The organism is Prevotella amnii DSM 23384 = JCM 14753 (assembly GCF_000378745.1).
Taxonomy (GTDB): Bacteria; Bacteroidota; Bacteroidia; order Bacteroidales; family Bacteroidaceae; genus Prevotella; species Prevotella amnii.
Genome location: NZ_KB905274.1, coordinates 5,390 through 63,060 on the forward strand (window position 1 = coordinate 5,390; position 57,671 = coordinate 63,060).

A 57,671-nucleotide genomic window follows, 5' to 3' on the forward strand; every position below is an offset into this window, starting at 1 on the left:
CCTCTCTCTCCGCAATTTCTTTCTCTTTTGCAGATTGCTTGGCAATGAGCCTGTCCATATCCTCCGAAATCTTCCTGTCCGTCACCTGCGCGTAAATCTGCGTGCTTGATATGGAGGCGTGCCCCATCATCTTGGCAATGCTCTCAATGGGTATTCCTGCACTTAAACTCATTGTACCGAAAGTGTGCCTTGCCATATGATAGGACAACCGTTCTCTGATACCGCAAGCCTTGCCCACAATGCACAGGTTCTTGCCCATTACGCTACGGCTGCAACTACGGGGGAAGACAAGGCTGTCGCCTTTTTCTTTCACCGTCTGCAGTTCTTCGTTTCCCTCCTGTTCTTCCCAACAATGGCGGATAATGGCCTCCGCTATTGGATGCAGCGGCACAACGAACTCCACCTTTGTCTTTTGACGTTCCTTTCGGATATACTTCCTCCCGCCCGCTGCCGTTTGGATATGCCCATATTGCAGAGTTTCCATATCAGCGATTGCCAGTCCCGTAAGACAGGAAAAGACGAACATCAGCCTTGCCAATTCCGCCTCGCTGTCATTCATTTTCATTGTCGCAAGTTTAGCAACTTCACTCTTTTGCAGGAAGCGTATCTTCTTTTCTTCTTTCTCATACTTGGCATGCTCAAAAGGATTGCAGCGAATAATCCTCTTGCTGACCGCACGGAACATCAGCCTGCTCAGCCAGCAGAGATAGTTGTTGATGGTCGTTCCCTTTAATCCGCGCTTTTTGAGAAAGAAGCGATATTCCTCAAACAAGTCCTCCGTAATGGTGGAAATGGATATGTCCTGCAATCCTTTATCTTCCACAAACTCACGGAGGTTCTTGTCAGAATGGGACAGATTCAGATAAGTTCCCTCCGCCCTTGACTTTCCAACGCTTTCCTTGAGTGCTTGCAGCTCCGCCCTGCTCATGGCAAGGAGGGTTGACGGATTCTCTGTTATGCCTTGCAGGTGGTTCTTGATAAGTTCAGCACTTACCACTCCGTCCCTTGTCAGTATATCCTGATAGGTCTTTTCCACAATTTCCCTGAACTCATGGAGTCTTTGATTGGTTTTCCTGTCTGTCGTCAAGCCCTGCTTGGTGTTCCACTCGGAGGGATTGCATTCTTCGCCCGTGGTAATGGTTGTGCTTTTTCCGTCTATGGTGATACGGCATAGAATGGCGGTATTGCCATCTGCCTTAATTTTCTGTCTGTTGATATAGAACATTATCTTGAATGTACTTCTCATTGTCTTGATGCTTTAATGTTTTGATTGATTGGATGAAAAAAAATAAGATGATGAGACTTTATCGTTAGATAGTCAGCTGCATATCACCTGTAAAAGAGAGGAAAAGGTCGAACTCCTCAAAAAGTTTCAGTGGAGTTACTTTGGCATAGCGTTCCGTCATGCTTATGTTGGAATGTCCCAGCATCTTGCTTACCGTTTCAATAGGCACACCCTGTTCAAGCGTGATGAGTGTTGCAAAGGTGTGCCTTGCGGTATGAGTGGTAAATGGAAACGATATGCCTGCACGAAGCCGCAGGGCTTTCAGACAGGTCTGATAGCTCTTGTACTTGATATAGGGAAGCAGTGTTTCCCTTTCATCGCAGTGAAACCTCTCTATCAGCCTAATGGCTTCGGGCAATAACTTGATACGGCAGGGTACGCCTGTCTTGTGGCGGTTGAATTTCAGCCACATTTTGCCTTCATCATCACGGACAAGGTGGGACTTGCTCAGTTCCATCAGGTCGCAATAGGCTGCACCAACATAGCAGGCAAAGAGGAATATGTCCCTTGCCGTTTCCATTTCTTCCTCCAAATCCTCAAAGCAGAGAGCCTTCAGCTTTTCCAACGCTTCCTTGTCGAGTGCCTTGGGGAGTTTCTTGTTGCCCTTTGATATCTTAACCTTGTCAAAAAGGAGCGTGTCTGCCAATCCCTCACGGTATGCCAATCTGCATACCGTCTTCAAATGCGTGGCTACATTATAGAACGTGCTTTCCTGAAAACCACACTCACCTAAGAAATACTGCTGGAACTCATGGATAAAATCCTCTGTAAGTTGCGAGAATGCCAAGTCCGAAACCTTGTACTTCCGTTGAATAAACTTCTGTAAATGTATCCGGGTGGAGTGGTAGCCGTGTATGGCTCCTTCCTTGATGTCTATACCTACATGGTTTTCTTTTTCCTTGATGAGTATGTCCAGCCTTTCGATGAGCATGCACCGTGTCTGCACGCTGCCCTGAAACTGCTCCTTCACATCGGTTGCGTCAAACGGGCATCCTTTGGAGAGCAGGGACTGATAAGCAGACTGAACGGACAGCAACAGGTTTTCCAACCTGCTGTTCACTTCCACCGCCTCACGGCTCTTTCCGTCCATTCGGCTCTCACGGGGATTCCACAAATCGGGATTGCAGGAGAGTTTGCAACTGAACTGGGCAATGGAACGGTCGATGGTTATCCGCCCCATAATCGGGGCTTTGCCCGACTTGTCAAGACCGCTCTTTTTGAGGTAGAGCAACACCTTCATTTTTCCTTGTTTCATACGCTTTAATTTCTGTGGGCAAAGTTACCCGAATTAAAGCGTTCCTCACTTACGCAGAAAACTGCCGACCGAAGCAACAGCCACACGAGCGAAAATAATTCAGTTACCGAATATTACTCCATCGTTACCTATGCTAGAATCGAGTAACGTTCTGGTAACTGAACTTCTGCCTAAATCTGCATATTGCTGCCCTTTTTGAAAGAGGCAGTTTTATGCAAATTGTTCCGTTTCCTGCTTATTATCAGTCAGTTTACACCAACTTCGATTTTACTTCATTTTCTTTGATTAGTTGGATGGCAAAAGGTGATGTTTTGCTCACCAAAAGGTGATGTTTTGCTCACCAACATGACTCCTTATATATAACTAATTGGAAATAAACAAATTACCTTGTTTGTTAAACTGAACAGATAACGATTTGGAAACGAGTGAGATAATTGGCTTTGCTATTTTCTGCTTAACAAAGAACGCTTGTTATTCTGTTTGCAAAAGATAATATTTTACTATGACTCTCTTCTGTAAAGCTTTTTACCACAATATCTCTTCCTTTTAGCATCAAACTGTTTGTTAAATACACTTAATTTAGGGTTATATCCACTTGTTTTTATTCCCATTATATCTAAAATAGAATGAATCATATCATCAGTCATAAAAGGTCTATTTATAGATAGCTGTATCCTTTGTGCAAGTTTAGGACGCTTTGTACGAAAAGTTTTAGAAATATAAATCAGCATAGGTATTTCCACCATTCGAGTATTTATACCTACTTCTGAATGCCCTGCTACCTTATCATTTATATCCATAAGATCCTCACCATGATCTGAAGTATAAATAACTATTGCATCTTTATTTTCAAAACGTTTTATAATGGCATTCATAATGCTATCATTATAACGCACAGCAGTGCTATAACAAGCTCTTAGCTCCTTCATTTCTTTATTAGAGCCTTTCACTTGCTTTGTAGAATACTCTTTAAAAGTCTTTGGATAACGTTCGCTATACCGAGTATGTGTACCATATAAATGTAAAACTATAAAGTTTTTCTTGCTTTTATTATGCTTTAAAGTCTTATCTAATAGTGGCAGTAACGATTCATCATAAGGTTCTTTCATATTAAAACCATCTTCTGATCTTAGCCGTGTAAAAGCCTTATTATTACAACGCTCAGCATATATTCTCCCATGATTACCATAGCTCCCAGAATACTCTTGATTAGAAAGCCATGTTGTATTATACCCTGCTGCCCTTAAAATACTGAACAGATCGGTATAATTATACCATTGTCCCTTTGCATGTTGACGATAAAAAGTAAAAAGATCTTGTAACACTAATATAGTCATTCCATGAGGGCTGATAACATCATTAAATCTTAACAGCTCTCCTTTCATATATCGCTTGCTCATGTATGGTGTATTGTTAAGATGATAACCATATATTCCCATATAATGACGTGATGTTGATTCGCCTAAGATATAAACAATATATGGGATAGAACTATTATTACTCAATATCTTAGGCTTAGTATTACCTGCCTTAAGCATTCTCTCAAAATTTCTCATATTAGTAATACCATCACATACGTTAGTTATAGTTCTTACCAATGGACAACATCTTCTTTCTAAATATCCAATAGTTGTATCACTCTGCCTAAAGAAATCTTTTACAACATTCACAGTAGTGAAAACAATAGCAAAGAAAAGATAAAATGCAAATATCGCCCCTACCTTTGGCTTACAACTTATCTTTTTAAGCATTTTAATAGCAGCATATATTGCAAAAGAAATTACTATTAGGGCTACATATAGGTACCAATGTAACAAATTAGTCTCTACATATTCCCACGTTTCTGAAACATTAGTAGCAAGTAACACCTCTATTATAGCTCTATCGGGCAACCCTTGATAATGATATATAAAGAACAAATCGCCTATAAACACTATACCTGCGAAGATTATAATTATTTTACGTACAATCCTTCGTATTATTTTATTTATTGTACATTCTGTAAATAGCGCAATTAAAGTCACTAAACAAGTGGCATAAAGAAACAAATGTACACCTCTTCCAAAAGATGAAGCTACATAAAAAATAGTAAGATTAAAAAGCAGAATTATAGTTATAAAAGCAAAATTATTTACTGCAAATTTAACGAATAGACTTTTAAAGTCCTTTAGTTTTTCCTTTAAAAAAGGTTTCATTAGTTTTATCTTTATATTATTATTAATGTTATATAAAACAGTGATGCTTTATAAATGTTTGCAAAGTTAATGTTTTTTAATCTAATTTTTATTATCTACCATCAAAAAATAATCTTATTCAAAAAAAAAGCGCAAGTGTGTTAAAAACAGACTTGCGCTTTTATATTTATATTTCTGTTATTTTTTTTCAGTATCTTTTGGTGCTTTACCTATTAAGTCCATAAACTGGTCGAGCTTTGGAGTAATTATTATTTGTGTACGACGATTGCGCTGACGTCCCAGCTCTGTATCATTCCCCACAATAGGGTTATATTCACCACGACCTCCAGCAGTTATTCTGCTTGGATCTACCCCAAAACGGGTCTGTAAATAATTAGCTACAGAAGTAGCACGAAGCGCTGAAAGATCCCAATTGTTACGGATATTAGCCATTATTTTATTAGTAGTATTAATAGGCACATTATCTGTATTTCCCTCTATAAGAACATCATAATTATTATAATCCATAATAATCTTAGCTATCTTACTTAAAGTTTGCTCTGCACGAGAATTGATTTCATACGAACCACTCTTATATAGCATATTGTCGGCCAAAGATATATATACTACACCCTTTAAAACTTGTATATCTACTTCTTTTAGCTCTTCTCTGCTCAATGAGCGCGTAAGATTATTCTGAAGAGCCATATTGAGCGAATCGCTCTTAGTTTTCACCTCGACAAGATGGCGTATATACTGGTTGCTCTCATTAATCTGATCTACCAGCTTAGCTATATTAATATTGTTATAATTAGCACTTGTCAAGCTCTTATCTAAGCTACCTTGTAACGCTGCAGCACTCTCTTTTGCTTGCGCTAACTGATCTTCCAAACTCTTTATACGTGCATTGTTTGCAGCTATGGTTTCCTTTGCACTCTGATAATCGTTTGTCAGCTTATTATTTTCTGTACGGCAATTATCTAAATCTTTCTTACTTGCACAACTTGAAAAAGCTAAAGTAGCAGCTAAAACACTGATAATAAAATAGACTTTCTTCATAATAGTATTGATATTTAATAAAATTCTTCTTTTTTACAAAGTTATTATTATGGTATTAGAAAACAAGAAAAGCGTAGATGGTTTAATTATTTTTAACCAATAGCTGTTTTGTTTTATTACATTTTGATATACACATGATATATTAAGTGTAATATATAGTATTATTTCCATTTGAAAATAGTATCTTTGCAACGTATTAATAACACCTAATTTAGATATTAAACAATGATCCATTTCTTTAGAACCCAGCAGAAGAATGTGATTGCAACCGAAGCCAATCACCCTCTATCTGATGCAGAGATTAAAGCACTTTGTTGGTTATATGGCGAAGCTCGTTTCTTAAACGAAAAACACCTAAAAGGTACTTTCGTAGGTCCTCGCAGAGAAATGGTTACTCCATGGAGTACAAATGCCGTTGAGATTACACAAAACATGGGTCTTAGCGGCATTTTTCGTATAGAAGAATATTACCCCGTGAGTAGCCCTGAAGCCGAGTACGACACCATGCTACAACGTATGTATAGTGGCCTTGATCAAGACCTTTTTTCTACTTCGATTACCCCATCACCTATTCGTATCGTAGATGACCTTGAACTATTTAATGAAGAAGAGGGCTTAGCTCTTTCAAAGGAAGAGATAGCTTATCTTAAAAAAATAGAAACAGAAAATGGCAGACCATTAACCGATTCAGAAGTGTTTGGTTTTGCTCAAATAAATAGTGAGCATTGTAGGCATAAGATTTTCGGAGGAGAGTTCATCATAGACGGCAAGGTAAAAGAAAGCAGCTTGTTTAATCTTATTAAGAAAACGACAAAAGAGAATCCTGGAAATATTCTTTCTGCTTATAAAGATAATGTCGCCTTTTCTAAGGGTCCTATCATAGAGCAATTTGCTCCCGCAGACCAGTCTACCTCCGATTACTTTCATATCAAACCCATAGAAAGCGTTATCTCCCTTAAAGCAGAAACTCATAACTTCCCTACTACTGTAGAGCCTTTTAATGGTGCTGCAACTGGTACAGGTGGGGAGATTCGTGACCGTATGGGTGGTGGCGTAGGATCTTGGCCCATTGCAGGTACGGCTGTATATATGACATCTTATCCACGTCTAAAAGAAAAAGGAGAAAAATCGGACACGTTACGTACATGGGAACGCTTGCTTCCCGTACGTCAATGGCTTTATCAAAGTCCTGAGCAAATATTAATAAAAGCATCTAACGGAGCAAGCGATTTTGGAAACAAGTTTGGACAGCCTCTCATTACAGGTTCTCTTCTTACATTTGAACATCAAGAAAATAATGAAAAATATGCTTATGATAAAGTCATTATGCTTGCAGGGGGTGTGGGATATGGCACTAAACGCGATTGTTTAAAGGGCACCCCACAAGCTGGCAATAAGATAGTAGTTGTAGGTGGAGATAACTATCGCATAGGTTTAGGAGGAGGATCAGTTTCCTCTGTTAATACTGGCCGTTACTCTAATGGTATTGAGCTAAATGCCATTCAGAGAGCAAATCCTGAAATGCAAAAGCGAGCTTACAACTTAGTGAGGGCTTTAGTGGAAGAAGATCATAATCCTGTTGTTAGTATCCATGACCATGGCTCTGCAGGGCATCTTAATTGTTTGAGCGAGCTTGTAGAAGACTGTGGGGGCAAGATAGATATGGGAGAATTGCCTATTGGCGATAAGTCGTTGAGTGCTAAAGAGATTATTGCGAATGAAAGTCAGGAGAGAATGGGGCTGCTCATAGATGAAAGACATCTTGCTCACGTAAAGAAGATTGCTGAGCGTGAACGAGCTCCGATGTATGTAGTGGGTGAAACTACGGGAAATGCTCATTTTAGCTTTGAGCAAACAGATGGTACTAAACCTTTCGACCTTGATGTGGCACAGATGTTTGGACACTCACCTAAAACCATTATGAGAGACGAAACAGTGATACGTACTTATGAAGATACCACCTACGATGTTATTAAGATTAAAGAATATATACATGATATGCTACAACTGGAAGCTGTAGCATGTAAAGATTGGCTTACAAACAAGGTCGATCGCTCGGTAACCGGTAAAGTGGCACGTCAGCAATGTCAGGGTGAGATACAATTACCTTTATCCGATTGTGGTGTAGTATCGTTAGACTACCGTGGTAAGAGTGGTATCGCTACCGCCCTTGGCCATGCTCCGCAAGCTGGCTTAGCTAATCCTGAAGCAGGCTCTATACTATCAGTAGCTGAAGCTCTTACTAACATCGTGTGGGCTCCACTTACAGATGGAATGGACTCTTTAAGCCTTTCAGCCAACTGGATGTGGCCTTGCCGCTCACAAAAAGGTGAAGACGCACGTCTATATAACGCTGTAAAGGCTTTATCTAACTTCTGCTGTGCTATTGGTGTCAATGTTCCTACAGGCAAAGACTCGCTTTCTATGACACAACAATATCCTAATGGTGATAAGATAATAGCTCCCGGAACAGTTATTGTTACCAGTGGTGGTGAAGTGTCAGATGTTAAGAAAGTTGTTTCCCCTGTACTCGTTAATAAAAAGAGAACACGCTTACTGCATATAGACTTTAGTTATGACGAGCTTCGTTTAGGTGGTTCAGCATTTGCACAAAGTTTGGGTAAAGTAGGTAGTGATGTGCCTACTGTAAAAGACGCACAATACTTCTGCGATTGTTTTGAAGCTATACAGGAAATGATAAACAATAACTGGATACTTGCAGGGCATGATATTTCTGCAGGTGGGTTAATAACTACTCTGTTGGAAATGGTGTTTGCCAATACTCATGGAGGCTTAAAAATAAATCTTCATGATATTCAGGGAAATGATATTATTAAGAAGCTTTTCGCAGAAAATCCAGGTGTTATTATACAGGTAGATGATTTTTATTATGAAGATGTAAAAAATTATTTAGAGGAAAACAATATAGGTTTTGCTCGCATAGGCTGCCCTGTAGAAGAAGGAAGAGAGCTTAACCTTACAGATGGAGAATTTAATCTAAAGCTAAACATTGATGAGATGCGTGATATATGGTACAAAACATCTTATCTCTTAGATCGTAATCAAAGCCTCAACGGAATGGCTAAAAAGCGTTTTCAAAACTATAAGAAACAACCTTTAGAAATGACATTCAACAGCAATTTTAAAGGAACATTAGCACAATATGGTCTGAACGCTGATCGCTGGAAAGAAAAATCACTCACCTCCCACACTAAGCTACCCACAGCAGCTATAATTCGCGAAAAAGGTACTAACGGCGAGCGCGAAATGGCTTACAGCTTGTACTTAGCAGGTTTTGAGGTAAAAGATGTGATGATGACCGACCTTATCAGTGGGCGCGAAACTTTAGAAGAGGTCCACTTAATTGTTTTCTGTGGAGGCTTCTCTAATTCTGATGTGCTTGGATCGGCAAAAGGATGGGCTGGAGCATTTCTTTTTAACGAGAAAGCCAAGAAAGCCTTAGATGCTTTTTATGCACGAAAAGACACCCTTTCTCTCGGTATATGTAATGGTTGTCAGTTAATGGTAGAACTCAATCTCATTAATCCAGAGCATCAACATCGTACACACTTATGCCACAATACGAGTAAGAAGTTTGAAAGTGGTTTTGTTAGTTTGGTTATTCCTAATAATAATAGTGTCATGCTTGGATCGCTAAGTGGTAACAAACTTGGTATTTGGGTAGCTCACGGAGAAGGTAGATTTTATATGCCAGAGCCAGAAGATAAGTATAATATCATAGCTAAATATAACTACGCAGAATACCCTGCTAATCCTAATGGCTCCGATTATAACGTAGCAGGTATATGCTCTACTGACGGAAGACACCTTGCTATGATGCCCCACTTGGAACGCGCTATCTTCCCTTGGCAGCAAGCTTGGTATCCTCTTAACCGTAGAAACGATGAAGTTACACCTTGGATAGAGGCCTTTGTAAATGCACGCCGTTGGATAGAAAAACATCTATAAAATATTTTATTTTATACAAAGACGCATTAGGTGGGTATAACTCGCCTAATGCGTTTTTCTTCTTTTTTATATAAAGAGCTTATTTTTGATATCATAAGGCTTAAAATAAAAATATTATACTTTCAAAACACAACTATTTTCTTTGCTATATTATGGGTTTTCAGTACCTTTGCATATATAGAATATAGAAATTTAAAACAAAACATAGAAAGAAATAATTATGGCAAAGAAAGCTTTATTGATGATTTTAGATGGTTGGGGTAACGGTTTACATGGTAAAGGCGATGTTATATATAACACACCAACACCTTTTCTTGATTATTTAAATGCTGTTAGTGCTCATTCTGAGCTACAAGCTTGTGGCGAAAATGTAGGTTTGCCTGATGGACAGATGGGTAACTCAGAAGTAGGGCATCTAAATATTGGTGCAGGTCGTATAGTTTATCAAGATCTTGTAAAGATTAATAAGGCTTGCCAAAGTGGCGAAATATTAAAAAATCAAGAGATAATAAACGCTTATAGCTATGCACAAAAAACAGGGAAAAAGCTACATCTTATGGGGCTTACCTCTACTGGTGGTGTACACTCTTCATTAAATCACTTGTTTAAGTTGATAGAGATAGGTAAGGAATATGGTCTGAAAGATGTTTATGTCCATTGTTTTATGGATGGACGTGATACCGATCCTAAAAGTGGTGCAGGTTTCCTAAGAGAAGTACAAAAGGTCTGCGATGCTAATGGAGCACATATAGCTTCTGTTATAGGGCGTTTTTACGCTATGGACAGAGATAAGCGTTGGGCACGAATAAAAGAGGCTTACGACTTATTAGTACATGGTAAAGGCAAACCTGCTGACGATGTAGCAAAGGCTGTAGAAGAAAGCTATGAAGAGGGTGTTACAGATGAGTTTATAAAAGCTATTACTAATAGCAATGTAAACGGTAATATAGAAGAAGGCGATGTAGTTATTTTCTTCAATTATCGTAACGACCGTGCAAAAGAATTGACCCAAGTATTGAGCCAAACAAACATGGCAGATGAAGGTATGAAAACCATTAAAGACTTACAATATTATTGTATGACTCCTTATGATGCAAGTTTTCATAACGTACATATCCTTTATCCTAAGGAAAATGTTATGAAAACCTTAGGCGAATATCTAAGTTCTTTAGGTAAGAAACAACTACATACTGCAGAAACAGAGAAATATGCACACGTAACTTTCTTTTTTAATGGTGGTCGTGAACAACCTTACGATGGTGAAGATCGTATATTAGTGCCATCTCCAAAGGTAGCTACATATGATTTAAAACCTGAGATGAGTGCATATGAGGTAAAGGACAAACTTATAGGAGCTATCAATACTCAGGAATACGACTTTATTGTGGTAAATTTCGCTAATGGTGATATGGTAGGCCATACTGGCATTTATAATGCCATAGCTAAAGCTGTATATGCGATAGATAAATGCGTTAAGGAAGTTATAGAAGCAGCTAAAGCTAATGATTATGAAACTATTATCATAGCCGATCACGGTAATGCTGATAATGCTATCAACGAAGATGGTACTCCTAACACTGCTCACTCGCTAAACCCTGTACCTTTTATATATGTTACAGATAACAATTCTGCAAAGGTAAGAAACGGACGTTTAGCTGACGTCGCACCATCTATCCTACATATAATGGGCTTAGAGCAGCCTAAGGAAATGACAGGAGAAAACTTAATAGAAGATTAATTTATATATTCTCTCTATGAGCCTTATAGAGGAAAATGCTTATAAGCTTTTCCTTTATAAGGTTATATCTAAACAAAAATGTAGTGAAACAGGTATCTGTTTCACTACATTTTTATTATATAACTATTAAGAAATGAAAAACAACTTTATATATATGTTTTTAGTTTATCTTCATTTCATATCTTTGCTCATTTTCCTTTAGAAGAGCTTTTACTACTTTTGCTTTTTTCTCAAAAAATATCTGATACACTCTTCTAATATTTGCGAGCCTGAAATCTTCATGATAATAAAGTAAAGAAAAGAAGCCATTATAAGACGAACTATCAAAAGAACTATCTTATTATGAATAAAAGTAGTTGCAAAATAAGTAATAAACATCACTATAAGTGTAATAACAAGATAAGGCAATATATCTTTAAGCACATCTAAAAGGCGTATGCCTATCTCCTTATTAGCAAAATATTGCCATACAAAAAGCCATAGTATTGTAACAAAAGTATATATACTTACCATAATCACAATACCATAATGAAAACATGTTAACACCGTAGATAGCTGAACAATTATCAACGCTACAGTACACCACATATAAATAGCCGACTTACCTCTACTTACTATCAAGTTTTGATACATTATATAAAAAGGAACAAAAGCACCGCTTATACATAGTATACGAAGCAAAGGGATACTATCTACCCACTTTTCTGAAATCAAAAGAACTATAAATTCGTTTGCCACCATAGCCAATCCAAACATTGCAGGGAAAGCTAAAAAAGCTGTAAAACGAAGCATTTTGCGGAAGATCTTTATCTGTCTCTCTCTGTCATTATTTACCTCTACCAAGATAGGCTGTGCTACCATTGCTATTGTGCCTGAAACAAAAGTGCTTGCCATAGTATCCCATTTGAAAGCCTGTGAGAAATTGCCTACAGCCTTAGCTGAATAAAAACGCCCAAAGATAAAAGTAAGTAGATTTTGGCTTAATGAGTTTATAATAGTTGTTAGTAATATCTTATAACTGAAAGAAAACATTCTCTTTATCGGGCTGAAGTCTATTTTAAGAGATGGATGCCATGGTGTAATAAAAAATCTGCCAATACTCATAATAGCGATAAACAAAAATTGTTGCCATGCCAAGCTCCAATAAGCATACCCTTTAAAAGCTAATATTATACTTATAATACCTGAAAAGATTAAGGATAGTATGCGCAAGATTGTTGTTTCCCTTACTATCATATTTTTAAAAAGATAAGCAGTGTGCGCTGTTCCTAATGCAGAAAATATCAACGAAACAAAAAGAAAACGTGAAAGCGAGATAAGCTCTACCTGATGAAAAAAGTTAGCTATCAATGGAGCTGCAAAAAAAAGTATCGTGTAAGAAATACAGCTTATAAAAGTACTAAACCAAAATACTGAATTATAATCGTTATCTGATGGCTTTTCCATGTTAGCTAAAGCAGAAGTAAAACCACTCTCTTGCAGAGCACTTGCAATAGCTGTAAAAACAGCAAGCATACCTACTAAGCCATAGTCGGACGGAGAAAGCAATCGAGCAAGAAAAATGCCAATAACAGCATTAAGAACTTGCATAGAGCCATTATTAAATGCTCCCCAGAGCAATCCTTTTGCAGTCTTTTCTTTTAACGTTTCTTTTTCCATATATAGAGTTGCGGAGAAATAGTTTTATTTACTTTACATAATGATTTTTACAAAAGTACTATAAAACAAAGGACCTACCAAAATAAAACCGTCATAATAACATGCTATAAAAATATATGATACCTCCTAAAGAGGTTTATATCGTAGTTTATTAACTTTTTACTAAAAGAAGATAAAAGATTAATACTTTTCTTTTGCTCGTCCATCATTTAATATTATTTTTGCAATAACAAAGGAATAAGTAGTAATGGTAACAACTTTTAATACAGGCGAAACACAAGAAATGTTGCGTAAGGAATATAATCCTGACGGATCTGTTTTGCGGCGCGCCCAGCTACGATTGCTTGACATGGCTATATATCTACAACAAACAGCTAAAGCCATAGGAATACCTTGCAGATTAGATGGTGGCAATGTTTTAGGCGCTTTAAGGCATAAGGGATTTATTCCTTGGGATGATGATATTGATTTTGTAGTGCATCAACGAGACTTTAACCGTCTATGCAATTATATTAAAGCACATCCACATCCACAATACGTATTGCAAGATAACACCACCGATAGTGGATTTTATAAAGAATGGGCTTGCCTACGCGACTTAAAGAGCGAAAACAGAAGCCATGACAACAGCAACAGCGAAGACAAACGAATGCATGAAGCTCAGCACTACCGCGGTTTACATATAGACATATTCCCCTATGAGGGATATATGATACCTTGGCTGCAACATTTAGCTGCAAAACTATCGGTTAATGTCAATCTAAAATTATCTGGTAAACACCCACACTTAGCACAGTTATGTTACACAATATTGCATAATATAGTGTTCCCATGTTTTCGTGTCTTTGGTAAAATGTTTGGCAATCCTACTAACTATATGCACTCTTATGGTGCATGGTTTTATGAGCAAAACCCAGAGAATATTATGTTTCCACATAAGGATATAACGTTTGAAGGGTACACTTTTGAAGGTCCTGCTAATCCTGAAGAATTGTGCCGCATTGCTTATGGCAAATATATGGAACTTCCTCCAAAAAACAAGCGAGATAGACATAAGATAGATATAGTTTTTATTGATTAAACAAACATTTTTTCGTGTTTACATACTTTTTTTAGTTATGAATATAGCCGTAATATTTGCTGGTGGCTCTGGTCAGCGTATGCACACCAATGGAAGACCAAAACAGTTTTTAGAGCTTAATGGCAAACCTATTATCATTTATACTCTTGAGCTGTTTGATAATCACCCTATGATAGATGCCATTATAGTGTCTTGCATTGAGGAATGGATACCTTTTTTAGAAAAAGTTATTCGTAAATTTGAAATTAACAAAGTCGTTAAGATTGTACCCGGAGGAAAAACGGGGCAAGATTCTATTTATAAAGGATTATGTGCTGCCGAAGAATATTCACAAGGTAGCAATGCCACAGTACTTATACATGATGGTGTCCGCCCATTAATAAATGAAGAAACTATAACCGAAAATATAAAGAAAGTGGCAGAATGCGGTAGCTGTATAACCTGTGCACCAGCTACAGAAACATTTATAGTAAGGCAAGAAGATAAAAGCTTGCGCATTCCCTCACGCAAAGACTCGCTTATAGCACGTGCTCCACAAAGCTTTCTTTTAAAAGACATTTTAGAAGTACATCGTAAAGCTTTAAAGATAAACAAGCACGATTTTATCGACTCTTGCACCATGATGAGCCATTATGGCAAAATATTAGGCACTATTATAGGGCCTATGGAAAATATAAAAATAACAACACCTACCGATTTTTTCGTGTTTCGTGCAATGATTGCTGTTCGAGAAGATCAACAGATTTTTGGGTTTTAACATGAATAAAACATTACGTCAGGACATACTACATTTTGCAGCCTCTTTTCCCTTATCAGAAGCTCTCCGCAAAAAGACCATAGCCATAACAGGAGCTACAGGGCTATTAGGTTCATGCATGACTATGGCTTTATTAGAGCTTAACAAGCTATATAATCTTAACTTGCGCGTTATTGCCATAGTACGCAATACAGAAAAGGCACACAAAATGTTTGGAAATGAGAATAACTATTTTGACATTTTCAAACATAACTTTAATAAACATCTTCCTTTTAAAGCACCAGAACATATTGATAGCATAATACATTTTGCTGCTCCTACTGCTTCAAAGACATTTATAGAAGAGCCTATAGAAACAATGAACACAGTATATTTTGGCACTAACAGCTTATTAGAATATGCTAAAAAGTCTGGTTTGTCTTCTTTTGTTTTAGCTTCCACTTTAGAGGTCTATGGTACGATATATGACGATTCTACACTATTAACAGAAGATAAACAAGGTTATATCGACCCTATGGCTACACGTAGTAGTTACCCTTTAGCTAAAAGAGCCGCAGAAGCTCTTTGCCATAACTACGCCATAGAGTATGATGTAAATGCTAAGGTAGCTCGATTAGCACAAGTTTTTGGCGCAGGTGTAGCAAAGAATGATAACCGAGTGTTTGCCCAATTTGCTAAAGCTGCCATAAATAATAAGGACATTGTATTAAATACCACAGGAGAACTTTGCCGTAGCTACTGTTACACAATAGATGCAATTACGGCTATTCTTTTTATTATGATAAAGGGTAATAAGGGTGAGGCTTATAATGTTGCCAACGAGAAAAGTTACATATCTATAAAGGATATGGCTAAGATGGTCTTAGAAAATCATCACCCTACTGGCAAATTAATATTTGACATCAAAGAAGGTTTAGGTTATTCACCCACTACTAAGCTACGTCTATCTTCTAAAAAGTTAGCATCTTTAGGTTGGAAGCCAGAGTACAACCTTAGTGAAATGTTCGATCGCTTAATAGCAAGTTTTAAAGAAACGGTGTAATGGGAATTTTTAGAAATTTATATAATAGTATCTTTCATACTTATACAAAAGTAGATTTAAGCAAATGGAATCATAGTCCGCATAATGATAAGCCCATATATGGTGTATACCATATCTTAATGGATAAAGGGTGGGAAAAACTTGCAGAAGCTCAGCTACATAGCTTAAAGCAAAGCGGTTTATTAAGTGTTACCAAAAAGCTCTATCTCAGCTGTATAAGTGATAACGAAGAAAATATAGAAAAGCTAAAGAAGAAAATAGATAGTAACAATGTCGAGCTGGTAGCTTTTCATAAAGATCCAAAATGCTATGAATATCCTGCCCTCGAATTTATTAGAAAATTGAGTATAAAAGAAGATGCTTTTTTATATTATTTCCATTCTAAAGGCATAAGCTATCAAATGGTTGATAGCAAAGACAAACAGTTTATGTCTTTTCGTAGTAAGATAGATGCATGGCGTGAACTGTTAGAGTATTTTGTTTTTTATAAATGGAAAGTAGCTGTAAACGTTCTTTCGGAAGGCTATGATACTTATGGCTGTTATCGTTGGCCTCCTAAAAAACACAAAATGTATAGTGGTAGTTTTTGGTGGGCTCGTACCGACTTTATACGTACCTTACCCTGTTTCGATTCAAATATTATTGCTAATAACCGGTTTTATTCTGAAACATGGCTCTTTGAAAGACCTAACAAGCAGTTTTCTGCTTTCGATTCCATAGTAGATTTTTATTTTGTACATGTTCCACATAGCATTTATATGGAGAAACACCCTCCTTTAAAAGATATTTTTCGCTTTGTAGCTACTTACAATTTTCGTAAGATAACAAAACATCTTTTTGGATATAACTACAAAAAGGTGAATCAAAAGCGATTTCAAAAATTAAAAAGATAGTATTTTATAAAAACCTTTCTCCTAAAAAAATAAAGAAAGAAGCATTAGCTTTTAATAAAAAAAGCATAATGTGTGCTATTTTGCATAAGAAATACTATCTTTGCAATAAGTAATAAATATATAAAAGATATTATTATATGATGAAAATTGGCGATAAAGCTCCTGATGTTCTTGGAACTGATCAGAATGGTAAAGAAATTAAGTTGAGCGATTATAAAGGTAAAAAGGTAGTACTTTACTTTTACCCTAAGGACTCTACTCCGGGGTGTACCACAGAGGCTTGCAACCTGCGTGATAATTATAGCGAGCTACAAAAACAAGGTTATGTAGTGATAGGTGCAAGCATTCAAGATGAAAAATCTCATAAACGGTTTATAGAAAAGAATAATCTTCCTTTTCCTCTTATTGTAGACACTGACTTAAAACTTGTAGAAACTTTTGGTGTTTATGGTGAAAAGAAAATGTGTGGTCGTACCTATATGGGTACTTTCCGTACTACTTTTATTATCAATGAAGAGGGGATTATTGAGCATATTTTTAACCCTAAAGAAATAAAAGTTAAAGAGCATGCTTCTCAAATATTAGGCTTATAAGCATAATATATATCCTTTAAAAACACTACACTTTATAGTTAATATCTCCCTTATGCTAAAAACTGCTATCAGATTGCCTGAAAATATAAAAAAAGAGCTATTATTTTTAGCCGAAAAGTATGAAACTATAGAGTTTTTACAAGGCGACCCTTCGTGGTTTATGCATCAAGTAAAAGGTATAGAAAATCAGGAGACAATGGCTTTCATTGCCTCCTGTTTAAGTTATGGTAACCGTAAGGCGTTTATGCCGAAACTACAAAACATATTAGATTTTACACATAACGAGCCATATCAATGGGTTAGAGAAGGGGCTTTCTTGCATGATATACCAAATAACACGAAAAGCTTTTATCGATTATATTCTAATAATATGATGCGCCATTTCTTATTATCTTTACAAGAGATGTTTATCAATAAAGGCAGCTTAAAGGAATATATTCGTCAAAACATTAATACTCTACACAAAAGCAAACATATAAAAGCAGAAGCCATATCTGCTATAGAAATACTATGCAGCTATTTCCATGCTCATGGCTTTTCTGGAATTATCCCCAAAAACACCATCTCCTCATGCAAACGTATATGTATGTTTATGCGTTGGATGGTGCGTGATAACTCCCCTGTAGATCTCGGAATATGGAGTGATATGTTTGAAAAAAAGTCGCTTATAATTCCGTTAGACACTCATGTCTTACAACAATCTATTCGCTTAGGTCTAAACAAAAGTAAAACTACTTCTATGAAAACAGCACAGCAAATAACCATACAGCTATGTAAAGTTTTTCCTGACGACCCTCTCAAAGGCGACTTTGCCCTCTTTGGTTATGGAATAAATTCAAAATAAAAGATAACCTGTATTACTACTTATGCGACTTGATAAACTTAAAAATCAGTTAGAGCTCATTCAACTGTTAGTGGATAGAACAGATTTTTCTATAGAAGAGCTATGCGAAAAGTTAGATATTTCCAGACGTAACCTTTATTATCTTATCTCCTTCCTTAGACGTTCAGGATTTATTATTTTTAAGAACAAAGGATATTATCATATAGATTATCACTCACCATTTATAGCTAAATTGTTAAACAGCGTGCAGTTCACAGATAATGAGATACATGCTATTTATGATGTTCTTACGTCATCAGGAATTAATAACGAAACCATTAACCACTTACGTTATCGTCTTGATAATGCATACAATTTATCTAATATTAATAATACTACTCTACGTAAACAAATAGATGATAATCTTAAAGTTATTACACAAGCCATAAGAGAGAAAAAAATGGTAACTATATATGGATACTCCAGCTTAAACAGTAGCTCGGTACGAGATCGTATAGTAGAACCTTTCTTCCTGATGAATAACTCTCAAGACGTAAGATGCTACGAGCTAAGATCTAAGATAAATAAGACCTTTAAAGTGGCAAGAATGAAAAGTGTAGAGCTGCTCGATACTCCATGGTTACGCGAAGATATGCATAAGGAAATGTTCACTGATATTTTTATGTTTAGCAGCGAGAAGCAGCATCTTGTTACACTACGTATGGGCAGAGTTGCATTTAATCTTTTTATAGAAGAATATCCTCAAGGAGGACGATTTATAGAAAAAGAAGATAATGAACACTGGATATTAAATTTAGAAGTGTGCGATTACCGAGGCATAGGAAGATTTGTTTTAGGTTTAAATAAAGATATCGAAATATTAGGAAATGACAAATTTATAGATTACATACATAACGAAATAAGACAGATGCAAAATAACTTCTTAAAGAAAGATATAAACGGTAAGCAAAAAACAAAATAAATATCTATTTTTGCGTGAGATTTATTTTAAGATAATGTTTTTAGGACGCAATAGATAGTTTGAACGAGTTTTCATTTAAACATAATATAAGCCCGCTCTATATATCTGAAACGGCTGACAAGATGAAAGCCTTACGATATTTTAAGAGAACTTTCAAGAGTAGATTATTAAAAGATTAGTTTAACTTTGAAGATAAACTTTTAATAACATCTATGCAGATTTCAGTATATTGGTAGAACAGCTCTAATGCTAATTACTTGATAATTAACCCACTATAAAACTACTCATAAGCAGGCTATTTACAAAACTTAGTTTTTAACACTATTCATTAACTATTTCTCTTTCAAATAATTACAACAACTTTATAAGAATCAACTAAATAATTTTATCCACTAATGCTTTGTTTTATCTATATCTTTTACTAAATTTGCAAATATAGGATAATCAAAGCAAATTTTGGCTTATATACTACTAATCATTTTTTTTAGTTATGGAAAAAGAAAAACTTATAAAAGCCAAGTACCTTAAGCCTACGATAGAAATTTATCCATTACTTAAAGAGTGTGTAATCTTGGCTGCAACGGGAAGACCTGTTAATGAAACGACGACAATAACACCTCGTGAAAAAGAAGAAGACAATATCAATTTAGGTAGCGATGGAAATATTAGCATCACTTCTGATGATGGCGATGTCAACTTCGGCGGTATTACTATTATTAACCCATAAATATGCAAAATGAAAATGAACTTTTATAAGCATTTTATATTTGCATGTTTCCTTGCTTTTGGGATATGTGCAATGTCTTGTTCTGACGAAATATTTAGTACAGATAATAATAGCAAAGACGGACAGCTACACTTTATAGCAGAAGTAGTACAAAACAATCAGCTAACAAAAGATAGCAGAGCTGCACAGCCAGCTGACGCCTGCATTGAAGCTCGCAACATATCAGAAACCATGTTTCAAGGTAAAAAGATGTGGTTACAGGATAGAACTATTAATGGTATCTTTTCTTCTTCTAAAAATAAAGCTAAAACACGTGGGGACATAATACCTGCAGATATTTCTTATCTTAATGAAAATGAAATTAAATTATCATTATGGAGTTATAGGAAGGGAAAAGAGCAAGACAAATATGATGAATGGTTAAATAAAGAGACATTAAATATTAATAAAGAGGGATTGGGAACCTTTGAAGAAGATCCAAATAATCCACAAAAATATTTATGGTCGTATAATAAGCCATACTGTAAGTTTGTTACTTTATGTACGAATGAAAGTACTTCTGATGAGAATGGTGAAAGTTCCAAAGTAGCATATACTTATAACAAGGAAGAACAATTACCTCAAATCAAGTTTGAATGTCCTAATGATGTTTCTAAACAATTCGATTTATTGGCAGCAAGTACAGATGTAAACTATAATACTCAAGCAAAAGATGATCCCATAAAGCTTAAATTACTTCCTGCGTTAACTGCTGTACAATTTTCTATCAATTTAGGCAAATTACCCGATGAGATAACACTAACAGCAGTACAACTAAAAAATATAGTTACCAAAGGAATATATACTTTCCCAACTGCAAAAGAACCTTCTGGTTCTTGGAGCTTTTCTAAAGATGATAAAGGCACTTTATCTTTAACTTGTATTAAAAATTTTAATAACGACGACGATAATACAATAACATTAGGTGAAGATCCATGTAAAGAGAAAGGAGACGACGGAGAAGAATTTTGGTCAGGTGGTGATGGTAATACATTTTTTGTTATTCCACAAGATTATGCAGATATTAAAGTTTGCCTCACACTACATAATGATTTTAAAGACAAAGATCAATATCTTGAGGTTCCCCTTGATAAAGGGAAATTTGACGCTGGACAAACAAAAATCTTAAAATTATCAGCTCACAAATCGTTAAATACATTAATAACCAAAGGACCTAAACTCATCTTTATTAATGCTAAAGAGGCTCAATTTTCGGTTTTTAGTTATTTACAAAAAGGACCTAATGAGAATGCTGAAAATGCACCATGGGAATATGTTGGATATGAAGATAGTGATAATAAGCTACATGAAAATTCTACCCCTGACTGGCTTAATTTGGTTACAAAATTAGGTGAGGGTGGACGTAATGAAGGTAAAATAGAAATAACACCTTTAAAACTAACAACTTCATATCCGTGGGATAACGAATTTGATAAAACTGAAAAAGCACCTAAGCCTTATAACCTTGCAAATGCAAATGGTGAATCAAACATAGAAGAAACCGCTAATTGTTATATTATTTCTTCACCTGGTACCTATTCCATTCCTTTGGTATATGGTAATGCTATTAAGAATGGAGGAACTAATAAGGCTTCCTTTAAGTATAAAGGTGAAACACATAAAAATGATAAGAAGCTTGATACTTTTATAAACTATGCTGGTAAAGAAATAACTTCTCCCTATATAAATGAAGATAACGCTAACGATAAAGCCATAAAAGCAGAACTTCTTTGGGAGGATAGAGAAAACATGTTAAGTGTTATACCTAACATAGTAAGTGGGGCGCAAGGTCACGATTACTTAACATTTACAGTTTCTTCAGATCAAATTAAGAGCGGCAATGCTTTAATAGCAGTAAAAAACAAAAATAATACCATTATGTGGTCGTGGCACCTGTGGTTTGTTCCAGCAAAAGAATATGGAAAAACTGTACAATTAACAGATATGTACGGAACTCAACGTCACGTAGCTAAATTACCATTAGGCTATATACCTTTTTTATATGGACCTAATGAAAAACATCCAAGAAAAGTAAAATTAGTATTCAGACAAACTAATAATGATAAAATACGAAGTAAGTTTACAGTAGAGCAAGAGACTATTACAAAACACTTGTTTTATACTAATTATTATCAACATGGACGAAAAGATCCTTTTTCAGGTGATGTTGCACATGCGCAAGATGGGAAAATAACCTGTGTTGATGGTACAAAAACTTTAGCTTATGCTATACAGAATCCAAATCAGCTAATAAATTATGATTATAAGACAAATTGGTGTAGTAATACATATTTTAATCTTTGGTCTGCTAACTTTTCTATATTAGACGAAAACCTTAAACTTAGCAATAATGTTAAGACCATTTACGACCCATGTCCTGTAGGATATAAAGTACCTCCTGTAAATACTTTCACAAAAATGGAAAAAGAAGGTACCGGCTACGATAAAGATAAATATGGTTGGACCTTCAAAACCGATAATAACAAAGAATCTTTATTTATATCAATGACGGGGAACTTAACTTATCAAAATGGAAAATTAGAACCTGATGTATATGTGATAAAAGATAAAACGTTTCCATATCCAGATGCACAAGGATTTTATCAATTAGCCACAAGCAATAGCACTGTTGACAAAGAAAATAATTCAAGATGTTCTCTTTTCTTGGGTCAAGGAAATTATAAACCTTGTGAAATATATAATAACATGGCTGAAGCTGATACTGTACTACCTGTAAAAGATGAATAGATAAAGTTTTATTTATCTCAAAATATCTTTCTCCCCATCTTTATAAAATGAAGATGGGGAGAACTTTCTTTACAGTGAGGATATTGTTAGCTATCCACAAAAGTGTTCAGAAAAGCAACTACGTTTACCAACATAAGAAAAAACATATATAGAGAAAAAGACGATACTTCTTATGAAATATCGCCTTTAGTAAATATAATATCCAAGATTTCCCATTTAAGGATAATACTTAGATTAGAAATAATGTTTTAATGAAATGATTATTTATTTAGAAAGCTGTTTTCTTTATTTTGTTATTGTAGAAGTAGTTACTGATATGTTGTGCTGAAGCGAATCACTATGCAGCGAATCGGCTTTAGCCACTGAAGGCCCCTCTGATGTTTTATTAGAATTAGCTACACTCACTGGCAAAGAAGAGCCGCTTCCTGTAGAAAAAGCACCATTTATAGCATTACCCAAAGTAAGAACTATAGCCAATAATGCTGCTGCCTTAAAAAGAGGCAATAATCGATAACGAAAAGTTATCACCTTAGCCTTTATAGGCTTATCTTCATCAATAATGGACAAAACCTTCTCATCGAACTCATCATTAAGAACATTATCATCTTTCTCCTGTTTTACAAAACTAAATAACAATTTATATTGCAACAAATGCTCTGGCACTTTTTCCTGTGAGAAGAATGTACGAAGTATCTCTTCTTCCTCAAGAGAAGTTTCACAACGCCAATAACGCTCTAAAAGTTGTTCTATATATTTATAATCCATAATTGTCTAATTTTAAATATAATTGTTTTACAGTTTGCCTTGCTCGAAAAATACTAACCTTTACCTGATCTTCAGATATGGCCAATATATCGGCAATCTCTTTATAAGATTTCCCCTCAAACTCACGAAGCTGCATACAGCTACGCTGCTTTTCAGGTAATGAAGCTACAATTTCCCTTACTATTACTATCCCATCTTTTGCTATCATATTATCTTGTGGAGAATTCGCAGAAGAGAGAGAAGCAAAGGAACTCTCATCTAACGAATCGTTTTTATTCTCCTTTTTCTTTATCCTGTCAAGCGATAAATTACGACATATACGAAAGCTATAAGCCTCTATTGAACTAATATCACTCCAAATGGAACGCTTATCCCATACTTTTATCAAAGTATCTTGCACAATATCCTCAGCCTCTTCTTTATTCATTGTTATCCGAAGGGCTAACCGATAAAGCTCATTCTTTAACGGCAAGACATCATTCCGAAAACTGATTTTCTTCATCTTCTATATAAAAGACGATTAGTTACTTTATAAAGTTACAAAACACTATGCAAAAATATTGTTTTTAACTTTTTTTTTATTCATAAAGCAAAGGTGATAGCAGAATATTCCTACCACCACCTTCTAAATTATATTATAGAAACAAGTAAAAAACTCACTCTAAATATGTATAACCATAAAGGCCATTACGATAATTACTAAGAAACTCCTTACCTTCTTCAATAGAAATCTTACCTTCTTTAACACTCTTTGTTACCCATATCTCAAGCTGGCGAACAAGTTTTTTAGGCTTATATTGTACGTATTCAAGCACTTCTTCTACCGTTTCCCCATCGAATATCTGATCAATATTATAACTACCATTCTTTACCGATATATGAACAGCATTAGTATCACCAAACAAATTATGCATATCTCCTAAAATTTCCTGATATGCTCCTACAAGGAACACACCTATATAATAAGGTTCGTTACGTCGCAAAGCATGTATAGGAAGGACATGACTGCTCTTACCATCTGCCACAAAATTGGCTATTTTACCATCGCTATCACAGGTAATATCCTGAAGAGTTGCTTTACGTGTTGGACGTTCTTTTAGGCGTTGTATAGGAACGACAGGGAAAAGCTGATCTATAGCCCAAGAGTCTGGTAACGACTGAAAGAGGGAGAAATTACAAAAATACTTATCTGCTAACAACTTATCCATATTACGAAGCTCATCAGGAACATGCTTCATAGATTTAGCTATATTGTTTATTTCATGACACACGCTCCAATACATTGCTTCTATCTCTGCCCTTGTTTTTAAGTCTACCATGCCATGAGAGAAGAGCTCTAAAGCCTGATCTCGTATTTGTTCGGCATCATGCCAATCTTCTAACATATTACGCTTATCAAGATTATCCCATATATCATACAAGTCGCGTACTAATTGATGATCAGTTTCTTTTGCTTCAAAATCGTCTGACATTTCAGGCAAAGATGCCGTTTCAAGAACATCAATGACCAATATTGAGTGATGAGCTGCCAAGCTTCTACCACTTTCGGTAATAATATTAGGGTGTGGTATATTATTTTTATCAGATACGTCTACAAAAGTATACACGCAATCATTAACATATTCTTGTATACTATAGTTCACCGAACTTTCGCTACTTGAGGATCTTGTTCCATCATAATCCACTCCAAGTCCGCCACCACAATCAACAAACTCTACATTATATCCCATCTTACGAAGATTAACATAATATTGTCCAGCTTCGTTAAGAGCTGTTTGTATACGACGTATTTTTGTTATTTGTGATCCTATGTGAAAGTGTATAAGCTTTAAGCTATCATGCAATCCCTTATTATCTAATAGCTCAAGGGCATTTAGTAGCTCTGAAGAGGTTAATCCGAATTTAGAAGCATCACCACCACTTTCTGCCCATTTCCCTGACCCACTGGAAGCTAACTTAATACGAATACCAAGATTTGGCTTAACATTAAGTTTCTTTGCAGCATGTGCTATAAGATCTATCTCATTTAATTTTTCTACTACTATAAAGATTCGCTTACCCATTTTCTGAGCTAACAGAGCTAATTCTATATAACTTTGATCTTTATATCCATTACAAATTATTAATGCGTCGCTTTGACATTGTACAGCAATAACAGCATGAAGTTCAGGCTTAGAGCCAGCTTCCAGTCCAAGATTAAACTTTCGCCCATGTGTAATAATTTCCTCAACAACAGGCTGCATTTGATTAACCTTAATAGGGTAGATGATAAAATTTTCTGCATTAAAATTATATTCTTTCTTAGCCTGATCAAAACATGATGCAGTTTTTTCGATACGATTATCAAGAATATCAGGAAAACGTAGCAACACTGGCGGTGTTACATCTCGCAAAGCCAACTCGTCCATGATATCACGTAAATCTATCTCCGTATTGTCTTTGCATGGTGACACACATACATTACCTTTCTCATTAATATCAAAGTAAGATGTCCCCCACCCATTAATATTATAAAGTTCTTTAGAATCTTCTATCGTCCACTTCTTCATTTTATTATTGTATATACTAACTTTTATAAATAATCTTTATTCAAAATACATTATGTATTAAGCAATTCACGCAAATTATATACAGCCTCTTTTATTTTTCCTGCACTATTTAAGAGATTAATATTTAAAACATATTTTGCTTTTAAATAATAACTCTCTCTCTCTGCTACCTGTCTTACAATAAGTTGTCCTATCTCTTCTTCTGTTTTACCCAACAAAAGTGGGCGTATAGTCTTGCCCATCTTCAAATGAGCATATAACACTTCTGGAATAGCTTTTAAGTAAACAGTAGTTCCTTGCCTGTTCATATAATCCATATTATCGAAAAAGCAAGGTGTCCCTCCTCCACAAGCTATGATAACATTTTCATTTTCAGCTACTTCATGTAACATCGCTTGCTCTATTTTTCTAAAGCCTTCTTCTCCTCTCTCTTCAAAAAGCTGCTTTATGTTTCTATGCATACGTGCTTCAATATACCAATCGAGATCGTAAAAAGGAATATTCATTTCATCTGATAAAACCTTTCCTATAGTTGTTTTACCAGCCCCCATGTAGCCAATAAGGAGAATGCGAAGCGTGTTTTGCTTCGTATTCCCCTTGTTTTGTAACTGCTTTTTAAGAGGTATAGGCATATTGCTTATTATAAATATATATTAAACCTTTTTCTTCTTACGTTTTGGTTCTGGTGCTTTTTTTATAATATCAATACACTGTTCATAAGTAAGCTCTTTTACTTTATCGTGTAATGCTTTTGGTAATCGATAGTTTTTACCTTCGTAAGCTATATAAGGACCATAACGTCCATTCATCAATTCCATATTTGCATCTTCTGTAAAAGTCTTTAAATGACGCATAGCTTCTTGCAAACGTTTCTCTTGGATAAGGCGTATAGCTCCATCAAGAGATATTGTTAATGGGTCTTGATCCTTAGGAATAGATACATATTTCTTCTTGTGCATTACATAAGGGCCAAAACGACCTGTGCCTATGATAACATCTTCATCTTCAAATTTGCCAAGATTGCGTGGTAACTTAAAAAGCTCTATAGCATCTTCAAGTGTTATGCTTTCCATATTCTTACCCACTGGCAACTGTGAAAAACGCGGTTTAGCCTCATCATCAGCAGTACCTATCTGCACTACAGGACCAAAACGGCCTATCTTTACAAAAACAGGTTTACCCGTCTTAGGATCAATGCCTAACTCTCTTTCACCTGCTTTATGCTCAGAACGTGCATTCATAACCTCTTCTACTTTTGGCTCAAAGCTATGATAAAAATCTTTCATCTCTTTATCCCATGCAGCTTTACCTTCAGCTATCTTATCAAATTCCTGTTCTACCTTTGCCGTAAAGTTATAGTCCATTATCTCCGGAAAGCTCTTCATAAGGAAATCGTTTACCACTATACCTATATCGGTAGGTATAAGTTTCCCCTTATCAGCACCCACCATTTCTGTCTTTTCTATCGACTTTAACTTATTCTTCTTCAAGGTATCTATCTTATAGCTACGCTCTTCTCCCTTTTTATCTCCCTTCTCTACATATTCGCGCTGCTGAATAGTAGATATTGTTGGAGCATAAGTAGAAGGACGACCAATACCCAACTCTTCAAGTTTTCGTACCAAACTTGCCTCTGTATATCTACTCGGAGTTTGAGAATAACGCTCTATTGACGATACCTCTACCCTATTTAACATATCGCCCTCTTTTATTAAAGGCAAATTATGCAAGCTCTCTTCTTTTACTGTTTGCTCGTCATTAGACTCTTGATATACCTTTAAGAAGCCATCAAAAATCACTACTTCACCATTAGCAACAAAATGTAATCCCTCTTGTTCTGCTGCAGTGCAAGGGATTATATTTATATTAACAACAGTCTTTTCCATCTGTGCGTCAGACATTTGTGATGCTATAGTGCGCTTCCATATAAGATCGTATAAACGACGCTCCTGCACACTTCCTTCTATCGTTTGATTATCTGCATAAGTAGGACGGATAGCTTCATGAGCCTCCTGTGCCCCCTTGCTGTTAGTATGATACTGACGGACTTTGCTATATTCCTTACCATAGAGCTTCTCTATCTCTGCCTTAGACGTATTTATGGCAAGCTTAGATAGGTTCACACTATCGGTACGCATATAGGTAATACGCCCAGCTTCATATAGACGTTGAGCTACCATCATAGTTTGGCTTACTGTAAATCCTAATTTACGTGCTGCTTCCTGCTGAAGAGTAGAAGTAGTAAAAGGAGGAGCAGGTGTACGCTTTAAAGGTTTCTTTGTTACCGAAGAAACCTCAAACTGAGCATCTTTGCACAATTCAAGAAAAGCAACAGCCTCTTCATGAGTATAAAAACGCTTATTCAGCTCTGCCTTTATCTCCGTAGGCTTATCTTCTTTATTTCCTAATAATGTGAAAACTGCATTTATTCTATAATATCTTTCCGACTTAAAATTCTGTATTTCACGCTCCTTTTCCACTATTAATCTAACAGCAACGCTCTGTACACGCCCAGCACTTAGAGATGGCTTTACCTTTCGCCATAATACTGGAGACAACTTAAAGCCAACTATGCGATCTAACACCCTACGTGCTTGCTGTGCGTTAACAAGATTCATATCTAAATGACGAGGATTATTTATTGCCTCCAATATAGCAGGCTTAGTAATCTCATGAAACACTATTCTGTTTGTCTTAGACTCATCTAAACCTAAAACCTCGCACAAATGCCAACTAATAGCTTCTCCCTCACGATCCTCATCGGAGGCTAACCAGATCTTCTTTGCCAATTGGGCTTCCTTCTTTAGCTCGCCAACTACTTTTTTCTTCTCCGTAGGAATTTCATAATTAGGTGCTAACGAATCAAGATCTATACTCAATTCTTTCTTTTTCAGATCGCGGATATGCCCATAAGATGACATCACCTTAAAGTCCTTTCCTAAGAATTTCTCTATAGTTTTTGCCTTAGCAGGGCTCTCTACTATAACTAAATTATCTTGCATAGTCTATATATTGTACTTTTTCAAGAGCGCAAAAGTAGTAAACTTTTCCTCTTACACCTTATATAATATAGTTTATTTCTACTTTTTTAAGTTTTCAAATACTTTTCTTTGAATAATCTTACTGCTTTACGAATGGAATATAAGCCAAACTCTTCTTCATCTAATCTTTCTATAGCTAACCAATAAGAAGCCGCTACATCATCATGTGCCTCCAAACTATCTTCGTTTGTAACCGTGCAAATATAAAACATATCAAGAGTAGGCACTACAAAGCCACTATATAAATAGCTATTAGGAATAGAACAAAAATACGAACTCTTTGCTATATGCAAGCAAGTTTCTTCCATAACTTCACGTACCAATGCCTCTTCTATAGTTTCACCTATATCACAGAAGCCACCAGGCAAATCAAGCATATCTTTGGCAGGCTCTCGCTTCCTTTTAGTAACAAGAACCTCCCCATACGTGTTAATAATAAAAGCTGCCACAGCAGAACTGGCATTTAAGAAAAACTCAAAACCACAACTTTTACAACACTTGCTCTTATTACTTTGCACCTGAAAATCTTTACTACCACATACAGGACAATAACTAAACTTATCTAAGACATGAGACATATAAAAGCTTTTAAATATTTAATGCTATATATTAAAATAGGTTTAAACTTCGTATTTAATGTTATACATATATGCAAAAATAACAAAAACATTATATATAAAAGCACTATACCTACAACTTTTTATTATCTTTGCGCATAAATAATCCTAAGGCATAGTGTTCCTTACTTAGCTTTTATTCCTCTTTCCTTTGCTATAATAAAGAGAATAAAATAAGATAAAAATGCAGCTCGCAGTGTTTTAGAGAAACAACTTTGCCAAAACAAAACAAGAAATAACATGAATTTTCATAAACTCCTTTTTACAGCCGGATTAGCCTTTATTACTTTATCTACAAATGCACAACGCTCATTTAACATAAACTTATATAATGGTCAGCCACCACACAGCAGTAATGACCAAACCGACTCTGCTAAAATACGCATCTATCTCCCAGAAGAAAAAGAAGCTACAGGACGTGCTATTGTGATATGCCCTGGCGGCGGATACGAAAAACTATCTTTAGAAAAAGAAGGATACGACTGGGCAGAGTTTTTACAAAATCAAGGCATTGCTGCTATAGTTCTTAAATATCGTATGCCTCACGGCAAACCAGAAATACCTATTGAAGATGCTCAACAAGCTATGAAAATGGTACGACTCAATGCTGCAAGCTGGAAAATTGATCGTAATGATGTAGGCATTATGGGATTTTCTTCGGGTGGACATCTTGCAGCTACAATTGCTACAAAGTCTAAAGGAGACGCCAGACCTAACTTTCAAATACTTTTCTATCCCGTAATATCAATGATGGAAGGTTATGGAGATGCTGTCAGCTTGGAAAACCTGTTAGGACGACACCCTAACAAACGCACACAAAAACAATATAGTGCCGACCTAAATGTTAGCCGTGTTACTCCACGTGCCTTTATAGCTTTAAGCGATGACGATAACATCGTACCACCTGCTAACGGAGTAAATTACTACACCGAGCTATACCGTAACGGTGTGAAAGCATCATTACATGTATACCCAAGTGGCGGACATGGCTGGGGAAGCAAGATAGGATTTCGTTTTCATGAAGAACTGATAATGGAACTAAAAGCATGGTTAAAGAGCTTTTAACTATGCTTTAAATATAAAAACAACAGAATAACCGTAACAACCTTTATACTTACTAACAATCTTTACAAATAACTTTAATGCTTTCAAAACTAATCTTTATAACCATAACACTATGTGCCTCAACACAAGTAAAGGCTCAAAAACATAATACTATATGGTTTGATACCCCTTGCTCTTCATATACAAAAAAAATATGGCTAAAATCTCCTAATATATTAACAGCTGGTGATGAGATGCAAAATGCTGATACAGAATGGGAAAACAGATCACTTCCTATAGGAAACGGATCACTGGGAGCAAACATCATGGGAGGCATTGCTTGCGATAGGTTCACACTAAACGAAAAGAGCTTATGGCGCGGTGGACCAGGCGTAAAAGGTGGTGCGGCATACTATTGGGACCAGAATAAGCAATCGGCACATTTCTTAAAAGCTATAAGAAAAGCTTTCTTGCAAGGAAACACAAAATTAGCAGCCAAACTAACACAAGACAATTTTAATGGGAAAGCTGCATATTCTATAGCTACCGAGCCACACTTTCGCTTTGGAAACTTTACCACTATGGGAGAAGTTACCATACAAACAGGACATAAAGAGCAAGACATCTCAGACTATAAACGATGCTTGTCTCTCGATTCGGCTACAGCTTCGGTAAGCTATCACACCAACACCACCTACTATAAACGATCTTATTTCATATCCTACCCTGACAATGTGATGGTTATTAAATATACAGCAAAAGGAGCCGACTTGCTAAACCTAACCTTAACCTATACCCCATCGCCTATAGCACAAGGACAAGTCGTTAATGACTCTACAGACGGAATAACTTACAAAGGCAAGCTCAATGATAACAACATGCGCTTTACTATACGCATAAAAGCAAACATTAATGGTGGAACAAGCAAGGTAATAGACAGTAAACTGCATATTTTAAAAGCAAAAACAGTTACCTTTTTCCTAACTGCAGATACTGATTATAAACAAAATACCAACCCCTCTTTTACAGACCCTAAAACATATATTGGTGTGAACCCTGACCAAACCACAAAAAAATGGATAAAACACGCACTACAAAAAGGTTATAATAACCTACTAAATAATCATCTTGCAGATTATACACCTTTATTTAAACGCGTGAAATTAATAATAAATCCAGATGATAAAGAAACTAAAGAAGCTCTTTGCTTACCTACAAACAAACGATTACAACGATACCGTACAGGAAAAGCCGACTATGACCTTGAAACCCTTTACTTCCAATATGGACGTTATCTACTTATAGCATCGTCACGTCCGGGCACACTCCCTGCTAACTTACAAGGACTTTGGCATAACAATGTAGACGGACCATGGCGTGTAGATTATCATAATAATATTAATCTTCAGATGAATTATTGGCACGCCCTAACCACAAACCTCGCCGAATGTGCACAACCACTTAATAACTTTATCTGTATGCTTGAAAAACCAGGACGTCGCACTGCTAAAGCCTACTATAATGCTCGCGGCTGGACAACATCTATATCGAGCAATATCTTTGGCTTCACTGCACCACTCATAAATAAAGATATGACATGGAACTTATCGCCTATATCTGGACCATGGCTATCTACCCACCTTTGGGAATATTACGATTTTACTCGCAATAAAACATATTTGCGTAACACCGCTTACCCCATATTAAAGGGAAGTGCACAATTTGCAGTTGATTTCCTATGGCATAAACCTGACGGAACTTATACAGCTGCACCGTCTACCTCTCCTGAACATGGCTCTATAGATCAAGGCGCAACTTTCGTACATGCCGTAGTACGCGAGATTCTTACAGATGCTATTGCTGCAAGCAAAGTGTTAGATATAGATAAAAAGGAACGGAAACAATGGGAAAAAGTGCTCCTGAAGCTATCACCATATCGTATAGGACGCTACGGACAGCTCATGGAATGGTCTGAAGACATTGATGATCCTAACGATAATCATCGCCATGTAAACCATCTTTTTGGCTTATTCCCGGGTCATACCATATCTACCTCTACCACACCTACCCTTGCCCGTGCTGCACGCATAGTGTTAGAACATCGTGGTGATGGAGCTACAGGGTGGAGCATGGCTTGGAAAATATGTCTTTGGGCGCGTTTACATGACGGGGATCATGCGTATAAGCTCTTTCAAAACCTTCTTCGTAACAGCACGTTAGATAATCTTTTAGACACACATACACCCTTTCAAATAGATGGCAACTTTGGTGCTACTGCAGGTATTGCTGAAATGTTAGTACAAAGCCAAATGGGAAAAACAGAACTATTACCTGCCCTGCCTAAAGCATGGAAACACGGATATGTTAAAGGATTAGTAGTAAGAGGAGGTAAAGAGATAGAGCTGAAATGGTAACATACTTATGTACCCTATTTTTGGCTTAGCCAAAAATAGGGTACATAATAAGCACATAAAGATATAATAAACTCTTATTTTTTAAAGCAACTTTTGTATCTCTTCATCTAAGTTCTTAATCTGTGAAGGATTTTTCACTACATTATTACCACGATCGATAAGGTAAATAATAGGCAACGTTGTTGCAGTAGCCGTATAAGCTTGGCTTACTCCTTTATCATCATAAACATTTACCCAAGGAAGGTTAGCTACCTGTTCCTTCCAGAAATGCTGATTTTCATCGAGCGAAACCATATAAATCTCTAAACCACGTGAATGATATTTATTATAAAGATCACGCAAATGCATTATATATTCCGTAGAGCCTTTCATACCAAATACATGAAAATCGAGCAATACAACCTGTCCTTTAAAATCGGTAAGATGACGCTCATTTCCCATGTTATCACGTAAAGGAAGATCGATAACCCCTCGCACATCAGCCTTTAGCTCTATGGGCTTTTGCCTTGCTTTTACTATGCGTTCATCTTTCATACCCTTAATGGTTATGTTATGAAGATTTTGAGTGCGAAGTGTTCCAGGATAATAAGTATCCCAACTTGTAGCTACAGCTCCAAACACCTTAGTATCTTTTGCGTCCTTTGAAGGGTCGAATATCAAAATAGCTTGATTATTTATTACAACATACTGAAACAGTGCGAAATAGCTATACGACTTCATTGGAGCCTTAAAAATATAGTTTGTTGTAATATCACGTTTATAATCGGCAAGCATCACTTCTATCAAAGAGTCGGCTAACTCTGGACGCTGTGCCAACAACTGCTGACAACGGCTTTGAAGATTAATCTGCTTCAAAGCCAGTTCCTTAACCTTTTCGTTATCAGACGAACCCTTTATAATATAATTGGTAGCCATCTGAGGATAAACTGCCTTTACTGCAATATGCTCTGTAGAATCGATAGCAATATTAATGATCTGATCGGCTATACGAAGACGATAAAATTCCGGATTATCACCTCTACCACCTGAAAAAGAAAATACACCACTTTCATCAAGCTTTACTGAATCTATTTTAGCAATACCTTCTAAGCCATTATGTTCTAAGAATAGCACAGAATCTTTCGCATTAGAAATAGTCCCTTCTATACGAAAACCTTCCTTTGCACAACTCGCCAACATTATCATACCCAGTGTACAACAGCCTACAAAGACCTTATTTATAATATTTTTCTTCATATCATATTTGGTGTTAAAAAAGCATAGTAATATAAGTGTAAAAACAGTGTAAACAAGAAAAAATAATCCTTAATTATAATTTCTCATACACAAACCTATCTTGTGCAAAGGTAGTATTTTTTAAGAAATAGCCCAAATATTTAGAAAAATGTATTAATAAAAAGCATCTTTTTAACCGCTATACATCTGTTTTTACAAAATAACAAACAATGCTTAATAGAGCAAAAGGTAACTATGTTAGAGTATTTTTAATCTATTTTTTAATGAAAAATAAGTTATTTTTCTTTCATTTTTAATCTATTTTTCTTTTTCATGGTTCGTTCTTAATCTAAGAATATGCTTTTTTTTATCATTAAAAGCCTCACGTATTATTATATAAAAGTTTGGCTTTTGCTTTCTCACAAGGGTTATATAATGTTTATATATTTAAGACATGCCATTTCTTTTTATTATAAGTGCCTTAAATATTTGTAATGTTTTTCTAAAAAATTAACTATAGGTGGGTAAAATAAATCTACTCTTTTTTTTGTAGTATGCGAAAAATGTTTGTACCTTTGCAGTGTTCAGAGGAATGGGGGACTTGACAAAAGTTCCTCATTTTTTATTATTTAGCAAATTATGATAGACAAAGCTGTTGTTAAAAAACTCGTATCCGAATGGCTGGAAGGAAAAGAATATTTCCTTGTAGATATTCAGATTAGTTCGGAAAACAAGATCGTAGTAGAAATTGATCATGCAGATGGGGTGTGGATAGAAGACTGTGTTGAGCTCAGCAAGTATATCGAGGAGCATCTTTCTCGTGATGAGGCTGACTACGAACTGGAAGTAGGCTCGGCAGGCTTAGGACAGCCCTTTAAAGTGGCTCAGCAGTACATTAACTTTATAGGTAAAGAAGTTGAGGTGCTTGATAAAGAAGGTAAGAAAGTAAAAGGGCTGCTAAAAAGCGTAGATGGTGACGATTTTATAGTTGCTGTCAATGAAAAAGTGCGAATAGAAGGCAAAAAGCGTCCTGTGAAAATGGACGTTGATCATAAGTATAACATGAAAGAAGTGAAATATACAAAATACGTAATAAGTTTCAAATAAAGCTATGGCTGCAAGAAAAATAGAAGAAGATCGTCCTAATATGGTCGAAACCTTCAAGGAGTTTAAAGACACTAAAAGTATCGACCGTACCACTTTGGTAAGCGTTTTGGAAGAGAGCTTTCGCAATGTGCTTGCAAAAATATTTGGTAGTGACGAAAATTTTGATGTTATTGTAAATCCTGATAAGGGAGACTTTGAGATCTATCGTAATCGTGTGGTTGTGGCAGATGACGAGTTAGAGAACGAAAACAAGCAGATAAGTCTTACTGATGCTCGCAAATTAGAGCCCGACTTTGAGGTAGGTGAAGACGTTAGTGAGAAGATAGATTTTAATAAGTTTGGTCGCCGTGCTATCCTCAATCTGCGTCAAACATTAGCATCGAAGATATTAGAGCTGGAGCATGACTCTTTATATAATAAATATAAGAACCGTGTAGGGCAAATTGTTTCAGGTGAGGTTTATCAAACATGGAAGCGCGAAGTATTATTAGTAGATGAAGATAATAACGAGATGATATTGCCCAAAGGCGAGCAAATACCTCGTGATAATTATCGTAAGGGAGAAACTATCCGTGCCGTTATTCATCGTGTTACCAATGATAATAATAATCCGAAGATTATCCTTTCGCGCACAGCACCCGAGTTTTTAGAGCGTTTGCTCGAAGCTGAAGTGCCTGAAATAAATGATGGCTTGATAGCTATAAAGAAAGTTGCCCGTATGCCGGGTGAGCGTGCTAAAATAGCAGTAGAAAGCTATGATGAGCGTATAGATCCTGTAGGCGCATGTGTAGGTGTACGCGGTAGTCGTGTACATGGCATTGTAAGAGAGCTATGTAACGAAAATATTGATGTTATAACATGGACGGCTAACACAAAGCTATTTATACAGCGTGCATTAGCTCCTGCAAAAGTAAGTAGCCTCACCATAGATGAAGAGACTAAGAAAGCAGAAGTTTATCTACAGCCAGAAGAAGTTAGTTTGGCAATTGGTCGCAATGGTTTAAACATCAAGTTAGCAAGTATGCTGACAGATTATACTATTGATGTCTTCCGTGAGTTAGATGAAAACGAGACAGAAGATGATATCTATTTAGACGAATTTGCTGACGAGATAGACCAATGGGTAATAGATGCTATAAAAGGTATAGGCATGGAGACTGCCAGGCAAGTACTTAACGCACCACGCGAAATGTTGATAGAAAAAGCAGATTTAGAGGAGGAGACAGTAGATAATGTGTTGAATATTCTAAAATCCGAATTTGACAATTAGGTGATGGCTGGTGGGTGATGGTTGTTAGCAGAAAGCCTAAAGGGTGTGACTCTTCTGCAGCTCCATGTTCGGAACCCCTCTACCGAAAGCTATAAAAGGTAATACTATCTACAACGAACACCCACACCGAAAAAGGAAATTAATGAGTATCAGACTAAGTAAAGCAATTCGAGAATTAAACATTGGACTTCCAACGGCTGTTGAGTTTCTACAAAAGAAGCTCGAATTAAGCGAAGAGTCTATTGATGTTAACTACAAACTAAGCGATAATCAATATAAGGCTCTCATAAAAGCTTTTAAAAACGATAAAGACGTAAAGGACAAAGCCGCAGATATCCTACAAAAGAAAGCAAAAGATAAAAAAGAAAGCACAAAGACAACTAATCATAGTGCAGATAGCTTGTTCGCCTCTAAAAGGCAAAAATATACCCCACTTGGTAAAATAGACCTTCAAGAGAAGAACAAACCATCGTCAAAGGGAGCAAAGCCTGTTAGTACAGATACATCTGTTGCAAAAGATTCTTCTAAAGAAGTATTAGCAAAAGATGAAAAAACAGAACAAGTAACAACTCCTAAGCAAGAAACTCCTGAGGTGAAAGAAGCTAAGGCTGATAAACTATCTGATAAAAAAGAAGCACAAATAACAGAAGTTTCTACAGAAAGCAAACAAGAGAAACAAGCTAAAATAAAAAACGAAACTATTAACGTTTTAGTGAATACAGAAAAGAAAGTAGAAAACATAGCTACTCAAGGAGCAGCTAATGTAGAAACAGAGACAAAGGACGAAGGTATCTTTAAGACAAAAAATGAAGAAAAGATGCTTAACGCCCCAAAAGTGAACGTGCTTGGTAAAATAGATTTAAGTAGCCTTAATCAAAGCACTCGCCCTAAAAAGAAGAGCAAAGAAGAGCGCAAAAAAGAGCGTGAAGACAAGGCTGAACAAAAGAAAGCACAAAGTAAGAAAAAGCGTGTACGCATTAATAAAGAACGCGTAGATATTAATGCATCTGCAAATCAGCAAGGCAGCGGGCAAGGTAATCGTAACAAGAGTAACAACAACAGCCACAACAACAACCGTGGCAGCGGCAAGAAAAACAACCGCAACAATAACAACAACCGCAATCATAAGCCTTTAGAGGTAGACGATGAGGCTGTTGCACGTCAGGTAAAGGAAACTCTGGCTCGCCTTACAAGTAAGACCCAAAATAAAAAAGGTGCTAAATATCGCAAAGAGAAGCGTGAGGCAGTACAGGAAAAACTTAATGCAGAAGCACGTGCAGAGAAGAGAGAAAGTAAGGTTTTGAAGCTTACCGAGTTTGTTACTGTGTCAGAACTGGCTACCATGATGAATGTCCCTGTAACTAATGTTATATCAACATTAATGTCAGTAGGCATTATGGTTTCTATAAATCAACGTTTAGATGCCGAGACTATTAATCTTGTAGCAGACGAGTTCAACTTTAAAACAGAATATGTTTCTGCCGAAGTACAGGAAGCAGTAAGCGAGGAAATAGACGATGAGAATGACCTTGTCTCGCGTGCTCCTATTGTAACTGTGATGGGTCATGTAGATCATGGTAAGACTTCGTTGCTCGATTATATTCGTAATACAAATGTTATCGCTGGTGAAGCTGGTGGTATCACACAACATATAGGCGCATATTGTGTGAAAGTGGGTAGCGGAAAGAGTGTAACCTTCTTAGACACTCCCGGACACGAGGCCTTTACAGCTATGCGTGCTCGTGGTACTCAAGTAACAGACATCGCTATAATCATTATTGCTGCCGACGACTCTGTCATGCCTACTACTCGTGAAGCCATTTCTCATGCACAAGCAGCTGGCGTTCCAATGGTGTTTGCCATAAACAAGATAGACAAGCCCGGAGCTAATCCTGATAAGATACGTGAAGACCTTTCACAGATGAATCTCCTTGTAGAAGAATGGGGTGGTAAATATCAATGTCAGGAAATTAGCGCAAAGAAAGGGATTGGTGTTGAAGACTTATTAGATAAGGTACTTCTTGAAGCAGAGATGCTCGACTTAAAAGCTAACCCAAATCGCAAAGCTACAGGTACTATCATCGAGTCGTCTTTAGACAAAGGACGTGGTTATGTTAGCACAGTATTAGTTTCTAATGGTACTTTAAAGATAGGAGATAATGTCATTGCTGGCACCTCATACGGACGTATTAAAGCTATGTTTAACGAGCGTAACCAACGTATTGAAACCGCTAAGCCTGCAGAACCTGCCATTATATTAGGTTTAAATGGTGCTCCTGCAGCTGGTGATACTTTCCATGTTATGGAAACAGAGCAAGAAGCACGAGAGATAGCCAATAAGCGAGAGCAACTACAACGTGAGCAAGGGCTACGTACACAGACCAGACTTACCTTGTCTGATATTTCTCATCGTATTGCTCGTGGAGAGTTCCATGAGATGAATATTATAGTAAAAGGAGATACCGATGGGTCTATAGAAGCCTTGTCTGATTCATTTATTAAACTATCAACAGAGAAAGTTAATGTAAATGTTATTAGTAAAGCAGTAGGTCAGATCTCTGAAAGCGATGTAATGCTTGCAAGCGCATCAGATGCTGTCATTGTAGGTTTTCAGGTACGTCCATCTACTGAAGCACGTCGTTTAGCCGATCGTGAGGGGGTAGAGATTAACACTTACTCTGTTATCTACGATGCTATTGATGATGTAAAATCCACTATGGTGGGTATGCTTGATAAGGTAAAGAAAGAAATTATAACAGGACAAGTAGAAGTAAAACAAGTCTTTAAAATTTCAAAAGTTGGTACTGTGGCAGGAGCTTTGGTAACTGAAGGTAAAGTACACAACAAAGATAAAGGAAGAGTGGTACGCAACGGTATCGTTATACACACAGCTCCTATTGATGCTTTAAAAAGATATAAAGACGATGTTAAAGAAGTCGTTACAGGTTTAGAATGTGGTATATCACTTGTCAATTACAACGATTTGCAAACGGGAGATATTATTGAAACATTCACAGAAATAGAAGTTGAACAAAAATTATAATGAAATAACAATAAAATCCCCTAATACACGATGTATTTAGGGGATTTTTTATTATCTTCGTAGCAACAAATGTTACTGCCTTTTATTATGGTATAGCATTTGTTGTCTTTATTAATAAAAGAGATTTAAATAATGTCAGATAACAAAAATAATGAATATGTAAAGAAGATTGCTGAGCAAAAATATGAATTTGGGTTCACAACAGACGTACACACCGATATTATTCCAAAAGGACTAAATGAAGATATTGTACGCTTAATCTCGGCAAAAAAAGGTGAGCCAGACTGGCTTCTTGACTTCCGTTTAGAAGCTTTCAGATATTGGCAAACCCTTTCTGTTCCCCAATGGGGGCATCTAACCCTTCCTGAACTACATCTTCAGGACATCTCTTACTATGCTGATCCGTTAGCGAAAAAGCCTAAGAATAAAGAAATTGACCCAGAGTTAGAAAAAACATTTGATAAGCTTGGTATTCCTTTGGAGGAACGCTTAGCTTTGAGCGGTACTGCCGTTGATGCTGTAATGGACTCTGTTTCTGTAAAAACTACTTTTAAAAAACAATTAGCAGAAAAGGGTATAATCTTTTGTTCTTTTGGCGAAGCTGTTAAGGAGCACCCCGCTTTAGTACGTCAATACTTAGGAAGTGTGGTACCGTATAAGGACAACTGGTCTTCGGCTCTTAACTCTGCTGTTTTTAGCGATGGGTCGTTTGTCTACATTCCAAAAGGTGTTCGTTGCCCTATGGAGCTTAGTTCGTACTTTCGTATAAATGCTGTCAACACAGGACAGTTTGAGCGTACGCTAATAATTGCTGACGATAACGCCTACGTTAGTTACTTAGAAGGTTGTACTGCGCCTATGCGTGATGAAAACCAGCTACATGCTGCTGTGGTAGAAATAATTGTAATGAACAATGCTGAAGTTAAGTATTCTACTGTGCAAAACTGGTATCCTGGCGATGAACATGGCAAAGGCGGTGTACTTAATCTTGTTACAAAGCGTGGAGAATGTAGAGGTGCCAATTCTGTTTTATCATGGACACAGGTAGAAACAGGGTCTGCAATAACATGGAAATATCCTTCTTGCATTCTTAGAGGAAACAATTCTCAAGCGGAGTTTTATTCAGTAGCTGTTACCAATAACTATCAGGAAGCAGACACAGGGACTAAAATGATACACATAGGAAAGAACACTAAAAGTACTATTATATCTAAAGGAATATCTGCCGGTCATAGCCAAAACTCATATAGAGGCTTAGTGCGAGCAACAGCTAATGCTGATAATGCACGCAACTATTCAAGCTGCGACTCCCTACTCTTAGGTTCAAAATGTGGTGCTCACACTTTCCCTTACATGGATATTCATAACGATTCTGCCATAGTAGAACATGAAGCAACTACATCTAAAATAAACGAAGAACAACTTTTCTATTGTAATCAACGTGGTATTCCAACGGAAGATGCTGTAGGCTTAATCGTGAATGGATATGCAAAAGATGTGTTAAACAAACTTCCTATGGAATTTGCTGTAGAAGCGCAAAAGCTCCTTTCTGTAACATTAGAAGGAACAGTAGGATAAATAAGAACATATTATTAATAAAAAAATCACCTCAGGGCTAACGCCAAAGGAGGTTAATTAGAAAAAAACAAGCCAATTTTAAGAAAATAAGGCACAGAGAATAGACTAAAGCCAATAGGCTTTCTGATATTTTTAAGATGTGTTAGAGATAATATTAACAAAATAATATATAAAACATTATGTTAGAAGTAAGAAACTTGCATGCTACTATTGCAGGTAAAGAAATATTAAGAGGCATCAACCTCACTATTAACGATGGAGAAATACATGCTATCATGGGACCTAATGGGTCTGGAAAGTCTACCCTAAGCGCCGTTCTTACGGGTAACCCTCTTTATAAAGTTACTGATGGTATGGCAGTTTTTAATGGTAAAAACCTCCTCGAAATGAAACCAGAAGATCGTGCTCGTGAAGGACTTTTCTTATCTTTTCAATACCCAGTGGAAATACCTGGTGTGAGCATGACCAATTTTATGAAAGCCGCAATAAATGCAAAGCGTATATATCAAGGTTTAGAGCCTTTAAAAGCCTCCGACTTTATGACACTTATGCGTGAAAAAAGAAAACTCGTAGAATTAGATTCAAAGTTATCACGTCGCAGTGTTAATGAGGGTTTTTCTGGTGGAGAAAAGAAAAGAAATGAAATATTTCAAATGGCTATGTTAGAACCGAAACTTAGCATCTTAGATGAGACTGATTCAGGTTTAGATGTTGATGCCATGCGTATAGTTGCCGAAGGTGTTAACAAAATGCACACTAAAGAGACATCGGCTATTGTCATTACACACTACGAACGCTTACTCGATATGATCAAACCTAATTTTATTCACGTCCTTTATAAAGGGCAGATAGTGAAAACGGCTGGTCCTGAACTTGCTAAAGATATAGAATTACGTGGTTATGATTGGATAAAAGAAGAGGTAGATAAATACTAATTATTTCATGAAAAGTGAACAACAATATATAGACCTATATACACAGGCATCACAGCTTATTAAGAGTAAGTCTGTAAAAGTGATGAATGACCTCCGTGATGAGGCTTTTATGAATTTTAAAAAATTAGGTTTCCCTTCTAAAAAAGAGGAACGCTATAAGTATACTAATATCCATTCGCTCTTTGAACCAAATTACGGTTTGAATCTAAACAGGCTGGAAATACCTATAGACCCTTATAAAACTTTCAAATGTGGCATTCCTAATCTTAGCACATCGCTTTACTTTATTGTAAACGATCAATTATATACAAAAAAACTTCCTAATACTTATTTAGGGGAAGGAGTTATAATTGATAGTCTTGCTAAAGCAGCTATACATTATCCAGAGCTTATTACAAAATATTATGGAAAGCTTGCTAAGACATCTGAAGATGGCATAACAGCTTTAAATACAATGTTAGCACAGGACGGGTTATTTATATATGTTCCTAAAAACGTAAAATTAAAAAATACAGTACAGATAGTAAACATTCTTCGTTCTGATGTAGACCTAATGGTAAATAGGCGTGTTCTTATTATCTTGGAAGAAGGAGCAGAAGGACAATTCCTCTTTTGCGATGATACTGCCGATGATAGAAAATTCCTAACAACACAAGTTATCGAAGCCTTTGTAGGAAACAATGCTCATATTGATCTTAATTGTCTTGAGGAAACACATACTAAGAATGTACGTATCTCTAATGCTTTTATTCAACAGGAAAGCTATTCTAAAGCAAGCCATAATGTTATTACTTTACATAATGGTATTACGCGTAATATGCTAAATCTGACATTTAAAGGTCAGCATAGTGAGTGTTTTATTAATGGTTGTATAATAGCCGACAAAGAACAACATGTAGACAACAACACTCTCATAGATCATGCTGCACCTCACTGCCAGAGCCATGAGCTTTACAAATATGTACTTAATGACAAAGCTGTAGGTGCTTTTGCAGGACTTGTTTTAGTACGTAAAGAAGCACAAAAGACAACTTCAATAGAAACTAACCGAAATCTTGTTTCTACTAACACTGCACGCATGTACTCACAGCCCATGTTAGAAATATATGCCGATGATGTACAATGTAATCACGGTTCTACTGTAGGACAACTTAATGATGCTGCTCTTTTTTATATGCAACAACGTGGTATTGATCAGCAAGAAGCACGTACTCTACTCCAAACTGCATTTATCTACGAGGTCATAGATAAAATAGAACTCGATTCTTTACGCGAACGCTTACATCTTTTAGTAGAAAAACGCTTCCGTGGAGAACTTAATAAGTGTAACAGATGTAAAATTTGTAAATAAGAAAGGAATATATTTATGTATGACACTAATAAGGTACGAGCCGATTTCCCTATCCTATCACGCACCATTCATGGCAAGCCTTTAGTATATTTAGATAACGGGGCTACTACCCAAAAACCACTTTCCGTATTAGAGGCTATGCACAATGAATATATTAATGTTAATGCTAATGTACATCGTGGTGTACATTGGCTTTCACAACAAGCTACTGACCTACATGAAGCTGCACGTGAAACAGTAAGACAATTCATCAATGCTAAGTCTATAACCGAAATAGTTTTCACACGTGGGACAACGGAAAGCCTCAACCTAATAGCGTCTTCTTTCGCTGATGGATTTCTTAAAGAAGGTGATGAGGTTATAATTTCCACTATGGAACACCACTCTAATATAGTACCTTGGCAATTGCAGGCTGCCAAAAAAGGAATAGCATTAAAAGTCATTCCTCTGACTAAAGCTGGAGAATTAGACCTGAAAGTTTATACTAAACTCTTCACTCCTCATACCAAACTTGTAAGCATAACTCATGTTAGTAATGTGCTTGGCACTATAAATCCTGTAAAAGAAATAATAAGTATAGCACATGAACATAACGTACCTGTTATGTTAGACGGCGCACAAAGTGTACCTCATTTTAAAGTAGATGTACAACAAATTGACTGCGATTTTCTTGCTTTTAGTGGACATAAAATATATGGCCCTACAGGAGTAGGTGTTCTCTATGGTAAGGAAGAATGGTTAGACAAGCTACCACCATATCAAGGTGGAGGTGAAATGATAGAACACGTTAGCTTTGAAAAAACAACCTTCGAACGTCCACCACTCAAGTTTGAAGCTGGTACACCTGATTATATCGCCACTCATGGCTTAGCTACTGCCATTAATTACGTTACTCATTTAGGTATGGATAACATCTTTGCCCATGAGCAAGAGCTAACTCGTTATGCCTTGCAACAACTCCGTGAGATAAAAGATATACACATATATGGTCATACTGATAACTTTGGAGATGCCGTTATCAGCTTTAACGTTGGCAATATTCACCATATGGATATTGGTACATTGCTCGACCAGTTAGGTATTGCTGTTAGGACAGGACATCATTGTGCTCAACCCCTAATTGAGACTTTAGGTACATTAGGTACTGTACGTGCATCTTTTGGACTATATAACACAAAAGAAGAGGTAGATGAGCTCGTAAAAGGTTTGAAAAAAGTTTTAACTATGTTTTAAAGAACACTATTAAATGCTATATTCTCAATATAATATTGGACTCTGTGAAGCTGGCTGCGATGAGGCTGGGCGTGGTTGCTTAGCAGGTAGTGTATATGCTGCTGCTGTTATACTACCTAAAACCTATTGTAATGAGCATCTCAATGATTCTAAAAAACTATCTTCAAAGACACGCTACGCCTTACGTAAAGATATAGAACTTAACGCTGTAGCATGGGCAATAGGTAAAGTTACTCCAGAAGAAATAGATCGGATAAATATACTTAACGCCAGTATTCTTGCCATGCATCGTGCACTCGATCAGCTTATTATTCGTCCTGAAGCCATCATAATAGACGGAAATCGCTTCAAACCCTATCACAACATACCCTATAATACTATTGTTAAAGGTGATGGCAAATACTTATCAATAGCAGCTGCTTCTATATTAGCAAAAACATATCGAGATGATTATATGTGTACTCTTGCTAAAAAATATCCCCAATACGAATGGGAACATAACATGGGGTACCCTACTAAAGCACACCGACAAGCTATTGCAAAATATGGTATTACTCCTTATCATCGTAAGAGTTTTAACCTTCTTGGTGAAACTACACAATTACTGCTTTTTTAATATGTATTCTATATTTTCACGATGCAGCTTCAATTATAATTTAACATTATAAAATTTTATATTTAGAAAATTTTAATAATAGAGTTCTTATACCAGCTTCCTTAAAAGAGATCTTTGCCTTTGCATTCTCTCCTTGCCCCTCTATACTTAAAACCTCTCCTATACCAAACCTCTGATGCTCTATAATTGTACCTACTCCTATTAATTTATCATTAACCTTAGACTTTATATTTGATTCATCAGCATTTTGCATTACCCTTCCTCCATTAGTAATAGCTGCTGATAAACGACGGAAATTACCTCCTTCTGACAATAATATGCTCTTTGCACGTGCTGATAAAGGGTCGACTGCCACCTCGGCACGTTTACGCTCCGTTATCTTAGGTTTAGGATCTGCACGAAACTGGCTACCTACAGGATTATTATTTTGGAATCTACTGTCAAGCCGTTTATAATCACTACCATATTGCCTGCTACCCAAATATGGCTTATTAGGCTCATATTCCTGAGTTTTATTGGCTCTATAGCCTCTATATTGTGATGTATAACTTTCGTTTTTTATGCTTCCTACCCGCTCTTTATAACAACTATTATCAGCCATCATACTCTCTTCTTTACAAATAAGATTAGGATCTATATCCTTAATAAAACGACTTGGAGTATCAAACTGCATCGCGCCATAACGGAAACGATTCTTGGCATTAGTAATAATACAATGACGACCTGCACGAGTAATAGCTACATATAAGAGTCTGCGCTCTTCTTCTATTTCACGTCTTGAATTTGCTGACATCGGACTAGGAAAAATATTTTCTTCCAAACCCACAATAAAAACAGTAGGATATTCTAACCCCTTAGCTGCATGAATTGTCATCATTGTTACCTTTGGAGAATCATCATCAGTCTTATCATTATCAGAATATAAAGCTATTTCTTGTAAATAATCAGTAAGAAAAACATTATCTTCTCTGTTTTCTTCACGTGCAGTATCTACAAACTCTTGCATTGCAGAAAGAAACTCTTCCAGATTTTCTTGTTTCGACAAAGATTCGGTATCCGAGTTAGAGTAAATATCATTAGATATTTTACTTTGCATAACTATATCCTTCCCTAACAAATAGGCATCTGTTGTCGTTAGACGTGCCACAAAGCTATTAATAAGTAATATAAATTCATTTATTTTTGATAACGTTCCACTATTTACCTTAAGCCCATATTGTAATGGATTTGTTATAACTTGCCAAAGACTAACCATGTTTTCTGATGCACAAGCTATAATTTTTTCTATAGTTGTTTTACCTATACCTCGAGCAGGATAATTTATTATACGACGAAAAGCCTCTCCATCATTATTATTAACAATAAGACGAAAATAAGCTATAATATCTTTTATCTCTTTACGCTGATAAAATGATAATCCGCCCACAATCTTATAAGGTATTGATTGACGGCGAAATTCATCTTCAAAAGTACGACTTTGTGCATTTGTTCTATACAAAATAGCAAAATCAGAATAAGATGCATTATCAATATGTTTAATACGTTGCAACTCTTTAGCAACAACAATAGCTTCTTCTTTATCGCTATAACATGGCTTATATTGTAATTTACTCCCCTCTTCTTCCTGCGAATATACATCCTTTGAAATCTGATGTTCATTATGCTTCATCAACGAATTAGCAGCTTTTACTATAAATTGTGTCGAACGATAGTTCCTCTCCAACTTAAACGTTCGTACATCTTTAAATATATTTTTAAAATTAAGAATATTATCAATATTTGCCCCTCTAAATGAATATATGCTTTGGTAATCATCTCCAACGACACATATACGCTGATGTATGTTTACAAGTTGGGTAATTATAGCTACCTGTGCATAATTAGTATCCTGATACTCATCAACAAGAATATATTCAAATAATTTAGCATATTTGTTTCTCACATCTTCATTATCTCGAAATAACACATAAGCATTTACAAGTATGCTGTCAAAGTCCATAGCATTAGCCTGTTTACAACGTGCTTCATAAGCCTTATAAATAGAATAGACATAAGGCATACGACATTGCTTGTCTCTATCTATGGCTGCCTTATCTTGTTCATACTTATCAGCTGTAATGAGATGATTTTTCGCCATAGATATAAAGTTATGCACCATATTAGGCTTATATACTTTTTCATCATATCCCATAACCTTGATTATATTCTTAAGCAACGAGCGAGAATCGCTCTCATCGTAAATTGTAAAACTACTGTTGTAGCCAATATACTGTGATTCTTTGCGTAAAATTCGTGAGAATATAGAATGAAAAGTACCCATATAAATACGGTTAGCATCGCTTTGGTTTGTTATTTTTGCTATACGATCTTTCATTTCACGAGCAGCCTTATTGGTAAATGTTAGGGCAAGTATATTCCAAGGCTTTAATCCTGATTCTAAAAGATAAGCTATCTTATAAGTAAGCACACGAGTTTTACCTGAGCCTGCTCCTGCTACTACCAATGAAGGGCCATCACAATATTCCACCGCTTCACGTTGATGAGGATTCAATTCACTTAATAATATTTCTTTTTTATTTTTCATTTCACTTTAATGTTCTTTAGGGAATAGTTTTATAAAAAGCATCTGCCTTTCTATTTGTTTCATACGTTTATACATATAAGGACCTGGCGATTTAGAGGAAAAACGCCTTGGGTTTGGTAATGTTGCGGCTATCAAAGCACAATTGCTTCTACTTAGGTCCTTAGCTTCAACCCCAAAATGATGTTTAGCTACAGCTTGTACACCATAAATACCATTCCCCATTTCTATTGAATTAAGATACACCTCCATAATACGCTGCTTACTCCACATTGTTTCTATAAGGAATGTAAAATATGCTTCTAATCCCTTTCGTATCCACGATCGCCCTTGCCACAAAAATACATTTTTAGCCGTTTGTTGTGATATAGTAGAACCACCACGTAAGCGTTTACTACTATTAAGATTTTCTTTAGCAGCTTGTTCTATAGCTTTATAATCAAACCCGTGATGAGAAAGAAAACGCTGATCCTCACTAGCTATTACTGCTACTGGCATATAAGGAGATATTTCTTTTAAAGAAACCCACGAATGGTATAACTTTATATCTTCTCCTTTCCTCATTTGTTCAAAGCAACGTGATAACATAAGAGGCGTAAAAACAACAGGAACAAACCTATATATAACAACACTAAGTATTGATGATACAAATAATAATCCTACTACCAAACGGAAAATCTTTAATATTTTCTTTATCATAAAATCTAAAATAAAGCCCAACCAGCAAATGCAAAATTAATCATAAACTCTGAAGAATCATTCTTTCAACATGGAAAAGTTAAAATTATCCCTTAGTCTTCTGTATATTTTCCCTTAAATATAAGTTACTCTTTTTTGTAGCTATACTTATATTTACTCCTCTTGACACTATTTTCTTATTCATATACTTGTATTTCCTCTCCTTGATTATGTTTTCTTCTATAAATATTATCTTATAAATAGTTTCATAAGATATACAAATCATTTTTCAGATTTCGGTTAAAATCTTTTAATGAGAATATAAAATATACATATAATCTTTGTAAAATAACTAATAATTAGTACATTTGCATGCAACAAATTTTTTACTTATTATGTCTTCATTTGTTGCAGAAAAAATTGTAATGGACGGATTAACCTATGATGACGTCCTTTTAATTCCAGCTTATTCTGAAGTACTCCCTAAGGAAGTACAGTTAAAAACCAAGTTTTCTCGTAATATTGAGCTAAACATTCCTTTTGTTACAGCCGCAATGGACACTGTTACAGAAAGTTCTATGGCGATAGCTATTGCACGAGAAGGAGGTATTGGCGTTATTCATAAAAACATGTCCATTGAAGAACAAGCTCGCCAAGTAGCTATTGTGAAACGTGCAGAAAATGGTATGATTTATGATCCAGTAACTATTCGGCGTGGAAGCACAGTGCAAGAAGCATTGTCTATAATGGCAGAATATCATATTGGGGGTATTCCTGTAGTTGACGATGATAATCATTTAGTAGGAATTGTAACTAATCGAGACTTACGCTTTGAACGTTGCTTAGATAAAAGTATTGATCAAGTAATGACAAGTGAAAATCTTGTTACCACTCATCAGAAAACAAATTTATCTGAAGCCGCAGAGATATTACAAGAAAACAAGATTGAAAAACTACCTGTTGTAGATAAAGACAACCATCTTATAGGATTAATTACTTATAAAGATATTACAAAAGCAAAAGACAAGCCTATGGCTTGTAAAGATGATAAAGGGCGTCTTCGTGTGGCTGCCGGGGTAGGTGTTACTATTGACACTATGGAACGTGCTCAAGCATTGGTTAATGCTGGAGTAGATGCTATTGTTATAGATACTGCTCATGGTCATTCTATAGGAGTTATAGAGAAGCTTAGGGAAGTAAAAAAATCTTTTCCTTCATTAGATGTTGTTGTAGGAAATATAGCAACAGGAGATGCTGCTAAGTTCCTTTTAAAGAATGGTGCAGATGCTGTTAAAGTGGGTATTGGACCAGGCTCTATTTGTACTACTCGAGTTGTTGCTGGTGTTGGAGTACCTCAACTGAGTGCTATATATGATGTTTATTCTGCTTTAAAAGATACAGATGTTCCTTTAATTGCAGATGGCGGATTACGTTATTCTGGCGATATTGTAAAGGCTTTGGCTGCTGGAGGAAGTTCTGTTATGATAGGTTCTTTAGTAGCTGGTACAGAAGAAAGTCCTGGCGATACTATTATTTTTAATGGACGTAAATTTAAAAGCTATCGAGGAATGGGCTCGCTTGAGGCGATGGAACAAAAGAATGGCTCTCGCGATCGTTACTTCCAAGGCGATGTAAGCGATATTAAAAAACTTGTACCAGAAGGTATTGCAGGAAGAGTTCCTTACAAAGGTACGGTTCAAGAAGTGGTTTATCAACTTGTTGGAGGTTTGCGTTCTGGTATGGGATATTGTGGCTCAGCTTCTATAAAACAACTCCATAAGGCTAAGTTTACACGCATTACTAATGCTGGAATTTTAGAAAGCCACCCTCATGATATATCTATCACAAGTGAAGCACCTAACTATTCACGTCATGATTAAAAGGATAATGCTATTTAGCTATTAACGTTAACTTACATTATTTTTTTCAACAAACAGAAAAAAATCCTTATCTTTGTAGTCTGATAAAAAGTAGATGAAAATAATATTATTACTTCTTCTTCTTATAACAAGATGGCAAGCTATAGCTCAAAGTAGCTCTGTTGTTATGTCTATTAATGGTAAGGTTGTTAGTAGAGAAGAATTCGAATATGCTTACAAAAAAAATAATAAAGGCAGTCAACACATTAGTGTGACTGCTTTTGCTAAGCAGTATGCTGTTTATAAACAAAAAGTAGCTGCCGCTGAAGAAGCACAACTTGATAAACTTTCTTCACTTAACAATGATATAGATGTTCTTCTTTCGCATAAAGAAGAACCTAAAACTTATATAAAAGACAATTTTAAATCAACTCCTTTTGAACAAAATGCTAATCTTCTGTATCGTATCTATAATGACGAAATAAACAATAATGGGGGGCTATTTCGTTATGGAGAAATTTTCTTAAGTATTAAGCAACATTCTACAGCTTATGAAGAAGATAAAATACATCTGCTTGCCGATTCTATTTATATTGCGCTACAACATGGAGACAATTTTGAAACTCTTGCAAAGAAATATTCTAATAGAAAAGAAGAAGGTGTCTTTTTTATAGCTACTAAAAATAACATGTTAGAAGATGTAGATAAAGTTCTCTCTACTATGAAGGTGGGTGAAATATGTAGGCCTATTAGCTCTCCATTTGGATTACATATTTTAAAACTTATAGGTCGTGAAAAATTTCCTACATATAAGGTTATACGTCCACAATTAATACTACAAATAGAAAAATCTAATCTTCGCAAACAAATTATAGAACAACAACAAAATAAAATTCCTTATACAGAAGCCATATCTGATATTGACAAAAAAAGAAAAGCCAATACTATTATAGATGAGAATTTACGTCGTGAAATACATGATGGATTATTAGTAGCTGCTATAACACAAAGGAAATTAGATAGCTTACTTAATAATGAAAAAGAATTACAACATTTTTTTAGTAAGCACAAAAAGATTTTTCGCAATATCAATAAAAACAAAAGTAATAATATAATCTCATTTAAAGATAATCTGCCACTTATAAAAATATGTTATAAACAATTTCTTGAACATATTTGGGAAAAAGAGTTAAAACATAAATATAATGTTGTTTTCAATAAAAAAGAATTGTCGATAATACGTAAGATATTTAAAGCTAATGAAGATAAATAAAGTAAAAAAAATAATGCTGTTATTTTGTACAGCACTATCAATAATGAGTATTCGTGCAGGTATTTACAATACTAAAAGATCTTTATATACAAAAGACGATACAACAAAAACTATAGTACAACAACCTAATAACACACCTATAAGTAAGAAAAATATCATAGATGAAGTGATTTGGGTTGTAGGAGATGAGCCTATTCTACGTTCAGAAGTAGAAATTACTAAGCTACAAGGTGAAGCTGAAGGCACTAAATGGGCAGGTGACCCAGAATATCTTATACCAGAACAGATTGCTGTACAAAAGCTTTTTCTTCATCAAGCAGCCCTCGATAGCTTAACAATTACAGAAAGTGAAATTTATCAAGGAGTAGAACAGCAGATAAACTACTGGATTTCACTTCCTCAAATTGGCTCAAAGGAACGATTAGAAGAGTTCCAACATAAAAGTTTAGCACAAATACGCCAAGACTTACACGATGACTACAAGAATCGTCAACTTGTTCAAAAGATGCAAGAAAAATTAGTTTCTGACATTAAAGTATCGCCTTCAGAAGTGCGTACTTATTTTAATAAAATACCTATAGATAGCATTCCTATCGTTCCTACACAAGTAGAAGTAGAGATACTTACTCAAACTCCTAAAATAGAGGTAGAAGAAATTAACCGAATAAAAAATCAGCTACGCGATTATACTAATCGTATAAATAATGGAGAAACAACATTTGAGACCTTAGCTCGACTTTATTCAGAAGATCCTGGCTCTGCTCGTCAAGGCGGAGAATTAGGTTTTATAGGTAGGGCGTCTCTCGATCCCACTTTTGCTGGCGCAGCTTTTAATCTTACTGACCCTAAAAAAATATCAAAAATCGTAGAAAGTGAGTTTGGCTATCATATTATTCAGCTTATTGATAAGCGAGGTGATAAAATAAACGTTCGCCATATTTTATTAAAGCCAAAAGTATCACAAGCATCTATAGATGCAGCAAAAAACAAATTAGACTCTATAGGTAATGATATTCGCTCTAAAAAATACACTTTTGAAGCAGTAACAGCTTATATGTCTGATGATAAAGACACAAAAAACAGTCATGGATTAATGGTTAATTCTTCTACCAATGCTCGTACTTCACGTTTTAAAATGCAAGATCTTCCCACAGAGGTAGCACGTGTTGTAGATACAATGAAAGTGAATGAGATCTCAGCTCCTTTTACTATGACTAACGCAAAGGGTAAGATTGTTTGCGCTATAGTAAAGCTAAAATCGCGTACACCTGAGCATCGTGCATCAATAACAGAGGATTTCCAAGAAATGAAAAATATTGTGCTTGCTAATCGTCGTAGACAGGTAATTCATGATTGGGTAGTAAAGAAAATTAAAGACACCTATGTAAGAATGTTACCACAATATAGAAATGGAAAATATCAATATGAAGGTTGGGTTAGATGATTTCATACCGTTTATATAAAGAATTGACTAGGCATATTATCATTATAAAAATGGTATTATGCCTTTTTGGGATATGCCTATCAGAACCTTTGTGTGCACAGGTAAAAAGAAAGGCTTCAATAGCAAAGATTTTTTTAGATCATGCTGATATACTTCGGCATAGTCCTAATGATCAGACAAATGTGCAAGTAGCTAAGGGTAATGTTATAATGCGTTATAAAGGTTCAACACTAAGGTGTGATAGTGCTTATTTAAACAATGTAGAAAACAGCTTCTCTGCTTTTGGACATGTATACATTACTCATCAAGGAGGTATAACGCTAAATAGTGAACGTGCTTTTTACGAAGGTTTTAATCAGATGCTAAGAGCACGTGGTAAAGTAATGCTACGTGAGCCAAGAAGATCACTTAGATGTGATAGCTTAGATTATAATATGGCATCTAAGGAAGCTAATTTCTTTGGAGGACGTGGCACTTTAGTATATAATGGGAACACTATTATTGCCGACCAAGGCGATTATAACACAGAAACAAAAGATGCAAATTTCTATGGGAATGTGATAATGCGTAGCTATAAATATCACATAACCACTCCTACTGCGCATGGTAACACTGAGACCGGAGAACTACACGTAGTAGGTCCTTCGGTCATTCGCACAAGAAAAGGCGAAATTATACATACTAGTGATGGTACATATAATAGTATATCAGATGATATGACTCTCAACGGTCGCTCTACAATAAAATCTCCTCAACGTGATGTAGAGGGTGATTATATTACTTATAATAGTAATACAGGAGACGCTACAGGTCATGGTAAAGTAAAAATTGTAGATAAAGTTAATAAACGCATTATTACTGGAGAAGATATTATTTATAACTCTAAAACAGGATATAGTGAAGGTAATGGAAACGTAAAGATAATAGACAACCGCGAACAGCGCACCATGCTTGGTGATAAGATTATCTATAATTCTAAAACAGGTTATAGCGAAGGACATGGAAACGTAAAGATAGTAGATGAGAAAAAGCAACGCACCATGACAGGCAACAACCTTTTTTATAATAGCAAAACTAACGAAGGAGAAGGCAAAGGAAACGTTTTCTTTATAGATCATAAAGAAAAACATGCTTTTAAAGGAGACTATATCCATTACACCGATTCTGCTGCTATTGGCTTTGGAGGAAATCCGGGCGCAGAGATTATGGATTTTTCACAAAGCAAAGATACTCTCTATATACATGCTGATACTATTAGCATGAAAGGGTTTCACATGAACACACCACAGATGTATAGAAAAATATATGGTGTAAATAATGTACGTGCTTATCGTGCAGACATACAAGGAGTATGTGGCTTCTTAGTAACAAACACAAAGGACTCTACCATTACCATGTACGATTATCCTATTATATGGAACGGCAACCGACAATTAGTAGGCGACTCTATTCGCACTTACATGAACGATTCTACCGTTCGCGAGGCATATGTCTTTGGAAATGCTTTTTCTATAGAGCAGCTACATGATAAAACACATTATAATCAGTTATCTTCAAAGATGATGCATGCCTTCTTTACTAATGGTAATATTCGTAGAGTAGATGCTATAGGCAACGTACTATCAATATACTATTATACTGAAAAGAATGATACCACCCTTATGGGGCATAATTACACAGAAACCGACACGTTACGTATGTTTATAAACGATAAGCAGCAAATGGAAAAAATATGGCTATCGAAATCGGTAGGAACACTCAGTCCTATGACACAGATACCACCTGAACGCCTTAAACTTCCACATTTCGAATGGTTCGAGGAAGTACGACCTAAGGACAAAAATGATATTTTTCGCAAAGCTGCTCGTATGTCTGCAACAACTATACGCAATGCACAAGTAGCTCCACCTCCTATGCAACATATTGAAGGACGGAAATAAGAAAAAATAAAAAACGATGCTATTTTTTTATAAAAGAAAACCTCGACGATTTCACCATGAATATATTTACGTTGATGAGCGAAAGGAATTTATTGAGAAATTAAAAGAAAAATATATACAACATAAGTTATGCTCAAAGGATAATAATATAAATTCATCTCTTTGTAGACGCGAAAGAATAAAAGAACGAGTCAAAGAAGAGTTTAATAATAATTACCAAAGAGTAAAAAGAAGAAACTATTTTAATATTATCCCACTTGGACTAATAGGATTAATACTTATAGCATTACTTGGAGCTGTGTATATTTGTTTTTATAGATATTTTTTATGAGCGATATAATACAATTATTACCCGACAGTGTTGCCAATCAAATAGCTGCAGGCGAGGTTATACAGCGTCCTGCATCTGTAATTAAAGAGTTAGTTGAAAATTCTGTTGACGCTAAAGCCACTATAATCAACGTATTAGTAATAGATTCAGGACGCACATCAATACAAGTCATTGATAATGGTAAAGGTATGTCTGACACAGATGCACGACTATCCTTTGAACGACATGCAACCTCTAAAATTAGAAAAGCTGATGATCTCTTTGCCTTACACACAATGGGCTTTCGTGGAGAAGCACTTGCCTCTATTGCTGCTGTATCACAAGTGGAACTGAAAACACGCATAGAGGGTCAAGAGTTAGGCTGCCATTTATCTATTTCTGGGGGTAAATTTATAGCACAAGAGCCATGTCAATGTACTATAGGAAGCAATTTCCTGATAGAAAACTTATTCTTCAATGTGCCTGCAAGAAGAAAATTTCTAAAGTCAAACACTACAGAGCTTAACAATATTATTACAGCTTTTCAGCGTATAGCTCTGGTTTACCCTGATATAAATTTTACTCTTCACAGCAATGGCTCTGAAGTATATAATCTTAGAAGAGGTAGTTTTAAACAACGCGTTATAGAAATATTTGGTAAACGACTAAATCAAAGTTTATTACCCATAGATATCGAAACAACCCTATGCAATATACATGGCTTTGTAGGAAAGCCTGAGTCTGCCAAGAAAAAAGGAGTTCACCAATACCTTTTTGTTAATGAACGCTATATGAAGCATCCTTATTTTCACAAAGCTATAATGTCAGCTTATGAACGCCTTATACCGCAAGGAGAAATGGTTCCTTATTTTATCTATTTCGATGTACCACCAGAAAATATTGATGTTAATATTCATCCTACAAAGACTGAAATAAAATTTGAAAACGAACAGGCTATTTGGCAAATTCTTATGGCTGCAGTTCGCGATACTATAGGTAAATTTTATGATGTTTCTTCCATTGACTTTGATACTGAAGGACGTCCTGACATTCCTGTGTTTTCACCAAATAACGAAACTGCTGCTCCTGAAACTAATTTTAATCCTAACTTCAATCCATTCTTAGAAAATAGTTTTTCTGATAAAGAAAACCATATAACTACTACTAATAATAACACTGATAACCCAAAATATAATATTAACTCCAACGTTTCTAACCACATAAAAGTTAGTGCTGATAATTGGGAAGAACTATACGCAGGCTCTTTACAGAATAACACTACTAATAATAATATACAACAAACCTCTTTGCAGGATTTAGATTTTGACGAAAATGGTGAAGAAATTTTAATACAATCGAAACTATCTAAAGATATTGCAACTGCCATAGAAGAAAAATCTCCATCTCATTATCAATATAAAGGAAGATATATTATAACAGCTATAAAATCTGGACTTATGTTTATAGATCAGCATCGTGCACACATAAGGATTTTATATGAAAATTATCTAAAACAATTCACAGAACATAAAGGGCATAGCCAAAAGGTATTATTCCCTGAAGTAATACATCTGACAAAGACTGAACACTCTATCCTTGAAAAGATATTACCCGAAATGCATGATATTGGTTTTCAAATAGATAATATAGGAGGAGATAGCTTTGCTATAAACGGGGTTCCCATAGGATTAGAAGGGCTAAACACAATAAACCTTGTACAAGAAATTATAGTCACAGCAAGTGAAAAGAATATAAGTATAAAAGAAGAAATTAACATATCCATAGCCACCAAATTAGCATACAATGCTGCTATTCCTGTAGGACAAGTATTAGGAAATAAAGAAATGGAATCGCTTGTGAACGACCTTTTTGCTTGTGATACTGTCAATTATACACCTAATGGTAAAACGATTATTGCTATTTTAAAACAGCAAGATATAGATCATCTGTTTTAGAAAAATGAAAGAATTTCTCTATAAGCAAC

At 35.7% G+C, this 57,671-nt stretch carries 40 protein-coding genes; 26 read left to right on the forward strand and 14 right to left on the reverse strand.

The features are described 5' to 3' along the window. The 4 genes from F596_RS10840 to F596_RS0104930 form a co-directional block, all read right to left on the reverse strand. The coding region (locus F596_RS10840; RefSeq protein WP_019036076.1) for a site-specific integrase at nucleotides 1-1,246 on the reverse strand (1,246 nt) is incomplete at its 3' end. A gap of 64 nt (nucleotides 1,247-1,310) precedes the next feature. After that, the gene (locus tag F596_RS0104920) at nucleotides 1,311-2,540 is read right to left on the reverse strand and encodes a site-specific integrase (RefSeq protein WP_008449768.1); all 1,230 of its coding nucleotides are present in this window, start codon (nucleotides 2,538-2,540) and stop codon (nucleotides 1,311-1,313) included. A gap of 500 nt (nucleotides 2,541-3,040) precedes the next feature. Further along, nucleotides 3,041-4,735, reverse strand: coding sequence for a phosphoethanolamine transferase (locus F596_RS0104925; protein WP_019036077.1), 1,695 nt, complete (start codon nucleotides 4,733-4,735; stop codon nucleotides 3,041-3,043). A gap of 177 nt (nucleotides 4,736-4,912) precedes the next feature. Continuing rightward, a complete protein-coding gene (locus F596_RS0104930; RefSeq protein ID WP_019036078.1) occupies nucleotides 4,913-5,773 on the reverse strand; it encodes an OmpA family protein in 861 nt (286 codons plus the stop codon). A gap of 225 nt (nucleotides 5,774-5,998) precedes the next feature. Between F596_RS0104930 and purL the strand changes: the two genes are divergently transcribed. Further along, nucleotides 5,999-9,742: a phosphoribosylformylglycinamidine synthase gene (purL, locus tag F596_RS0104935; RefSeq protein ID WP_019036080.1), complete on the forward strand. Its 3,744-nt coding sequence runs from the start codon at nucleotides 5,999-6,001 to the stop codon at nucleotides 9,740-9,742. A 220-nt stretch (nucleotides 9,743-9,962) separates the two neighbouring features. Next, complete coding sequence (gene gpmI, locus F596_RS0104945; RefSeq protein ID WP_024992648.1) at nucleotides 9,963-11,480, forward strand: 2,3-bisphosphoglycerate-independent phosphoglycerate mutase; 1,518 nt, start codon at nucleotides 9,963-9,965, stop codon at nucleotides 11,478-11,480. 213 nt (nucleotides 11,481-11,693) lie between these two features. On the opposite strand, the gene F596_RS0104955 is transcribed toward gpmI, so the two are convergent. Then, complete coding sequence (locus F596_RS0104955; protein WP_019036082.1) at nucleotides 11,694-13,139, reverse strand: lipopolysaccharide biosynthesis protein; 1,446 nt, start codon at nucleotides 13,137-13,139, stop codon at nucleotides 11,694-11,696. A 247-nt stretch (nucleotides 13,140-13,386) separates the two neighbouring features. Here F596_RS0104955 and F596_RS0104960 point away from each other — a divergent pair, with 247 nt between their 5' ends. From F596_RS0104960 to F596_RS0105000, 9 genes are all read left to right on the forward strand, one after another. Then, nucleotides 13,387-14,220: a LicD family protein gene (locus F596_RS0104960; RefSeq protein ID WP_019036083.1), complete on the forward strand. Its 834-nt coding sequence runs from the start codon at nucleotides 13,387-13,389 to the stop codon at nucleotides 14,218-14,220. 37 nt (nucleotides 14,221-14,257) lie between these two features. Next, entirely contained in the window at nucleotides 14,258-14,977 is a 720-nt protein-coding gene (locus F596_RS0104965) for an IspD/TarI family cytidylyltransferase (protein ID WP_019036084.1), read from the forward strand. A 1-nt stretch (nucleotide 14,978) separates the two neighbouring features. Further along, a complete protein-coding gene (locus F596_RS0104970) occupies nucleotides 14,979-16,019 on the forward strand; it encodes an NAD-dependent epimerase/dehydratase family protein (protein ID WP_019036085.1) in 1,041 nt (346 codons plus the stop codon). Next, complete coding sequence (locus tag F596_RS0104975; protein ID WP_019036086.1) at nucleotides 16,019-16,912, forward strand: hypothetical protein; 894 nt, start codon at nucleotides 16,019-16,021, stop codon at nucleotides 16,910-16,912. Before F596_RS0104970 ends, F596_RS0104975 begins: the two co-directional genes overlap by 1 nt. A gap of 140 nt (nucleotides 16,913-17,052) precedes the next feature. Next, entirely contained in the window at nucleotides 17,053-17,505 is a 453-nt protein-coding gene (bcp, locus tag F596_RS0104980) for a thioredoxin-dependent thiol peroxidase (RefSeq protein ID WP_024992649.1), read from the forward strand. A gap of 52 nt (nucleotides 17,506-17,557) precedes the next feature. Further along, nucleotides 17,558-18,349, forward strand: a complete 792-nt coding sequence (locus tag F596_RS0104985; RefSeq protein WP_019036088.1) for a TIGR02757 family protein — start codon at nucleotides 17,558-17,560, stop codon at nucleotides 18,347-18,349. Between the two features lie 22 nt (nucleotides 18,350-18,371). Then, complete coding sequence (locus tag F596_RS0104990) at nucleotides 18,372-19,310, forward strand: helix-turn-helix transcriptional regulator (protein ID WP_019036089.1); 939 nt, start codon at nucleotides 18,372-18,374, stop codon at nucleotides 19,308-19,310. 490 nt (nucleotides 19,311-19,800) lie between these two features. Beyond that, nucleotides 19,801-20,037 (forward strand): hypothetical protein, encoded by a 237-nt coding sequence (locus F596_RS0104995; RefSeq protein ID WP_019036090.1) that lies wholly within the window; start codon nucleotides 19,801-19,803, stop codon nucleotides 20,035-20,037. Between the two features lie 15 nt (nucleotides 20,038-20,052). Beyond that, nucleotides 20,053-22,824 carry a hypothetical protein gene (locus tag F596_RS0105000; RefSeq protein ID WP_024992650.1) on the forward strand — a complete coding sequence of 924 codons (2,772 nt, stop codon included), beginning with the start codon at nucleotides 20,053-20,055 and terminating at the stop codon, nucleotides 22,822-22,824. Between the two features lie 285 nt (nucleotides 22,825-23,109). On the opposite strand, the gene F596_RS0105005 is transcribed toward F596_RS0105000, so the two are convergent. The 6 genes from F596_RS0105005 to F596_RS0105030 form a co-directional block, all read right to left on the reverse strand. Then, entirely contained in the window at nucleotides 23,110-23,589 is a 480-nt protein-coding gene (locus F596_RS0105005) for a pyruvate ferredoxin oxidoreductase (RefSeq protein ID WP_008449609.1), read from the reverse strand. Then, nucleotides 23,579-24,091, reverse strand: coding sequence for an RNA polymerase sigma factor (locus F596_RS0105010; RefSeq protein ID WP_024992651.1), 513 nt, complete (start codon nucleotides 24,089-24,091; stop codon nucleotides 23,579-23,581). Before F596_RS0105010 ends, F596_RS0105005 begins: the two co-directional genes overlap by 11 nt. A 154-nt stretch (nucleotides 24,092-24,245) precedes the next feature. Then, complete coding sequence (gene speA, locus F596_RS0105015; protein WP_008449602.1) at nucleotides 24,246-26,138, reverse strand: biosynthetic arginine decarboxylase; 1,893 nt, start codon at nucleotides 26,136-26,138, stop codon at nucleotides 24,246-24,248. A gap of 50 nt (nucleotides 26,139-26,188) precedes the next feature. Then, entirely contained in the window at nucleotides 26,189-26,770 is a 582-nt protein-coding gene (locus tag F596_RS0105020; protein WP_019036093.1) for a shikimate kinase, read from the reverse strand. Between the two features lie 21 nt (nucleotides 26,771-26,791). Continuing rightward, a complete protein-coding gene (gene topA, locus F596_RS0105025) occupies nucleotides 26,792-29,140 on the reverse strand; it encodes a type I DNA topoisomerase (RefSeq protein ID WP_019036094.1) in 2,349 nt (782 codons plus the stop codon). Between the two features lie 86 nt (nucleotides 29,141-29,226). Further along, nucleotides 29,227-29,757 (reverse strand): NUDIX hydrolase, encoded by a 531-nt coding sequence (locus F596_RS0105030; protein WP_019036095.1) that lies wholly within the window; start codon nucleotides 29,755-29,757, stop codon nucleotides 29,227-29,229. A gap of 279 nt (nucleotides 29,758-30,036) precedes the next feature. On the opposite strand from F596_RS0105030, the gene F596_RS0105040 reads away from it, so the two are divergent. Together F596_RS0105040 and F596_RS0105045 are read left to right on the forward strand one after the other, a co-directional pair. Further along, entirely contained in the window at nucleotides 30,037-30,861 is an 825-nt protein-coding gene (locus F596_RS0105040) for an alpha/beta hydrolase (RefSeq protein ID WP_019036097.1), read from the forward strand. Between the two features lie 77 nt (nucleotides 30,862-30,938). Beyond that, nucleotides 30,939-33,254: a glycoside hydrolase family 95 protein gene (locus F596_RS0105045; protein WP_019036098.1), complete on the forward strand. Its 2,316-nt coding sequence runs from the start codon at nucleotides 30,939-30,941 to the stop codon at nucleotides 33,252-33,254. An 81-nt stretch (nucleotides 33,255-33,335) separates the two neighbouring features. On the opposite strand, the gene F596_RS0105050 is transcribed toward F596_RS0105045, so the two are convergent. Then, on the reverse strand, nucleotides 33,336-34,490 hold the full coding sequence (locus F596_RS0105050) for a TlpA disulfide reductase family protein (RefSeq protein WP_019036099.1): 1,155 nt from the start codon (nucleotides 34,488-34,490) through the stop codon (nucleotides 33,336-33,338). A gap of 618 nt (nucleotides 34,491-35,108) precedes the next feature. Between F596_RS0105050 and rimP the strand changes: the two genes are divergently transcribed. The 8 genes from rimP (at nucleotide 35,109) to F596_RS0105090 (ending at nucleotide 45,602) form a co-directional block, all read left to right on the forward strand. Further along, nucleotides 35,109-35,576: a ribosome assembly cofactor RimP gene (gene rimP, locus F596_RS0105055; RefSeq protein ID WP_019036100.1), complete on the forward strand. Its 468-nt coding sequence runs from the start codon at nucleotides 35,109-35,111 to the stop codon at nucleotides 35,574-35,576. A 4-nt stretch (nucleotides 35,577-35,580) separates the two neighbouring features. Continuing rightward, complete coding sequence (gene nusA / locus F596_RS0105060) at nucleotides 35,581-36,846, forward strand: transcription termination factor NusA (RefSeq protein WP_008449634.1); 1,266 nt, start codon at nucleotides 35,581-35,583, stop codon at nucleotides 36,844-36,846. A 142-nt stretch (nucleotides 36,847-36,988) separates the two neighbouring features. After that, nucleotides 36,989-39,889, forward strand: coding sequence for a translation initiation factor IF-2 (gene infB / locus F596_RS0105065; protein WP_024992652.1), 2,901 nt, complete (start codon nucleotides 36,989-36,991; stop codon nucleotides 39,887-39,889). A gap of 132 nt (nucleotides 39,890-40,021) precedes the next feature. Further along, nucleotides 40,022-41,467: a Fe-S cluster assembly protein SufB gene (sufB, locus tag F596_RS0105070; protein ID WP_019036102.1), complete on the forward strand. Its 1,446-nt coding sequence runs from the start codon at nucleotides 40,022-40,024 to the stop codon at nucleotides 41,465-41,467. 179 nt (nucleotides 41,468-41,646) lie between these two features. Next, nucleotides 41,647-42,402 (forward strand): Fe-S cluster assembly ATPase SufC, encoded by a 756-nt coding sequence (sufC, locus tag F596_RS0105075; RefSeq protein WP_019036103.1) that lies wholly within the window; start codon nucleotides 41,647-41,649, stop codon nucleotides 42,400-42,402. Between the two features lie 7 nt (nucleotides 42,403-42,409). Beyond that, on the forward strand, nucleotides 42,410-43,753 hold the full coding sequence (gene sufD, locus F596_RS0105080; RefSeq protein WP_019036104.1) for a Fe-S cluster assembly protein SufD: 1,344 nt from the start codon (nucleotides 42,410-42,412) through the stop codon (nucleotides 43,751-43,753). 15 nt (nucleotides 43,754-43,768) lie between these two features. Continuing rightward, nucleotides 43,769-44,986 (forward strand): aminotransferase class V-fold PLP-dependent enzyme, encoded by a 1,218-nt coding sequence (locus F596_RS0105085; RefSeq protein WP_019036105.1) that lies wholly within the window; start codon nucleotides 43,769-43,771, stop codon nucleotides 44,984-44,986. Between the two features lie 13 nt (nucleotides 44,987-44,999). Next, nucleotides 45,000-45,602 (forward strand): ribonuclease HII, encoded by a 603-nt coding sequence (locus tag F596_RS0105090; protein ID WP_019036106.1) that lies wholly within the window; start codon nucleotides 45,000-45,002, stop codon nucleotides 45,600-45,602. A gap of 46 nt (nucleotides 45,603-45,648) precedes the next feature. Here the strand turns inward: F596_RS0105090 and F596_RS0105095 are convergent, their stop codons facing one another. Beyond that, on the reverse strand, nucleotides 45,649-48,186 hold the full coding sequence (locus tag F596_RS0105095; RefSeq protein ID WP_019036107.1) for an ATP-dependent helicase: 2,538 nt from the start codon (nucleotides 48,184-48,186) through the stop codon (nucleotides 45,649-45,651). Nucleotides 48,187-48,192: 6 nt separating this feature from the next. Next, nucleotides 48,193-48,882: a monofunctional biosynthetic peptidoglycan transglycosylase gene (gene mtgA, locus F596_RS0105100; protein ID WP_008449613.1), complete on the reverse strand. Its 690-nt coding sequence runs from the start codon at nucleotides 48,880-48,882 to the stop codon at nucleotides 48,193-48,195. A 374-nt stretch (nucleotides 48,883-49,256) separates the two neighbouring features. Between mtgA and guaB the strand changes: the two genes are divergently transcribed. From guaB to mutL, 5 genes are all read left to right on the forward strand, one after another. Continuing rightward, nucleotides 49,257-50,741, forward strand: coding sequence for an IMP dehydrogenase (gene guaB / locus F596_RS0105110; protein WP_008449700.1), 1,485 nt, complete (start codon nucleotides 49,257-49,259; stop codon nucleotides 50,739-50,741). Nucleotides 50,742-50,835: 94 nt separating this feature from the next. Continuing rightward, entirely contained in the window at nucleotides 50,836-51,993 is a 1,158-nt protein-coding gene (locus tag F596_RS0105115) for a peptidylprolyl isomerase (RefSeq protein ID WP_019036109.1), read from the forward strand. Further along, entirely contained in the window at nucleotides 51,980-53,437 is a 1,458-nt protein-coding gene (locus F596_RS0105120; protein ID WP_019036110.1) for a peptidylprolyl isomerase, read from the forward strand. Before F596_RS0105115 ends, F596_RS0105120 begins: the two co-directional genes overlap by 14 nt. Before the next feature lie 50 nt (nucleotides 53,438-53,487). Next, nucleotides 53,488-55,377 (forward strand): OstA-like protein, encoded by a 1,890-nt coding sequence (locus F596_RS0105125; RefSeq protein ID WP_036857761.1) that lies wholly within the window; start codon nucleotides 53,488-53,490, stop codon nucleotides 55,375-55,377. 327 nt (nucleotides 55,378-55,704) lie between these two features. After that, nucleotides 55,705-57,642 carry a DNA mismatch repair endonuclease MutL gene (gene mutL / locus F596_RS0105135; RefSeq protein ID WP_019036113.1) on the forward strand — a complete coding sequence of 646 codons (1,938 nt, stop codon included), beginning with the start codon at nucleotides 55,705-55,707 and terminating at the stop codon, nucleotides 57,640-57,642. Nucleotides 57,643-57,671 lie beyond the last annotated feature (29 nt).

Excerpts from the sequence above, each read along its gene's own strand:
- F596_RS0104920 (WP_008449768.1), bottom strand. The coding sequence starts at position 2,540 with ATGAAACAAGGAAAAATGAAGGTGTTGCTCTACCTCAAAAAGAGCGGT.
- F596_RS0104925 (WP_019036077.1), bottom strand. The coding sequence starts at position 4,735 with ATGAAACCTTTTTTAAAGGAAAAACTAAAGGACTTTAAAAGTCTATTC.
- F596_RS0104930 (WP_019036078.1), bottom strand. The coding sequence starts at position 5,773 with ATGAAGAAAGTCTATTTTATTATCAGTGTTTTAGCTGCTACTTTAGCT.
- purL (WP_019036080.1), top strand. The coding sequence starts at position 5,999 with ATGATCCATTTCTTTAGAACCCAGCAGAAGAATGTGATTGCAACCGAA.
- gpmI (WP_024992648.1), top strand. The coding sequence starts at position 9,963 with ATGGCAAAGAAAGCTTTATTGATGATTTTAGATGGTTGGGGTAACGGT.
- F596_RS0104955 (WP_019036082.1), bottom strand. The coding sequence starts at position 13,139 with ATGGAAAAAGAAACGTTAAAAGAAAAGACTGCAAAAGGATTGCTCTGG.
- F596_RS0104960 (WP_019036083.1), top strand. The coding sequence starts at position 13,387 with ATGGTAACAACTTTTAATACAGGCGAAACACAAGAAATGTTGCGTAAG.
- F596_RS0104965 (WP_019036084.1), top strand. The coding sequence starts at position 14,258 with ATGAATATAGCCGTAATATTTGCTGGTGGCTCTGGTCAGCGTATGCAC.
- F596_RS0104970 (WP_019036085.1), top strand. The coding sequence starts at position 14,979 with ATGAATAAAACATTACGTCAGGACATACTACATTTTGCAGCCTCTTTT.
- F596_RS0104975 (WP_019036086.1), top strand. The coding sequence starts at position 16,019 with ATGGGAATTTTTAGAAATTTATATAATAGTATCTTTCATACTTATACA.
- bcp (WP_024992649.1), top strand. The coding sequence starts at position 17,053 with ATGAAAATTGGCGATAAAGCTCCTGATGTTCTTGGAACTGATCAGAAT.
- F596_RS0104985 (WP_019036088.1), top strand. The coding sequence starts at position 17,558 with ATGCTAAAAACTGCTATCAGATTGCCTGAAAATATAAAAAAAGAGCTA.
- F596_RS0104990 (WP_019036089.1), top strand. The coding sequence starts at position 18,372 with ATGCGACTTGATAAACTTAAAAATCAGTTAGAGCTCATTCAACTGTTA.
- F596_RS0104995 (WP_019036090.1), top strand. The coding sequence starts at position 19,801 with ATGGAAAAAGAAAAACTTATAAAAGCCAAGTACCTTAAGCCTACGATA.
- F596_RS0105000 (WP_024992650.1), top strand. The coding sequence starts at position 20,053 with ATGAACTTTTATAAGCATTTTATATTTGCATGTTTCCTTGCTTTTGGG.
- F596_RS0105005 (WP_008449609.1), bottom strand. The coding sequence starts at position 23,589 with ATGGATTATAAATATATAGAACAACTTTTAGAGCGTTATTGGCGTTGT.
- F596_RS0105010 (WP_024992651.1), bottom strand. The coding sequence starts at position 24,091 with ATGAAGAAAATCAGTTTTCGGAATGATGTCTTGCCGTTAAAGAATGAG.
- speA (WP_008449602.1), bottom strand. The coding sequence starts at position 26,138 with ATGAAGAAGTGGACGATAGAAGATTCTAAAGAACTTTATAATATTAAT.
- F596_RS0105020 (WP_019036093.1), bottom strand. The coding sequence starts at position 26,770 with ATGCCTATACCTCTTAAAAAGCAGTTACAAAACAAGGGGAATACGAAG.
- topA (WP_019036094.1), bottom strand. The coding sequence starts at position 29,140 with ATGCAAGATAATTTAGTTATAGTAGAGAGCCCTGCTAAGGCAAAAACT.
- F596_RS0105030 (WP_019036095.1), bottom strand. The coding sequence starts at position 29,757 with ATGTCTCATGTCTTAGATAAGTTTAGTTATTGTCCTGTATGTGGTAGT.
- F596_RS0105040 (WP_019036097.1), top strand. The coding sequence starts at position 30,037 with ATGAATTTTCATAAACTCCTTTTTACAGCCGGATTAGCCTTTATTACT.
- F596_RS0105045 (WP_019036098.1), top strand. The coding sequence starts at position 30,939 with ATGCTTTCAAAACTAATCTTTATAACCATAACACTATGTGCCTCAACA.
- F596_RS0105050 (WP_019036099.1), bottom strand. The coding sequence starts at position 34,490 with ATGAAGAAAAATATTATAAATAAGGTCTTTGTAGGCTGTTGTACACTG.
- rimP (WP_019036100.1), top strand. The coding sequence starts at position 35,109 with ATGATAGACAAAGCTGTTGTTAAAAAACTCGTATCCGAATGGCTGGAA.
- nusA (WP_008449634.1), top strand. The coding sequence starts at position 35,581 with ATGGCTGCAAGAAAAATAGAAGAAGATCGTCCTAATATGGTCGAAACC.
- infB (WP_024992652.1), top strand. The coding sequence starts at position 36,989 with ATGAGTATCAGACTAAGTAAAGCAATTCGAGAATTAAACATTGGACTT.
- sufB (WP_019036102.1), top strand. The coding sequence starts at position 40,022 with ATGTCAGATAACAAAAATAATGAATATGTAAAGAAGATTGCTGAGCAA.
- sufC (WP_019036103.1), top strand. The coding sequence starts at position 41,647 with ATGTTAGAAGTAAGAAACTTGCATGCTACTATTGCAGGTAAAGAAATA.
- sufD (WP_019036104.1), top strand. The coding sequence starts at position 42,410 with ATGAAAAGTGAACAACAATATATAGACCTATATACACAGGCATCACAG.
- F596_RS0105085 (WP_019036105.1), top strand. The coding sequence starts at position 43,769 with ATGTATGACACTAATAAGGTACGAGCCGATTTCCCTATCCTATCACGC.
- F596_RS0105090 (WP_019036106.1), top strand. The coding sequence starts at position 45,000 with ATGCTATATTCTCAATATAATATTGGACTCTGTGAAGCTGGCTGCGAT.
- F596_RS0105095 (WP_019036107.1), bottom strand. The coding sequence starts at position 48,186 with ATGAAAAATAAAAAAGAAATATTATTAAGTGAATTGAATCCTCATCAA.
- mtgA (WP_008449613.1), bottom strand. The coding sequence starts at position 48,882 with ATGATAAAGAAAATATTAAAGATTTTCCGTTTGGTAGTAGGATTATTA.
- guaB (WP_008449700.1), top strand. The coding sequence starts at position 49,257 with ATGTCTTCATTTGTTGCAGAAAAAATTGTAATGGACGGATTAACCTAT.
- F596_RS0105115 (WP_019036109.1), top strand. The coding sequence starts at position 50,836 with ATGAAAATAATATTATTACTTCTTCTTCTTATAACAAGATGGCAAGCT.
- F596_RS0105120 (WP_019036110.1), top strand. The coding sequence starts at position 51,980 with ATGAAGATAAATAAAGTAAAAAAAATAATGCTGTTATTTTGTACAGCA.
- F596_RS0105125 (WP_036857761.1), top strand. The coding sequence starts at position 53,488 with ATGGTATTATGCCTTTTTGGGATATGCCTATCAGAACCTTTGTGTGCA.
- mutL (WP_019036113.1), top strand. The coding sequence starts at position 55,705 with ATGAGCGATATAATACAATTATTACCCGACAGTGTTGCCAATCAAATA.